Genomic DNA, 57,671 nt, shown 5'->3' with positions numbered 1-57,671 from the left:
ATCGAACATACAAAGCGATTTTTAGATAAACTTAATAATCAAAGTAAACTAAAAATGGTTAAGGGTAATACCAATCAATGGCACCGTTTGTTTAAACCTTTAATCGGTGTGGCTGCCTCCATTATTTTGTTAGTTGCCCTTTTCATTGGCTTTCAAGAAAAACCTAAGGAGAGAGGTTTGGCTAGTGTTTCGCCTAAAATGGCACAAACTCAAGACTTTTTTACAAATTCCATTAATGAAGAATTAAATAAAATCAAACAAGAGTCTTCACCAGAAGTTCAACAATTAATACAAGATGCTTTAAATCAAATTAAAATTCTTGAAAAAGATTATGACACCTTAAAAACAGATTTAAATGAAAGTGGTGATGACCATAGAGTTATTTATGCCATGATTTCAAACTTTCAAAACAGAATAAACATATTACAAAATACCATCAATCAAATAAAAATCGTAAAACAATTAAAAAATCAATCACATGAAACTAGCACTACAATTTAAAACATTACTAATACTGTTATTAGTTCCCTTATTTGTCTTAGCCAATACAAACCATAAAGACAAACACACCAAAAACAAAACCATTAAAAAAGAATTTTCAGTAAATAAATACGCAACTCTAAAAGTTAGTAATAGTTATGGAAATGTTGATGTCGTCACCTGGGAAGAAAATAAAATTTCAATTGAAGTGTCCATCACCACTTCTGGAAATGATGAAGAAAAGGTACAGAAAAAATTAGATGAGATAACTGTAGATTTTGAAATATCAGAAAATTATGTGTCAGCAAGGACTAATTTTAATAGTAATAAATCTAAATCTTGGTTTAATTGGGGAAACAATAATAATGTAAATATGAAAATAAATTACCTTATAAAACTCCCTATTACTAATAATGTAGATTTAAATAACGACTATGGCACCATCACCTTAGACAAGCTTAAAGGACATGCTAAAATAAATTGTGATTATGGCAAAATAATCACTAAAGAATTGTTGGGTGATAACAATACATTATCTTTTGATTATACAAGAAACTGTTACTTTGAATATATAAAAAATGGCAAGATTAATGCAGATTACAGTGAGTTTACGGTTTCAAAAACCAACGATTTAGAGATTAATGCAGACTATACAGATTCTAAAATTGAGATATCCGAAAACATAACCTATAATTGCGATTATGGTAAAATGAATATAGGAAAAGTTAATAATGTAAATGGTAATGGTGACTACTTAACGACCATAATTGGAGATGTTTATAAAAATGTAGCTATCAAAGCAGATTATGGCTCCATAAAGATTAATAGAATGGCAGAAAATGCAGGAAACATCTCAATTAACTCAGATTATGTAGGCATCAAAATAGGATATGCCCCTAGTTATAGTTTTAATTTTGATATAAATTTAGACTACGGAAATTTAAATGGTGATAGTGATTTCGAATTCACTAAAAAAATCATAGAATCATCTAGCAAGCATTATATGGGGTATCGTGGTACTAAAGCATCTGGCAATTCCATCAACATAACATCAGATTATGGAAGTTTAACGTTTTATAAAAATTAATCATCAAAAATAAAAAATCAATCAAATGAAAACATCCATCAAAAAACAAACAGTATTATTTATCGCATCTATACTTTGTATAACCACCTCAAACGCACAGTGGAAAAAAATTAAGGGCAACGGTAACGTGACCACAATAACAAGAACAACATCGGAATATGATGGCATTAAATGCGTAGGATCTTTTGATTACATTTTAGTAAGTGGTAGTGAGGGTCATATTAAAATTGAAGGTGAAGAAAATTTATTAGACTATATTATCACGGAAACAAAAAACAATACGTTAATTGTAAAAGTAAAAGAACATGCAAATATTAGCCCAAGTGAAAATAAAACCATCAAAGTAACGATTCCTTTTAAGGAAATAAGTTCCGTATCACTTACGGGTTCTGGCGATTTATGGAACAATGATATCATAAATGCATCCAATTTTGATGTCTTGTTAAATGGTTCGGGAGATGTTACGATAGACATACAAGCTACATCAGTGAAAGCGAACTTATCTGGCTCAGGAGATTTAAAATTAAAAGGACAAACTTCAAATTTAGAGGCTAAACTAACTGGTTCTGGAGATTTTAACAGTTTCAATTTACAAGCAAATAATACAGACGTTACAGTTGCTGGCTCTGGAGATGCTAAAGTGTTTAGTACAGAAAAGTTAAAAGCAAGAGTTGCAGGCTCTGGAGATATTGTTTATAAAGGAAATCCGAAAAAAGAGGACACTAAAGTTGCCGGTTCTGGAAGTATCAGTAATAATTAATTGAAAATTAATGCATAAAAAAAGCAACAATACATGTATTGTTGCTTTTTTTATGCATTTTGCTTAGGCACTCTAAACAATAAAATAATTCCTGCTAAAAAAAATACAACTAAAAATAGAATCCCATTTCTCATACTTCCAGTTATTTGGTCTATAGTAGCAAAGATACCCATACCTATTACAATTCCTATTTTCTCGGATACATCATAAAAACTAAAATAAGATGTCGTATCCTTTGTGTCTGGTAAAAATTTAGAATAGGTCGATCGGGCTAACGCTTGAATGCCTCCCATAACTAAACCAACTAAAGATGCTGCTATATAGAATTGGAGAGGCGTTTCCATAAAATAGGCATAAAAACACAACGACATCCATATAAAATTAACAAAAATCAAAGTTTTGATATTTCCAAACTTTGCTGAAGCTCTTGAAGTTAAAACAGCTCCAATTATGGCTACCAATTGAATAATTAAAATACTACCTATAAGCCCTGTGGTTTTTTCAGAAGATCCTCCCCAAGCAATTTCTTCTTCTCCAAAATAAACAGCCACTAACATAATGGTTTGAACGGCCATACTAAATACAAAAAAAGCATATAAATACCGTTTTAATCTTAAATCTTGCTTCAATTGAATCCAAACCAATCTTAACTCTTTTAATCCATTAAAAACAATCGCTTTCGTCACTTTATGGCCAGATGAAGTCCCTTTTGGTAGCCAATAGAATGAATATTGACTAAATAATGCCCACCATACACCTACCGTAATAAAAGAAACCCTCATGGCTTCAAAAGACGCTGCATTTTTAGCTGCCGTCATGGCTTCTTGTATATCTGCTTCAGTCCCCGTTTTGTTTATAGTTTCAGAAATACTAATATCAAATCCAAAATATTGAGGAAAAAGTACCATTCCTAAATTCAATAGTAATAAAATAACACTTCCAATATATCCTAATGAGAATCCTTTGGCACTAACCCTATCTTGTTGTTCTGGAAATGCTATATCCGGCAAGTAGGAATTATAAAAAACCAAACTCCCCCAATAGCCAATTAATCCCATAAAATAAAACAATAGGCTTAAATGAATTTTATCCGGTGAAATATCAAACCAATACAAACCAATACAACCAATACTCCCTAAATAGCAAAAAAATTTCATAAAATTTTTCTTGTTACCAACATAATCGGCAATTCCAGACATTATAGGAGAGGTAAAAGCGACCACTAAAAAAGTAAAAGCTGTTACAAAAGTAATTAGTGCTGTACTTTTAAATTCTATTCCAAAAGCAGTGACAACTTTTACATCGCTTAAAAATAATGCGGAATAAAAAATGGGAAAAATAGACGAAGCTATAGTAAGGGCATAAACAGAATTTGCCCAATCGTAAAACGCCCAAGCATTTAAAAGCTTTTTGTTTCCTTTTTCTAAAATTGTCATATTAAAAAAGCTGCTCTTTTATAAGCAGCTTCAAAAGTAATTAAATATTTTATATGACTAGAATTTTCCTAATGGTCTAAAAGAGGTTACTCCAAACTTTTTTGCTTCCTCTTTGGCAGCAGGTGCTAATTTTGTTAGCTCTGCAATTCGGGAATCGTTAGATGGATGCGTACTTAAAAACTCTGGTGTCGATTGTCCTCCACTATTAGCTTTCATACGTTCCCATAATCGAGCAGCTTCATCCGGATTGTAGCCCGCAATTGCCATTAAATATAACCCTATTTTATCGGCTTCAGACTCATGATTTCTACTGAAAGGCAACATCACCCCAACTTGTGAACCAACTCCATAAGCTTGATTAAACATGTTTCTAGTTTGTTCATCTTTAATGGCCACATTTCCAGCAACAGCACCTAATTGTTGTAACATACCCGCACTCATACGCTGCTGCCCATGATTTGCTAAAGCATGAGCTACCTCATGCCCCATAATAGCAGCAATTGCTGTTTCATTTTGTGCAATTGGTAAAATACCCGTGTAAAACACTATTTTTCCACCAGGCATACACCAAGCATTTACGGTTTTATCATCCACTAAATTATATTCCCATTTGTAATCGGCAAGATAACCTTGATGTCCATTGGCATTCATCCAACGCTCTGTAGCGGCTTTAATACGCTCTCCTACTCTAGTAATCATTTCAGCATCTTTTGTACCTTTAACAACTTTATTCTCATTTAAAAATTGATTATATTCAGCAAATGAGGAAGGAAAAATTTGAGAGTTAGGTACTAATGCCAATGTTGACTTTCCCGTAAAAGGATTCGTTGCACAAGCTAAAACTAGCAGGAATACTGCTAAAACTATAAATATGTTTTTATGTTTCATTATTATATCTTTTAATATGTGATAAAATTACAAAAATCGTTCCGTTTGAATATTACATTTAAAATTTTCTTTATTATATAATTTTTATTATTCTCGTTATGTTTATGAATTATTTTCGACTGAACTAAAAAATAAATTTTCATGAAAAAAATATTAATATTAAGTGCTATAATAACCCTAATGAGTTGCAACAGCAATGCTCAAAAGAAAAACAAAACAGACAAGGTTACCAATAAAGTGACTAAAACGGACGCCGGGTGGGAAGCCCAACTTACAGATATGGAATATTATGTATTGAGGCAAAATGGAACAGAACCTGCTTTTTCAAGCCCTTTGAACAAAAATTATGCTGAAGGGACTTATGTTTGCAAAGGTTGTGATACACCACTCTTTAAAAGTGAACACAAATTTGATTCCGGTACGGGATGGCCAAGTTTCGATAGAGAAATTAAAGGGAACGTGGCTTTTTCTAATGGTTCAGATTATTATGGTAGAGAAGAGCATTGTGCTGTATGTGGGGGACATTTAGGTCATGTTTTTAATGATGGTCCAAAAAACACTACTGGCAAACGTCATTGTATAAATGGTGTTTCTTTAAAATTTATCCAAAAAAAATGAGTAACTATAAAATAAATAAAACAGAAGACGATTGGCGTAAACAACTTTCTGATGAAGAATTTAGGGTTCTAAGACAAAAAGGTACTGAAAGACCACATTCAGGAAAATTTAATCTTCATTTTGAAAAAGGAACTTATGTGTGTGCGGGCTGTCATCAACAATTGTTTGAAAGCAACAGTAAATTTGATGCACATTGTGGTTGGCCAAGTTTTGACAAATCTATAAAAGGAACAGTTGATTATGTTTTAGACAAAAGCCACGGCATGATTAGAACCGAAATTGTTTGCTCTAATTGTGGTGGTCATTTAGGTCATGTTTTTAATGATGGTCCAACGGAGACTGGTACTAGATATTGTGTAAATTCGGTAAGTATAGATTTTGAAAAAAATGAGTAGTAGTTTTTTAACAAGTGCTATAAAACAATTTGAATATTATAAGAGCTTAGGAGATAAGACTTTTAATCAACTTACTTTTAAAGAATTGCAAAAAGAATTTATCGAAGACTCTAACTCCATTTCTATAATTGTTAAACATATGGTTGGCAATATGTTGAGTCGTTGGACTAACTTTTTAACTGAAGATGGTGAAAAAGAATGGCGACAACGTGATGCGGAATTTGAAGATACGTACAAATCTAAAGAAGAACTTATTACAGATTGGGATAAAGGTTGGTGTTGTTTATTCCATGCTTTAAACGAATTGACCGCAACTGATTTAGAACGTATTGTTTATATTAGAAATCAAGGTCATACGGTAATGGAAGCCATTAATAGACAACTATCCCATTATCCATACCATGTTGGTCAGATTGTGTTTTTAGGAAAACTAATAAAAGGCAATCAATGGCAATCGTTATCCATACCAAAAGGAAATTCAAAAAGCTACAATGAAGATAAATTCAGTAAAGAAAAGGGCAAACGGCATTTTACGGATGATTTGTAGACATTAGCTTTTTAACTTCTTCTTAAAAGGTCGTATAATTAATCTGGCTTCCCTATCAAAACGAATATAATTGTAAACCCAATTTACAAATACAACCATTCTATTTCTAAAACCAATCAAAAAAAACAAATGAACAAACATCCATACATACCAAGCGAAAACTCCTTGGAATTTAAAATTCTTTAAATCTACTACCGCTTTATTTCTACCAATGGTAGCCATGGCACCTTTATCTTTATAAACAAAAGGTTTCATAGGTTTTTGTTCAATGAACCTAAGCAAATTCTCCCCTAATTGTTCGCCCTGCTGAATAGCAGGTTGTGCCATCATTGGTAATCCTTCCGGAAATTCTTCATTAACCATACAAGCGATATCTCCAACTGCAAAAACATTACTAAACCCTTTCACTTGATTGAATTCATTAACTAAAAGGCGATTACCTCTTGTCATTAAATCGGCCGCGTCCAAGCCTTTTATGGTAGCCCCCATAACCCCTGCAGCCCAAATTAATGTAGCCGTTTCAAAGGTCAAATCGGAGTTTGTTGTGACTGTTTTTCCATCATAATTAGTAACCCTTACATTCTTCCAAACATTTACTCCAAGCTTTTCTAAAAAATCCTCCGCTTTTTGGGACGCTTTATCACTCATACCTTTTAAAATACAATCACTAGATTGAATGACATGTATTTGTGCCAAACGCGTATCTAAATCTGGGTAATCTTTTGGCAAAATACCTTTCTTAATTTCAGCTAAAGCACCTGCTAATTCAATACCTGTTGGCCCTCCTCCTACTATCACAAAATTCATAAGGGCATTACGTTCGTGTAAATCTGAAGTCAATAAAGCCTCCTCAAAATTTTCAAGAATCAAACTTCTTAAATTAAGAGACTGTGGTATGGTTTTCATGGCCATACTATTTGCTTTTATGGTTTCATTTCCAAAGTAATTAGTTTTAGAACCCGAAGCAATTACCAAATAATCATATTTAAGCTCTCCAATATCCGCAATAATCTTATTATTTGTAGTCTCTATTTCATCTACATGAGCTAGTCTAAAATGAAAATTAGGAAAATCTTTAAGTATTTTACGTATAGGGTAAGCAATAGAATCTGGTTCTAAGCCACCTGTAGATACTTGATATAATAAAGGTTGAAATGTATGATAATTATGCTTGTCTAATAATACAACTTGAACTTCTTGTTTGGATAATTTTTTCGCTAGTGAAATTCCAGCAAAACCACCACCAATTATAACTATTCTTGGGTAACTTGTTCTTGGTATGTTCATATATGCTTCCTTACCTTACAAAGGTAATATAAAGATGGAAATTTATAGAATTCTAAAACCTTTATTCAAATTCGATTTTGTAAATTTGTCACTTAAAATTTAACACATGAGTAAATACGATATTATTGTTCTTGGAAGTGGTCCAGGCGGGTATGTAACAGCTATTAGAGCGTCACAATTAGGCTTTAAAACAGCCATTATTGAAAAGGAAAACCTTGGAGGTGTATGTTTAAATTGGGGTTGTATTCCAACGAAAGCGTTGTTAAAATCTGCTCAAGTTTTTGAATATTTAAAGCATGCAGGTGATTACGGGCTTTCTGTTAAAGAGTATGATAAAGATTTTGATGCTGTTGTGAAACGTAGTCGTGGTGTTGCTGATGGAATGAGCAAAGGTGTTCAGTTTTTAATGAAGAAAAACAAAATTGATGTTATTGAAGGTTACGGAAAACTTAAAACTGGAAAAAAAGTGGATGTTGATGGCACTGAATATAGTGCCGACCATATTATTATAGCTACTGGTGCACGTTCTAGAGTCTTGCCTAATTTACCACAAGACGGAAAAAAAGTCATTGGCTATAGAGAAGCCATGAGTTTGCCTAGCCAACCTAAAAAAATGATTGTTGTTGGATCTGGAGCTATTGGTGTTGAGTTTGCATATTTCTATAACTCTATGGGAACTGAAGTAACTATTGTTGAATATTTACCAAACATTGTTCCTGTTGAAGATGAAGACGTTTCTAAACAATTAGAACGTTCTTTCAAAAAAAGTGGCATTAACATTATGACTTCAGCTGAAGTTACAAAAGTTGATACTTCTGGAAATGGTGTAAAAGCAACTGTAAAAACCAGTAAAGGTGAAGAAGTTCTGGAAGCTGATATCATTTTATCTGCTGTAGGCATTAAAACAAATATTGAAAATATTGGTTTGGAAGATGTAGGTATTGTAGTAGATAGAGATAAAATTTTAGTTGATAAATTCTATAAAACAAATATACCTGGTTATTATGCTATTGGAGATGTAACGCCAGGACAAGCATTGGCGCACGTGGCATCTGCCGAAGGTATTTTATGTGTTGAAAATATTGCTGGCATGCATGTGGAAGCTTTAGATTATGGAAATATTCCAGGTTGTACTTATTGCTCACCTGAAATTGCCAGTGTAGGTTTAACCGAAAAGCAAGCGAAAGAAAAAGGGCTGGATATTAAAGTGGGAAAATTCCCTTTCTCCGCTTCTGGTAAAGCTAAAGCCGGAGGAAATGCTGATGGTTTTGTAAAAGTTATTTTTGATGCCAAATATGGAGAATGGTTAGGCTGCCACATGATTGGTGCTGGTGTAACCGATATGATTGCTGAAGCTGTTTTAGGTAGAAAACTGGAAACTACAGGACATGATGTTTTAAAAACAGTTCATCCACATCCTACTATGAGTGAAGCAGTTATGGAAGCAGTAGCAGCTGCTTATGATGAGGTGATACATTTATAGATAAGAGAATAATCTAAATAAAAAAGGCTGTCCTTACTTTTTGGACAGCCTTTTTTATATAAGATTTAGAAGTTTCTCATTTTTAAAATAAAAGTTGTGCCTTCTTTAACTTTAGAATTGACCGTGATTTTGCAATCAATTGCTTTTGCTAAATCTCTAATTAAGTGCAACCCTAAGCCAGTTTTAATTCCGACAACTTCTTTGTCGTCATACAATGCTTTAAATTTTTCGTCTGATGCTCCTTTTCCGTTATCAGAAATAGACAAAAATGATTGATTATTTTCTTGCCAAGCTTTCCAGATAATTGTTGGATTTTCAATTTTATCTAGAGCTTTAATGGCATTTCCTGTTAAGTTTCGGATGATCGTTTTTAGATAATTTTCATCCGTATTGATTTGTACATTTTGTGTATTCTCAAATGAAATATGAACTTTCTTTTCACTGGAAAAATGAGCTTTAGTGTCTTCAAATAAAGAATTTATGGCAATTTCTCTAGGTTGAGGTTTAAAATTTTCCATTTGGCTTTTACTCCATTGCAAGATGTCTTCCATGGCGTTTAAAAGATTTTCTGCTCCAGTCATTGTTTTATCTTGCATACGCTTGGTACTTTCTTCATCGAGTAATTCCGGGCTTTCTTTTTGAAGTTGTAAAAAGAAAATAAGATTAGCCACCGGACCACGTAAATCGTGATTTAAAACACTAAAAAATCTAGTTTTAACCTTGTTTGCTTCATTGAGTTCTTGATTTAAAAGCTGGAGTTTTTCATTAATTTTTTTGCGACTTCTACTTTGATAAAAAAGTAAACTTCCAATAATAATCAATAGGAAAATACCTATAATAAAATAGAATTTTTGCTTGTTGGCCGTTTTTATTTGAGTATTTTTGTTTTGTATTTCTTGCTTTTTCACCTTGTTTTGATACTTGGCTTCTGCATTGGCTATACTCTGCTTAGCAGATTCTTGTAATATTTCCTCATTGCTATCACTGTAAATGGTATTGTATTTATAGGCATTTTGCCATTCACCTATTGCAGCATAGCTTTTAGATAATAATTTATTTATTTTGATATAATGTTCTTTATCAAAATCCAATGCAAATCCCGATGCTAACATAAGCGTGTTTATAGCGTTCTTGTAATCTTTTTTTTGGTAAAGCAACCTCCCATAAACCATATTTGCCTCCATTAAAATTTCTTCATCATTCGATTTTTTTGCATTTGATATTGCTTTTTCAGCATAACTAAAAGCAGCACTCAATTGTTTATTATTGAGATAATATTCGGCCATAAGTCGATTTGCATAACTGATATTGAGATGTAGCGAATCATTTCTACTAACTAAATTATAGATCTCTGTGTAATATTTTTTTATGCTATCCTGTTGATGTAAATTGGAATAGCATTGTATATAAAAATCGTATAAATAAGCTAAACCGCTTTTTGAATTATTAATATACGGTTTTGCATAATTAGTATATTCAATAGCTTTATCAAATTGCTTCATCTTAATATAACTACTAGCAATTTGCTCATAAGAAATTCCAATGTTGTCACTATTGGAAATATCTCTTTTTGGGAATTTTTTACGAAACTCGATTGCTCTTAATTTAAAATGAATAAACTTTTCATAATCAGAATTATCTAAATAATATTCTCCTAAACTTCCATTTAAAACGCCTAGTGTATATGTGTTTTTTGTAGTATCAATTATCTTTTTTATGACATTAATAAGTGTATCTCTTTTTTTAAATTCTTTAACAGAATAATATAAATAGTTCAACCGCATTAAAGCATCTGTTTCTGATTTTAAATTCTTTGATTTTTTTGCGTAAAATAAAGACTTTTCATAATTGATAATGGCATCTTTATAAAGGTTGTTATTATACTCGTAACCATAACCTTTATAGAAATAGAATTTTGCTAAATACAGACCATTATATCCAGCAAGAGCAATGCCTTCATTTGATATTTTAATTAAATGTTGGTACTCTTCCGTATTAGTAGCGACTTCTCCACAATAATCATCCCAAGCTTGTAGTTTCTCTTTTTGGGTATTATATGTCGAAAGAATTGGTTCTTGCTGTCCAAAAGAGAAATAGGTGATACACGTTAAAATTAATATAAGATATTTTCTCATAGAATCGTGTTTATACTATTCTTATAGCTTCTACCAACAGGAATAGAAACATTATTTTTCAATACAATTTGTTGGCTTCTAATTTTTTGTATAAACTGTTTTTGAACCGCATAACTTCGGTGAACCCTAATGAACGATTGAAATGCTTCTTCTTGTAAAATCTCTCCCAAATTAGATAAAACACAATGGCGTTTATCCTGGGTAACTAAAATGGTATAATTTTTTAAAGCCTCCATATATAAAATTTCATGAAGTTTAACTTTTATTTGATCATGTCCTGTTTTTACATAAACAGTATCTCCACCGATGCTTGATTCAAATAAACTTGCTTTTAAGCGAACTTCCATAAATTCTTCAATGCGTTTTACAGTTTGTTCGAAACGAGGAAATTTAAATGGTTTTACTATAAAGTCTAGAGTTTGTAGCTCAAATGTTTCTGCAGCATTCTCTGAATGAGATGAAATGAAAACGCATACTGGAATAGAAGACACTTTTTGACGTAGCTCAATCCCTGAGGCGCCATGCATTTGAATATCTAAAAAAGCAATTTCTATGGTGTTCTTGTTTAAAAAGACCATTGCTTCTTCAGCCGACTCAAAAACACCCACAATATTTAAAATAGGAAATCTTTTAGTGTATGAAACGACTACAAGCCTATCCATTTCGTCATCGTCAACAATTATACAGTTAAAAGATTTCATTGCTTTATTTATTTTCAAATTCAAATATAAGTGTTTCAAACAAACTTGTGATTCATATATTTAAAACGTCGTTCGTCCTTTTTCGTTTTTTAATTATTTTTTTCATTAAGACCTTCGCGGAGTAAAACCTACAATTAACTTAATAAAAATTTAAAAATGAAAAAATTAATTTTAAAATCAGTCCTCATAATTTTTGTAAGCGTCACTTTATTTTCATGTAGTAAAGATGACGATGGTCCTAATTATCAAGAAGAAAATTTTTTAGAAGGGTATCTTAGTTCAACAGACTTCAATCAAAAAGTAACAGATTATATAAACTCAGGCAGTTACGAATTTGGTTTAGAATTCACACCACTAGTTAATGGTGTAATTACTTCTATAAGAGTAGAATTACCAGATACAAATCCTTCTTTAAAAGTGACCATTTGGGATAAAGAAGCGGGAACAGTATTGAAAACTGAGATCGTGAATGTAGCAAGCGCTAATACTGTTTACAATTTTGATATTGTTGATTTAGATTTAACAAAAAACAAAGAATACACCATCACTATGAATTCAGATGATTGGTATAAAAGAGAGAAAACAGATGGAATTAATGCCACTTACCCAATAACTGTAGGGAATATAAAAATAAATAATTATAAATGGGGCAGTGGAAATTTACAAATATATCCAGGGAATAAATCATTGAATTATTTTGCGGGTGATATATCTTTCAATTTTAAGCAAACAGAATAAAATAATTATTAATCGAGGGATTTTTAATTATTGAAAAAAGGCTGTCCAAAAGTAAGGATGGCCTTTTTATTTATACATAAAGAGCAAAATTTTTATTTGCTCTATGAAATCAAATGATATAAAAAAGCTATCGAGCAGCAAATTAAAATACCAACTATAATAATTTTTCTGGTTTAATGCTTAAGTTTAAAAAGGGAACGTCAATGATCCTTTTTGCTGTCTAAAATTTAAATTTTGCTCCTACTCTGTAAAGAACATAATCACCCCCGCTATTTATTGTAGGATTTACAATATTTGGAGTCGTGCTTTTTTTAAAATTATAATCTACTCTTCCTTCAAGAGAAAAATCTTCTGTGATATTATACTGATAGCCAAAAGTATAAAATAAAGAGACATCATCTATGCTACCATTTATTTTTAATACATTTACTTTTGTTCCTAATAAAAAACTGTGATTATTATTTAGCCTATATTTTATCAATAAAGGATATTCTATTAGAGTTTTACTATTAATAAGATTATCATGACTCCTTTCTTGCATTTCCATTCTAAAAAACCAATTGTTATGCACGTTATATTCAGAGAAGTAACTTCCATAAAACCTCGGTGTATCTAATATGTTAACGTCATCTGTAACACTAAAAGAATCAGTTACATTCATCCTCTCTTGAGATATTATTAAATTAGAAACCAGTAAAGCAGAAACAAATAATATTCTTATCATTAATCAAGGAAGAATTAGAATATTACAAATCTATTCCCTAATCTTAAAGGATTACACAATAATATCATAAAATTAACCTAGAAGAATGTTAAAATATGATGAAGTGATTGATTTATAGACTTGTTGTATTTTTAGACTTAATTAGACATATTAATCCAAAATGTCTAATAATATGTAAATCGAAGAAATCTTATAAAAAGCTTTGAATCGCCAACTCATAACTCTGTAACCCAAAACCAAGAATAACGCCTTTAGCATTTGGTGAAATGTAAGAGATATGTCTAAATTCTTCTCTACTAAATGTATTCGAAATATGAACTTCAACTACTGGTGCTTCTATTGCTTTTACGGCATCGCCAATGCCAACGGAGGTATGAGTGTATGCAGCTGCATTTAAAATTATGCCATCGCAATTAAAGCCAACTTCCTGTAACTTATCTATTATCTCTCCTTCTATATTTGATTGAAAATAATCAATTTTTACCCTAGGATATTTATCTTTAATCGTTTGAAGAAATCCTGTAAACGTTAAACTTCCATAAATAGCTGGTTCACGTTTTCCTAATAAATTTAGATTGGGACCGTTAATGATGATTAGTTTTTTCATGCAGTAAAAATATTAAAAAAAAGACGTAAAAAAACCGAAATTAACACTTCGGTTTTATAATATTTTTATTTTTTATTAGAAATGTAAAGCAAATCCAATACGTGCTTGAAAAACACCTTCATCAGTAGCTTCTTCATTTAAAGATAAGCTATATCTTAAACCAGGCTCAATACTTACATTGTTGCCTAAAAAGATAGCATAGCCTCCTTGTAAACCTAACCACAATGGATTCTCATCTGCATCTTTTATGGTTGCACCAGTTACATCAATCTGAAGAGGAATCATACTCAAAATATAATATTTAGCTCCTACTTTATATGTAAAGATAGAAGTGAAATCTAAATCAGTATATCCCAAACCAGCTTTAATAGCCAAATCATCCATCACGAAATAACCTCCTTCAGCACCAACAGACCACGTTGTGTTACCATCAAAAGAAGATAATCCAAAACCCGTATTAGCCGAATGTTGAAATAAACTTGATTCAGAAAAAGTAGAAAAACCTGTATTAGCTTCAATTAACCATTTACCTTTAGATGTCTGTCCACCAACTGCTTCATCTTGAGCATTTACTTGCGATAATCCGAATACTGCAATTGCAGCACTTAACAATAGTTTTTTCATAATAAATTTGATTTTAATTATTGATTATATGACAAAATAAATACATAAATTTTAAACATACCTCATAAATTCATCTTGTATTTTATATATTTTTTTATTATGTATATAAAAGACTACATTAATATTTTGGTTATCAAGTAGTTAAAATATAGGATGTTGTTGTTTAAATTTTATCAATTTTGCAAATAGCAAGCAAACCATTAATTTATTTTATTTTTACATCTATGAAATGGCAAAATGCACTTAAGGATTATCAACTGTATTTAAAGATAGAACGAGGTCTATCAAAAAATTCTATTGATAATTATGCATTGGATGTCAAGAAATTGATTCTTTATCTAGAAAATAATGACATAGCCTTATCCCCTATTTCAATTACTTCTGAAGTTGTTCAACAATTTATCTACGAACTAGCTAAAAAGTCTAACGCCCGCTCGCAATCTAGAATCATATCAGGATTACGGAGCTTTTTTAGTTATTTAATTTTTGAGGATTACAGAGAAGATAATCCTTTAGAGCTTATTGAATCGCCTAAAATTGGCATGAAGCTTCCTGATACCTTAGCTGAAGAAGAAATAGATGCCCTTATAAATGCCATAGATTTAAGCAAACCCGAAGGAGAACGAAACAGAGCCATTCTGGAAACATTATATGGTTGTGGACTACGTGTCAGTGAATTGGTAAACCTTAAATTATCTGATTTATTTTTTGATGAGGGATTTATTAAAGTGACTGGGAAAGGTGACAAACAACGTTTTGTTCCTATTGTTGAAAGTACCCAAAAATATATTAATATTTATAAAAAGGAAGTCCGTTCTCATATAAAAATACAATCTGGTTTTGCAGATACTTTGTTTTTAAACAGACGAGGAAAACAACTTACCAGAGCTATGATATTTACTATTATCAAACAATTGGCGGAAAAAATTGGGCTTAAAAAAAGTATTTCACCCCATACTTTCAGACATTCTTTTGCCACCCACCTACTTCAAAACAATGCTGACTTAAGGTCTATACAATTGATGCTTGGTCATGAAAGTATAACTACTACGGAAATTTATGTCCATTTAGATAAAAGCCATTTAACTAAAGTGGTTCAAAAGTACCATCCTAGGAAGTAATTGTTAGTTAAAACTAAACTTTTTAACTTTTTAACTTTTTACCTATAAAAATTATTTAGCAATATTAACCGCTCTAGTTTCTCTAATAACTGTAATTTTAACCTGACCAGGATAGGTCATATCTGTTTGTATTTTTTGGGAAATGCTAAACGATAACTCAGCTGCTTTTTGATCATCTACTTTTTCACTTTCCACTATCACACGAAGTTCTCTACCGGCTTGAATAGCATAAGCTTTTTTCACCCCTTGGAAACCAAAAGCAATATCTTCTAAATCTTTCAGACGTTGAATATAACTATCTAAAACCTGACGTCTAGCACCTGGACGAGCTCCAGAAATAGCATCACATACCTGTATGATAGGCGATATTAAAAACTTCATTTCTACTTCGTCATGGTGAGCTCCAATGGCATTACAAACCTCATCTTTCTCTCCATATTTTTCAGCCCATTGCATACCAAGAATAGCATGTGGTGTTTCCATATCTGCTTCAGCATCTGGCACTTTTCCAATATCATGTAAAAGACCTGCTCGTTTCGCTAATTTAGGATTCAAGCCTAATTCCGCTGCCATAACGCCACAAAGTTTAGCTACTTCACGCGAGTGTTGTAATAAGTTTTGTCCGTAAGAAGATCGGTATTTCATTCTTCCTACCATTTTAATAAGTTCAGGATGTAGGTTATGAATTCCTAAATCAATAACCGTACGTTTACCAATTTCAATGATTTCTTGTTCAATCTGTTTTTTGGTTTTCTCTACAACTTCTTCAATTCTAGCTGGGTGAATTCTACCATCGGTAACCAATTTGTGTAATGATAAGCGTGCAATTTCACGTCTCACAGAATCAAAACAAGAAAGAATAATAGCTTCCGGTGTGTCATCAACAATAATTTCTACACCTGTAGCAGCTTCAATCGCTCTAATATTTCGACCTTCCCTACCTATAATTCGACCTTTAACATCATCAGACTCGATATTAAATACAGACACGCAATTATCAACGGCTTCTTCTGTTCCAATACGTTGAATGGTATTTATAATGATTTTTTTAGCTTCTTGTTGTGCGGTCAGTTTGGCTTCTTCAACAGCACTTTGCACGAACGCCATAGATTCGTTTCTGGCTTGACCTTTTAAAGATTCTATTAATTGTGCTTTAGCATCCTCAGCCGAAAGACTTGAAATAACCTCTAATTGTTCCACCTGACTTTTATGAAGTCTTCCAATTTCAACTTCTTTTTTATCAAGAATATCCAATCTATGATTGTAATCTTTAATTTTTGCCTCTAAATTATCGTTTAATGTTTTCGATTTATTTAACTCGCTAGATACTTGAGATTCTTTATCTCTAGTTCGCTTTTCAGCTTCAGCCATTTGTTTGTCACGAGACAATATCACCTTTTCATGCTCCGACTTAAGTTCAATAAACTTTTCTTTAGCTTGGAGGATTTTATCTTTTTTAATGGATTCTCCTTCAATATTTGCTTCTTTTAATATAGAAGCCGCAGATTTTTTTGCTTCTCTAACAAGTTTAGATGCATTATTTTTTTCTAATGTTTTGGCTATAATAAATCCTATTACAACCCCTAATAATATTCCTCCTACAATTAATAAAATTGTGTTATTCATGATATTCAGTTGGTTTTTATATATAAAAAAAGCCTACACCAGCATAAAGTTTTGTATAAACTCCTTAAAACAAGTTTAGGGCTAACAAGCTGATCAAGGATCTGCTAGGTACTAAATAAATTCAGCACATGCAGCATGCTTTTACAACTTAAACTCACCCTTTTTAAGAGAATTAACGTTGAGTTTATCAAAAAAAATAACCAATGTAGGCAGTAACTTTCGTTTATTTAAAGAACGTTTAAGAGATTAAATGCGAATGCAATAATTCATCTAGAGCTTGAAGCTTTTCTTCTAAATGTTCATTTACATTCTCTTTATCAATTGATTTCTGTTCCACTTGAGAAGCAAACTGTAAGGCACACATGGCCAAAACATCTTGTTTATCTCTCACAGAATAACTTTGCTCAAATTGCTTAATCATGGCTTCAATGTTTTTAGCTGCTTTACGCAAACCTTCTTCTTGACTTGCATCAATTGTTAAAGGATATACCCTATTAGCTATAGATAGCTTTATTTTAAGCTTTTCTGACATTGAATTTACTTAATCATTAATCGGAAAGTTGAGCAATACAATGGTCTATATCCCTAATTAATGCGTTTATTTTAAGCTTAGTCTCTCGTTTATTTTCATCACTGCCAAGTATTGTATTTGCCATTTTTAGAGCTTCATATTTTTCTTCCCAAGCTACTATATGCTGTTGCTTTTTTTGAAGTTCTTGTTTGGATAACTCTAACTCTTCATTCAACTTTAAATTGGTACGCTTTAAAACCTCAAGTTTATGAAGCACTTTACTAATTTTGTTTTCTAGAGAATCTACAATGTCTTCAATATTACTCATTTGCAAATTTCAATACTTATCTCACAAAGTTAACATAGATAACTATAAATTACAATTGTTTTTACATAAAATTTAAATTAATTCGTTATCACTGAATATCAACGCTATGAATTGATTTTTGTTTTATCTTTTGTTGATTCATATCAAATTAATATTTTAGCCTTATACCAATTCATACCTGAATACCCATTTTTATCATGAAATTAATCCTGTTTTTTTTACTAGTTTCCTCTACATTTATTAGTGCTCAGAATAATTATCCACAAGATTATTTTGGAAATCCTTTGGAGATACCCTTAATATTAGCAGGTAATTTTGCGGAATTACGCTCCAATCATTTTCATTCTGGCCTTGACATTAAAACGCAACAACGTGAGGGCTTAAAAGTTTTGGCTGCTGCCGATGGCTATGTTAGTCGAATTAAAATTCAACATTATGGCTATGGAAAAACACTATATATAACCCACCCCAATGGCTATACAACTGTGTATGCGCATTTATCGAGATATTCACCTGAAATTGAAGCATACGTTAAAGAACACCAATACAAAGAAGAATCATACGAAATTGAAATATTTCCCAATATTGAAGACTTATTGGTTGAAAAAGGAGAGCTTGTTGCCTACAGTGGAAATACTGGAGGTTCAGGAGGTCCCCACCTTCATTTTGAAATCAGAAATAAAGATGAATTCACCATAAACCCCATGCTTTTTGGTATTGATATCAAAGACACTTCCAAACCTGTAGTGACCTCTGTTTATGCCTATCCTCTAGGAGATGGTTCAAGCATTAATAAATCACTTTTAAAACAAAAACTCAAATTAACACCTTTAAAAACTGGAGACTATATAACAGAAAGTATCACTGCTTTTGGAGATATTGGATTTGCCATTAACACTTTTGACAGACAGGATTTTGGGGCTAATAACAATGGTGTTTATAACATACAGACGTTTATTAATGGGAATCAAAATTTTGAGGTAGATTTTAAAATATTCTCTTTCGATGAAACAAATCGCCTCAACAGATTTATAGATTACGAACATTTTAAAACCAAGAAAGAACGCATTCAAAAATTATTCAATGATAATAATGACCTTAGTATGCTAAGATCTGCTTTAAACAATGGTATTATCACCATTAAAGACAGTACCAATATGGTTTATAAAATACGTTTAAGCGACTATAAAAACAACGAAACTTGGATAACCATCCCTATTAAAGGCTCGCAACCAAATACTGTACAGAATATAAATAAAAAAATAACCCCTTATCTTATTTCAACTAAAGGGACAACTAACTTAAAAGAAGGCAATGTCTCTGTAGACATTTTCCCCGATACTTTTTACGATGATTATTACCTCGATTTCAAAGTTAAAAACGATACCCTTTTTTTAGAAGAAGATATTGTTCCCCTAAAAAAAACTTTCAACATTAGCTACGATATTAGCAATTACAACGATACTGACAAAAGCAAACTCTATATTGCAAGATTAGTGGGCAGCAAAAAATACCCTGTTTATGAAAATACTAAAAGAAGAGGCAACATTTTAACTAGCAGCATAAAAAATCTTGGGACATTTGCCTTGGCTAGAGACCATGTGAAACCAACAATAACACCTATAAATTTCAAAAACAATCAATGGCTAAGTAATTTCAGATATTTAAAAATTAAAATTAGCGATGCCCAAACAGATATTTCAAATTACAGAGCTACGATAAATGATCAATGGATTTTAACAGAATACGACTATAAGACCAAAACACTTACATACGATTTTAATGATTCTGTAAGCACAGAAACCAAAAACAATTTAAAAGTGATTGTTACAGATAATGTTGGAAATAGTGCTACTTTTGAAGCAACTTTTTACAGAAAATAAACAAACACATTTGAACACAAGATTTTGGTTTATTAGTCTCGTTTTTTTATTGGTAACACTGCAAAGTTATTCGCAAACAGCTACCATTAAAGGTATCATTCTTGACGAAAAGAAGTTTCCTGTTGAAAATGTAAATATCAAAACTGGTTCTATTGGGACACAAACCAATGGCAATGGATTTTTCATTATAAAAATACCAGCCGACCGAGATGTCGAAATAGAATTCACTCACATATCACACAAAAAAATTGTTAGCACTTTCAACCTTAAAAATGGTGAGGATTTTGAATTTAATCCTGTAATGAACACTTCAACCGAGCAAATAGCGACCGTTGTTGTATCAAGTAAACGACAAAAAGAAGTTGAAGGTATAACAACCCTGAATCCAGAAACCATAAGAAAAATTCCTGGGGCCAATGCTGGGGTTGAAAATTTATTGATGACACTTCCTGGAGTTAGCAACAATAATGAATTAAGTACGCAATACTCTGTTCGTGGTGGTAATTACGATGAAAACTTAGTGTATGTTAATGATATTGAAGTGTATCGTCCTTTTTTAATAAGATCTGGACAACAAGAGGGTTTAAGTTTTGTTAATACAGATTTAGTACAAAATGTCGATTTTTCATCTGGTGGATTTCAGGCTAAATATGGTGATAAATTATCCTCTGTATTAGATATTACTTATAAAAATCCGTATCAATTTGAAGTTAATGCCGATTTAAGTTTATTAGGAGGAAGCCTTTCTGTTGAAAACATTAGTAAAGACTCTAAGTTTTCAGGAATTGTAGGACTTCGGTATCGAGATAATAGTTTATTGGTTAAAGAAAAAGAAACCGAAACCAATTATAAACCAGCATTTGCGGATGCTCAAGCTTATTTCACTTATAAATTTTCAAATACATTCCATTTGAGTTTTTTGGGAAATGCCTCTAGCAACAAATACAACTACCAACCCCAAACAAGACAAACCAATTTTGGAACATTAAGCGCCCCTAAGGCTCTTATTGTTTATTATGAAGGACAGGAAAAAGATCAATACCAAACTTATTTTGGCGCTTTTAAAGGCACTTATTTTGTTAATGATGATTTAACTCTTAAATTCATTACATCTACATACCACACGACTGAAGAAGAATATTTTGATATTCTGGCTCAATATAGACTGGGAGAGGTAAATTCTAATATTGGTGATGAAAATTTGGGTGAGGTTGAATTTAGTGAAGGCGTTGGAAGTCAATTGAATCATGGCAGAAATGATTTGGATGCCCTTATTACAACCATTGAACATAAAGGTGATTTTAAAATTAACGACAACCGCATTGAATGGTCTATAAAATATACCAATGAAGATATTCGCGACCGATTGGTTGAATGGGAAGTTATAGACTCCGCAGGTTTTTCAATCAGACCTCCAAAAACCACACCGATAAACGAGCAGCCATATGCACCGTATGAAGGCCCATTAGTACCTTTTCAAAATGTTAGAGCTACAAATTATGTCACAATCAACAGACTGCAAGGCTATGCGCAATGGAGTAAACGCGCTACTTTAGGCACGAGTGACGTATGGTACAATGCGGGTATACGTGTTCATAATTGGTCTATTTCAGGAGACAATATCACATCAACAAACCAAACAGTGTTTAGTCCACGAGCACAATTTGACATAAAACCAAATTGGGGAAAAGATATGCTTTTTAGAATAGCGGGAGGCTTATATTACCAACCTCCTTTCTATAGAGAGCTTAGAAATTCGACAGGAACCGTTCGTCCTAATGTAAAGGCTCAAAAATCGTTTCATGTGGTATTAGGAAATGAATATAGCTTTAAAATGTGGGACAGACCTTTTAAACTTAGCACAGAGGCTTATTATAAAAAATTAACAGATGTGAATCCCTATACCTTAGAAAATGTCCGCATTCGGTATAGAGCAGCTAATAATACCGAGGCCTATGCCTATGGTTTGGATATGCGATTGAATGGGGAATTTGTTCCTGGAACAGAGTCTTGGTTCAGTTTTAGTTATTTAAAAACAGAAGAAAATATAGAAAACAAAGGCTATATAGCGAGACCAACAGACCAGCGATTAAAATTTGCCGCTTTATTTCAAGATTATGTGCCAAATATACCAAGCATGAAAATGTATTTAAATTTGGTTTATAATACAGGTTTACCAGGTGGCTCCCCTAGTTATGCAGACCCCTATGAATACCAAAACCGTTTACCTTCTTACAAACGTGCCGATATTGGTTTTCAATTTGTAATGGTAGATAAAAACAAGTCATTTAAAAATGGCTGGAAAAAACCTTTTAAAGAACTCTCTTTTGGTGTTGAAATTTATAATATGTTTGATGTACAAAATTCCATTACCAATACTTGGGTTAGAGATGTATATAGCAAGCGTCAATACGCTATCCCGAACTATTTAACACCTAGGGTTTTTAATGTTCGGACAACTATGAAGTTTTAATTAGTAACCAATTCTTTTAAAACTCCAACAACATAATCGATGTCTTCTTTGGTATTATAAATACTGAATGAAAACCGAATAGAAGGTTTTTGTAAATCGTCATCATTTAAAATTTCAGCAAGTACATGTGAATTTTGGGAACTTCCACTCTGGCAAGCACTCCCTTTCGAACAAGCAATCCCCTTTAAATCTAACTGAAATAAGAACATAGACGCTTTTTTTGGTGATACAGGTAAACAGACATTCACTAAGGTATACGTACTTTTTTCTAGGTTTCCTGAATGACCATTAAAAATAACCTCTGGAATGTCATTGGAAATTTTATTAATAAAATATTTTTTTAAATCTAAAATATAGTCTGTTTCTTTTTCTAAATGCTTATAAGAAATATCTAATGCTTCAGCAATACCAACAATGTTATGAATGCCCTCCGTTCCTGCACGAAGCCCTCTTTCTTGTTCGCCTCCAAAAATCAATGGTTTTAATCCCGTATTTTTTCTAACAAAAGCAAAACCAATGCCTTTGGGTCCATGAAATTTGTGTGCACTAGCTGCTAAAAAATCTAATTTTATATCTTCTAAATCTAAAGGATAATGGCCAACAGATTGTACAGTATCACTATGAAACAACGCATGATTCTCTTTACATAAATCGGCAACCTTTTTTAAATTCAGAACATTACCAATTTCATTGTTTATATGCATTAGACTGACCAACGTTTTACTTTCAGTTTGCAACAAGGTTTTTAAATGCAATACATCAATACTTCCATTGGTCTTTAAATCAACATAACTAACAGCGATTTTATATTCCTTAATCAATTGATCTATGGTATGTAAAACAGCATGATGCTCTATTTTTGAAGTAATGATGTGCTTTACACCCAAGTCTCTAACAGCACTTCTTAAAATTAAATTATCGGCTTCGGTACCTCCTGAAGTAAATATTATTTCACTGGCTGACACATTTAAATAACTGGCTATAATTTTTCTTGATTTTTCAATGATAGCTTTAGATGATCTACCAAAACTATGTGATGATGAAGCATTTCCATAATTAAGTTTCATTACACTAGTCATTCCTTCGATAACTTCATCACGAATTTGCGTGGTTGCAGCGTTGTCTAAATAAACGTTTTCCATTTTTTTATTCTATGCCACAAAATTACTTCAAATAAAATTATTATCATTATCGGGCGTTATAAATAACAATTCTATTATTTTTGCCTTAAAACCCAAACCAATGAAGAAATCTTTATTTGTTATTCTATTTATAAATTTATTCTTTTCTTTTTCTTGTAGTGATGGTGATGTGATTGCGGTAGAATTTGATTTTGATGAGACATTCTACGCTTGTACAGGAACTGATTTAGTATTCTATAAAACTAAAAATGACCCATCGGAATCTTTATCAATTTTAATACCAAACCTTACTCTAGCCGATATTATAAATGTTGGAACAGACAACACCCTGGTTACAACTACAAATGGCACATTTAATTATAGAACTTACAGTAACGCAAGTTTGCCCTCAAATTTGTTTTGTAGCGATGTGCCGTCTTCTGAAATAAAAATAACTCAAGATTACCAAAGCTCAGCTACAGCCGTTATAACGACTATTTTAACCAGAGATGATAATGATGGCATCCCCGCGGCTTTAGAAGATATCAACGGGAATGGTAATTTAGAAGACGATGATACGGATCGCGATGGCATTCCAAATTATTTGGATATTGATGATGATGGAGATAATGTATTAACAAAAGATGAAAACCCAGACCCAAACGGGGATGGCATATTAGATGATGCTCTAGACACTGATGGCGATGGCATTCCTGACTACTTGGATACTGATGATGATGGTGATGGTATTTTAACACGAGATGAAGAAACGGATACACCAGATGAAAATCCTAGAAATGATATTACAGATGGGATTGCAGATTATTTAAATAAAGATGTAGCGATAACTTCTACAGCACCAGCAACAGCTTTTAGAGTCCATACCGTAAATTTAAGTTATTTTGTTACGCTAAAAGTAACGGGCATAAGTTTAGAGATTTTGTCACAAGACGAATTTGATTTTGGAGTTTTGGATAATGGCATCTTGACTGATACCGAAACACGATCTACCAATTTTAATTAGTTAGGCGCAACACTTTGTAAAATATAAACTTCGGTAGCCCCTAGTCCATATTTTTGGTAATTGGCATCATAAAATTTCACGTTGTTGTAACGTGCAAACAAGTATTCCAATTCTACCTTAAGCACCCCTTCCCCAACACCATGAATAAACACTATTTTTTGAATACGTTTAGCCATTGCAAACTCCAGTTGACGTCTCGCGGTATCTAATTGAAGTGTGAGCATATCATGATTACTCATGCCTTTTGATGATTTAACCAATTGATTGATATGCAAATCAACTTCCATAGTTGGCTCATAACGCTCTTTGGCTTTTGTGTGTTGTTGCTTTCTTTTGGGCTGTTCTTTTTCTGAAATTATCTCATTAATACTGGAATTGAAAAACAACCCTTCTTTGATAGATTTATCAGACTTTTTTTTTACAAGTTCACGACTCTGATAATCGAGTAAAAAACCATCGCTTGTTTCTATAGTAATAACATTGTCCTTAATTATTTTAACAACCCCTGAAAAATCCTCATCTATCACCAATACTTGGTCACCTATATTAAAATCCATAATTATGTCGTTTCATTAGTGTCCTTATCCTTTTCGTTATCGAGTTTACTAGGAATCGTTTTAGAAATTCTATAAATCCCTACCATTAGCATAACAATCCCTCCAATTAAAATAAACAAATTTTGATCTTCTTTACCTGATTTTGCATAAAGCGCGACAAAAGCTCCTAAAACTATAAGTATGTAGTTTATATATTTCATTTAAATTATACAATTCAATTATTTTTTAAACATTTCTCTGTATGAATTATTGAAAAGTAATTCATAATTTATATTAAAACCTAATATGTTAATCACTAGATTGCATTGTTTTTGTTCTGTAAAATTAAGTTTATAAAACATTTTTCCTATATTTAATTTTATAAAATCAAACTATTATAAATTTTATCACATGGAGAACAAACCGCCAAGACCAAGTAGCTATTTAGCTTTAGCAATTATTACAACGATTGTATGCTGTTTACCAACAGGTATTGTAAGCATTATATATTCAACCAAAGTTAATGGCCTTTACGAAGATGGAAAATATGATGAGGCAGAAAGAGCTTCTAAAAATGCAAAAACTTGGGGACTGGTTTCTATTGGAGCTGCTTTTCTTGGTGTTATTGTTTATGTACTCATCTTTGGCGTAGCCATTTTTGGAGCAATGGCTAGTGGTCACTAAAATAAACACCTATATAATCATTGTCATAGTCGTAACTTTTTTTTTAGTGTTATGGCTATATTTTAGATTTAATCCGTCTGAGTCTAACATATTCCCAAAATGTCCTTTTTATTCCCTTACTGGACTTTATTGTCCTGGATGTGGTAGCCAAAGAGCCGTTCACCATTTTTTAAACGGTCATGTATTTGATGGTATTAAACATAATTACCTTATTATGTTATTACCTAGTGTTTTGATTTATGATTGGAGTATTATTTTAATTAATAAATACTTTAATAAGAATATTAAAAATATATTACATAATTCAAAAACCACATATGCAATTCTAATTACAGTATTATTATTTTGGATATTAAGAAATGTTAATTTCTATCCTTTTAGTATTTTAGCTCCCTAATATTTACTTATGGTTTCTTTAGAAGATTATATGTTACCCTGTCTAAATAAAAAATTGTTTGGCATTGATTGTCCCGGATGTGGTATGCAGCGATCTGTATTACTTATTTTCCAAGGAGATTTTGAAGCTGCTTTTCACCTATACCCTGCCATTTTTTTGCTTATTCCTCTAGCTTTAATCATAACAACTTCTTTGTTTTATAAATTTAAGTATTCAAACAAAATTATAAATATACTTGCTATCATTTCAATAGTCACCATTATTATAAGTTATCTAATCAAAATAATAAATTAAAATACAACACATGGAACAACAAAAATTAAACCCAACAATTGTTTACGTTTTAGCTATTTTAGGATTTTTATGCTGCTGCTTTGGTGGGCTTGGCTTTATTCTTTCTGGAATTGCTTTTATTATAGCCTATAGCAAACTCAAGGATGCACAAGTTAATCCTGAAAATTATACACCCGAAAGTATTAAAGCTATGAATACCGCTAAAATAGTTGCACTAATTACTTTAATAATAAACATTCTTTACCTTGCAGCTACAATCTACAAAATTTACACTATTGGTTGGGATGAAATGATGGAACAATCGAGACAAATTATGGAACAATACCAGAATCAATAATAAAAATTCAAACAAAAAAGCGACCTAATATGGTCGCTTTTTTGTTATAATAAAATTTTAAGCTCTAAAGTAAAGCCGCAAATATTCCAAAAATAAAGATTAAAGCATATATACTAAATATGACAATAACAAACATACCCATGAATTTATAATGGGATTTCAAATTAGAAAATGCCATTTTAAATTCATGGTTGTTATTTGTCTTCAAAGCATTTTTCATTTTCTTAGAAAAATTAAATAAATAATATACGGGGAAAAAATATAAAATTCCAATCACAACATATATCAAACCTAAGTACCCCATAGAGAATCCTAAATTCTGGTAAGGATTTATACCTCCCATAAAACTTCCCATAAATGCTCCAAAGAATACGCCAAAAAGAATCATAATTCCAATACCAATAAAACCTAATATAGATAAAAAGTAAGACCAACTAGATGTTTCTTTCAAAAAGCCTTTAATATCATTATCTAATTCTAATTCAAAGGTTTCAAAAACCGATTTTTCTTCCATAACTATTTATTTTTCAAATTGTTTTATTGTTTTTATGATGATGGAAATACAATCCAGCAGCTGCTCTTCATTCATTACTAAGGGAGGTGCAAAACGAATAATATTGCCATGAGTAGGTTTTGCTAACAAACCATTATCTCTCAAAGCTAAGCAAATATTCCATGCGGTATCACTATCTTCAGAATCGTTAATCACGATGGCGTTAAGGAGTCCTTTTCCTCTTACTAATTTTACAATCGTACTTGTTTCAATATATTTGTTTAATTCATTTCTAAATAATTGACCAAGCACAGCCGCATTATCTGCCAGCTTCTCATCTCGAATAACTTTTAATGCTGCTATAGCAACAGATGCGCCCAGAGGATTTCCTCCAAAAGTACTGCCATGTGTGCCTGGCGTCATAACCCCCATAATATTATTATTTGCTAAAGCCGCACTTACTGGGTAAACACCACCACTTAATGCTTTTCCTAAAATTAAAATGTCTGGTTTTACATTTTCAAAATCTACTGCCAACAGTTTGCCTGTTCTACCAATACCTGTTTGAATTTCATCTGCAATAAACAATACATTATATTCTTCACATAATTTTTTAGCTTTTGCCAAATAACCTTCATCAGGCACATATACGCCAGCTTCTCCTTGAATAGGTTCAACTAAAAAACCGGAAACATTTGCATTGTTTTTTAAAGCTTCTTCCAGCGCATTCAAATCATTATAATTTATATTGATAAAGCCATTGGAATAGGGTCCAAAATTTTTATATGCAGAACTATCACTGGAAAAGGATACGATTGTAGTGGTACGTCCATGAAAATTTTTGTTACAAACAATGATCTTTCCTTTGTTTTCCTCAACACCTTTCACTTCATAACCCCATTTTCTACAGATTTTTAAAGCCGCCTCCACAGCTTCTGCACCAGAATTCATAGGTAATAGCTTATCAAATCCAAAATATTCGCAAGCAAATTTCTCATATAGACCTAACACGTTGTTATGAAATGCTCTAGATGTTAAGGTTAATGTTTGTGATTGCTCAATTAATGCTTTGACAATTTTTGGGTGACAATGTCCTTGATTTACGGCAGAGTAAGCTGACAAAAAATCGTAATATTTTTTTCCATCGACATCCCACACAAATACTCCTTCCCCTCTACTTAAAACTACTGGTAACGGATGATAGGTATTTGACCCATACTTTTTTTCTAATTCAATTGCTTGTTGTGAAGTTAATTGTTCTAAAACAGCCATTTTAATTTGTTTTAAATTAATAAAATAACCATTCCTTATCTACCTTTATCCTTTCGAAGAGTCGAAAATTCAGCGTGGGAAAGAAATCATCCCTAAGTATATGCAAGTTAGCAAATATTAATGGTGTTTGAAAATAATTATATAGGCCTTTTTGAATTTAAAAGATCAAAAAAATAACTATTCTATACATTACAAAATAGAAAAAGCAATTACTTTTGCACCATGTCCAGAAAAATCACAAAAAAACAAATCTTTGAACATATTGAAGTTCTTGATGCCGGTGCCAAAGGGAAAACCATTGCTAAATCTCCAGACGGAAAAGTTATTTTTTTACCAAACGCTGTGCCTGGGGACATAGTTGATATACAAACATTTAAAAAACGTAAGGCTTATTACGAAGGTAAAGCTATAAATTTCCATAAACTTTCAGAAAAAAGAACAACACCTGTTTGCGAACATTTTGGAGTATGTGGAGGTTGCAAATGGCAGGATATGGGTTATGAGCATCAGCTTTATTACAAACAAAAGGAAGTTACCAATAACTTAACACGAATTGGTCATATCCAACTTCCTGAAGTGACTCCTATTTTAGGTTCAAAAAATTCATATTTCTACCGAAATAAAATGGAGTTTTCTTTTAGTGATAGCCGTTGGTTAACTCAAGAAGAGGTCAAGTCTGACAAAGATTTAGGTGATAGAAATGCTTTAGGTTTTCACATTCCTGGAATGTGGGACAAAATTTTGGATTTAAACACATGTCACTTACAACCAGACCCTTCCAACGCTATAAGAAATACGGTAAAACAGTTTGCTATTGAAAATAATTTAGAGTTTTTCAATACTAGAAATCAATCAGGTTTTTTACGAACCATGATGATTCGCACGTCCACTACTGGTGATGTAATGGTAGTCATTCAGTTTTTCAAGGAAGATAAAGCCAAACGCGAGTTGTTATTGAATTTTATTGCTGAAACGTTTCCGCAGATAACCTCATTGCAATACATTATAAATGAAAAGGCCAATGATACCATTTACGACCAAGAAGTGGTTTGCTATAAAGGAGCAGATCATATCTTTGAAGTTATGGAAGGCTTAAAATTTAAAATAAATGCTAAATCTTTTTATCAAACCAATTCAGATCAAGCGTTTGAGCTATATAAAATAGCAAGAGATTTTGCAGGGTTAACTGGAAATGAATTGGTGTATGATTTATATACTGGAACAGGAACCATCGCACAATTTGTTGCCAAACAAGCTAAAAAAGTTATTGGTGTAGAATCTGTGCCAGATGCCATAACTGCAGCTAAAGAAAATGCACAATTAAATAACATAAATAACGTTGAGTTTTTTGTAGGAGACATGAAACATGTTTTTAACGATGCATTTATAAATAAACACGGACATCCTGATGTTATCATTACAGACCCACCACGAGATGGTATGCATAAAGATGTTGTTCAGCAAATCCTTACCATCGCTCCAAAACGAGTGGTTTATGTGAGTTGTAATAGTGCCACACAAGCTAGAGATTTAGAATTGATGGATGCTACCTATAAAGTGATTAAAACACAGGCGGTTGACATGTTTCCACAAACGTTTCATGTCGAAAATGTTGTACTTTTGGAGAAACGCTAGATACTATTAAAATTTAAAAATGAAATATTTAAAAATCATTATACCTCTAATTTTCCTAATCTTTATGGGAATTACAATTAGTTGCGAACGCGATGATATTTGTCCAGAATCTACGCCTACAACGCCTAACTTAATTATAGAATTTTACGAAAGTACTGATCCAGAAACAGCTAGCTTTGTTCCTAAACTTAGAGTTCAAGGTATAGATAACAGCGACGTACTTGAAGGATATAACGCCGCTAATACAAAGGAATTGAAATTACCATTAAAAACTGATTCTAACATAACACAGTATAGACTTCATAGGGATTATTCCATAAATGATAATGGTACACCAAATGATACCAGCGACGATTTTGCCAATGGAAATGAAGATATTATCACCATAAAATATACTACAGAGCTCGTTTTTGTTTCTAGAGCTTGTGGGTATAAAACAATCTTTAAAAACGTGAGCTTAACTATTGAACCTGATAGTGATAATTGGATAAAATCAAGACAATCTGTAAACGACAACCAATCTGTAGAAGATGAAACAACAGCACATTTTTACTTATTTTTCTAGTATTTTAATGATGCTATTTTTTTGTGTATCTACAAATGCGCAAAATGATAGTATAGCAAGTTCCATTAATGATTCCATAAAAATTAAAGAAAAATATGGTCTTAGGGTTGGTGGCGATATAGGAAAACTCATTCGTTCGTTCGTTGATGAAGACTATTCTGGTTTTGAAATTAATGGTGATTTTAGACTTAAAAAACGATTATATATTGCTGGCGAAATTGGTATTGAAGAAAAAAAAGATGACAATACTTACCTTAACATCACCACAAAAGGAACTTATTTAAAAGCTGGTATTGATTACAATATGTATCAAAACTGGTTAGATATGGATAATATGGTTTATAGTGGTTTCAGGGTTGGTGCCAGTACTTTTAGCCATACTTTAAATAGTTATCAAGTTTATAACACCAATCAATATTGGCAACCACAATTTTCGTCTAACACACCACAAGAATTTAATGATTTAACGGCTGTTTGGATGGAATTGATTTTAGGCATTAAAGCGGAACTTTTCACTAATTTATATATGGGCATTAATGTTCAATTAAAAGCGTTGGTAAGCCAGACAGAACCAGACAACTTTACCAATATTTACATACCTGGTTTTAACAAAACGTTTGATAGCACTAAAATAGGTGTTGGTTATGGTTATTCTATTTCTTATCGAATACCACTATATAAAAAGGATAAATAGAACCTTTAAAAAAATTATATCTTTGTATTAAATCTATTTTCTATATAAATGGCAAAAAAAACATATAAAATATCTGTAATTCAGTTAAATCTTAATGATAGTCCTGAGAATAATTTAAAGAAATGTAAAACTTGGGTACGCGATGCTGCCAAGCAAGGTGCTGAAATCATTTTATTACCAGAACTTTATAGTAGCCATTACTTTTGCCAAAGTGAAGATGTAGATAATTTTAAATATGCTGAGCCCCTGTATAGTACATCCTTTATTGCTTTTAGTGATTTAGCCAAAGAATTGGGCGTTGTAATAATTGTCCCATTTTTCGAAAAAAGAATGTCAGGCATTTACCACAACAGCACCTACATTATTGATACAGATGGCTCTGAAGCTGGTTTGTATAGAAAAATGCATATTCCAGACGATCCTCATTTTTACGAGAAATTTTATTTTACTCCAGGAGATATTGGTTTCAAGGCTTTCCCAACCAAAAAAGGAAAAATTGGCACATTAATTTGTTGGGATCAATGGTATCCTGAGGCTGCCAGATTAACCGCCCTTCAAGGAGCCGAAGTATTATTCTACCCAACGGCTATTGGCTGGCATCCAAAAGAAAAAGAACAATACGGTGAAAACCAACAAGGTGCTTGGATGAATGTTATGAAAGGGCATGCTGTAGCCAACGGTATTTATGTTGCAGCAGCAAATCGAATTGGTTTAGAAAAATATCTTCCAGATACTGATGGTATACAATTTTGGGGTTCTTCATTTATCGCCGGTCCCCAAGGAGAAATATTAGCACAAGCCTCTACAGATAAAGAAGAAATTTTAATTGCTGAAGTCGATTTAGATTTACAAGAAAATGTGCGTCAAAACTGGCCATTTTTAAGAGATAGACGTATTGATAAGTATGATGGCATTACCAAAAGAGCTTTAGATTAATATGGGTGGACATAATTGGAGATTTCCTGCGGAATGGGAAAAGCAACAAGGCGTTTTATTGTGTTTTCCACACAATGGCAATGATTGGCCGGGTAAATATGGAGCCATACAATGGGCTTTTGTGGAATTCATTAAAAAAGTGAGTGATGTTGAAGAAGTTATTCTTGTTGTTGCTTCTGAAGAATTAAAAATCAGTGTTTTAGAAAAACTAAAAATAGCTGATGTAAACATCAAAAACGTATCCTTCATCATCCATAAAACTAATAGAAGTTGGATGCGTGATTCTGGCCCTATCATTGTAAAAAATGGTTCGGAAAGAAAAGCATTAAACTTCAACTTTAACGGGTGGGCAAAATATTCCAATTACCAATTGGATAAACACGTTCCTGAAAAGGTTTCTAAATTTCTAAAAATCCCATTAACACAAGTCACTTATAAAGGGAAACCTGTAGTTTTAGAAGGTGGTGCTATAGAAGTAAATGGTAAAGGTACTTTAATCACTTCCGAAGAATGTTTGCTAGATCCCAAGATTCAAGTTAGAAATGTAGGCTTCACTAAAAGTGATTATGAAGCGATTTTTAAAGAGTATTTAGGCATTACAAACACTATTTGGTTAGGGAATGGTATTGAAGGTGATGATACCCACGGGCATATTGATGATTTAGCTCGTTTTGTTAATGAAAATACTATAATTACAATTATTGAAACCAACACGAAAAGCAAAAACTATAAACCTCTTCAAGACAATTTAAAAAGACTTAATGAAGCTACTTTAGAAAACGGCAAAAAACCTAATATAATAACACTTCCTATGCCAAACCGTTTAGTCTTTGATGGTATACATATTCCAGCTAGCTATGCTAACTTTTTAATTATTAATTCTGTAGTATTAGTGCCCACATTTAATGATGAAAATGACAGAGAAGCACTTAACATCATTGCCAGCTGTTTTCCTGATAGAAAAATTATTGGTATAAGCGCTATAGATCTTATCTGGGGCTTTGGCACATTACATTGTTTAAGCCAACAAATCCCTGAATAACTCCTAACATTTTGACTTTGTGAGACATTAACATTTAACAGCGTATTAACAGCACTTTTTAAATACAACATATACATTTGTAATGTTATGGTAATGTTACCAAAATCATTTTTTAAGAGCTAATGAAACTGTTTTTTTATTATATCCTTATTGCTCTCATTGTTTTTAGCTGTAAAAAAGACAAAGATAATGTCGCCTTTTTAGGTGGTGAAATAATTAATCCTAATACAAACTTTGTAGTTATTTCAAAAGGGGATACTGTTTTAGATACCTTAAGCCTTGATAACAATAACCGATTTATTTACAAGATTAATAATTTGGTAAGTGGTATTTACACTTTTAAACATGGTGGAGAAGTACAAATGGTTTTACTGGAGCCTAATGACAGTATTATATTTAGATTAAACACCCTTGATTTTGATGAATCTTTGGTTTTTACAGGGAATGGTGATAAAAAAAACAATTATCTTATCAATGGATTTTTACAAAATGAAGTAGAACAAAAACGAATTTTTAAGTTTTGCCAACTCAGTCCCGAAAAATATCAACATCAAATAGATTCTTTAAAAACCGAGAAAGATTTAAAACTTAAAAGATTTAAAAAGAAATATGAACCATCGGATTTGTTTATTAAAATAGCAGAAGCAAACATTAACTATAATTACTATGCTAGTAAAGAAATATATCCCTTTATACATTACGGTGATAATAAGCGAGATATTTTAAATGCGTTGCCCGAAAACTTTTATGACTATAGAAAGGACATTGATTACAATCATGATTATAATAGAGATTTTTTCAACTATAATTCCTTTTTAAGATCTACCTTTAATAATATAGCGCTTAAAGATCATATGAATCATTCTGAGGGTGATGACTTCAATATGAATACCTTATGCTATAATTTAGATAGGCTGAATGTGGTAGATAGCGTGATTTCAAATCAAACCATAAAAAATGAATTAGTTTTTTATTACACCATAAGCTATTTAACGAAAAACAATGATTATGAAGGTAATGATGCTATGGTTACATCTTTTTTAAGTAAGAATACCGATTTAGACAATAAAAATATTATTTCATCTGTTGCTAAATCCATAAATAATTTAAAAACAGGAAATGATTTTCCAGATATTGAATTAGTCGATTTTAAAAATAATTACACGCATATACATTCTTTAATTAATAAACCAACAGTGATTTATTTTTGGTCCCATAAGTTTAATGACCATTTTAAGGAAAGCCATTATAAAAAAAATGAGTTAAGTGTTAAATATCCCGAAGTCACTTTTATAAGTATCAATATTGACGATAGTAGTACTGATTTTTGCAGAGATTCTATGAAGAAAAATAATTTTTCATTTGAGAATGAATTTAAATTTAAAAATCCGAAAGAATCTACATTGTCTCTAGCAATTTATCCCATGACAAAGACTATTATATTAGATAAAAACAGTAAAATAGTCAATGCGAATACTAATATTTTTAGTTCAAATTTCGAAGAACAACTTTTAGGATTAATTAACAAATAGAAACAAAAAAGCCTCCATTAAAAATGGAGGCTTTTTTTATATAAATTCAAAAATGAATTATTAGTTGTTTCCTTTTTTGTAATCTTCTAAAAACTTAGCCAAACCAATATCCGTTAATGGGTGTTTTAACAAGCCTTCAATAGCACTTAAAGGCCCTGTCATAACATCTGAACCTAATTTGGCACAATCAATAATATGCATATTATGACGAACTGAAGCAGCTAATATTTGTGTTTCAAAACCATAATTATCATAAATCTGTCTAATTTCAGAAATCAAGTTTAAACCATCTGTAGATATATCATCTAAACGACCAATAAAAGGCGATACATAAGTAGCTCCCGCTTTAGCAGCAAGTAATGCTTGTCCTGCAGAAAACACTAAGGTTACATTGGTACGAATACCTTTTTCTGAAAAATATTTACAAGCCTTCACGCCATCTTTCATCATGGGTAATTTAACAACGATTTGCTCATGCAATTCTGCTAAAGCTTCACCTTCCTTAATCATACCTTCATAATCCGTTGAAATAACTTCAGCACTTACATCACCATCAACAATATTACAGATGTCAACATAATGCTTTAAAATGTTGTCGTGACCAGTAATGCCTTCTTTAGCCATTAAGGATGGATTTGTAGTTACACCATCAAGAACGCCTAGATCTTGTGCTTCTTTAATCTGATTTAGATTAGCGGTATCTATAAAAAATTTCATTTTGTTTTGTTTAGTTAATTATTCGGTTGCAAATTTACAACTTTGAAAAAACCTAGCCTAAGAGTTTAATTAAAATATTCAAACATCTTACTTTAAGTTTTTTATAGTTTATAATGATTCATCAACATTTTTTCATAAACCTTATCTGGTAAGATACGTTTTAATACGATAGAGAATTTTTGCATAAATTCCCCTACTTTATAATGCACTTTAGGATTCTTTGTATGGATGACTTTTAAAACGGCTTTGGCCATCAAGATGGGGTCGCTTCCACTAGTAACATGAGCATTCATTAAACGTAAAGTGTTGCCATAAGGCTTTTTATACGGCGACTCTTCAAGAAGTGGTGCATGATACCTACCAGCGGCGATATTAGTCGCAAAATCACCTGGAGCTATATTGGTCATTGTAATATTAAAATCTTTGAGTTCCATTCTAAAAGCCTCCGTTAAAAGTTCCAAGGCTCCTTTGCTGGCACTATAAATACCGCGATAAGGCAAACCCATATAACCAGCAATAGACGTGATATTGATAATTAAACCTGCACGCTGACTTCGCATATGTGGCAATACGGCTTTTATAACATTAATAGGTCCAAAAAAATTTGTGTCAAAATTTGCTTTAATGTCTGCTTCTGGTATTTCTTCAATAGCACCAGTAATACCAGCACCTGCATTATTTACAAGCACATCTAACCTACCCTCTTTTTCAATAATTATTTTTACAGCTTCTTGTATACTATCTGTATTTTTAACATCTAATCTTAAAATTGAAAACTTACTTTCTGTATAATTTTGAGGATTTCTACTCGTACCATACACTATAAATCCGTTCTCGGTAAGAAACTCTCCAATAGATTTTCCTATACCCGAAGAACCACCCGTGATTAAAATAACTTTAGACATGCTATGTGTTTAATAAGATTGTAAAGTTACTATTGTAAATGTTTTTTAGGAAAGAAAAGGGCATAAAAAAAGGCAAGCTACCTACATCACACCGCTACGACCATTTACCTTTGCTGCGTTCCCGCCCTGGAGGATTCAACAGGAGCTGGTTGTGTAGGACTTGCCGGGGCAAAGATACAATCTTTTAAAACTTTCACAATGATTTTTTAAACTGATTTTAAATAAATATCTTGCTGAAAATTTAATTTTAAAATGAAAACCTTTAAATTTCTAGCAATCATATTTTTAAGCTGCTTTATTCTGTCTTGTGGAACTAATTCCAGCAAAAACAAAAGTAACTTCATTATAAAAACGAATACCAAAGATCATGCTATTTCTAATTCCGAAACGCTGACACTTACGTTAGAGAATCCTAAAAATTATCCTATAGATTCTGTTAATTATTATATGAATGGAGAATCAATAGAAGAAAAAAGTGCCTTAACCACTATAAAATTGGGAACACAACGTATTGAAGCAACCGTCTATTATAACAATGAACATGAAAAAGTTTCAAGTAGTATCACTATTTTAAACAACGAACCTCCCAAAATATATACTTATAAAATAATAAATGAATATCCTCACGATATCACATCCTATACACAAGGCTTAGAGTTTTTCAATGATACACTCTACGAAAGTACAGGTCAATACAAAGAATCCAAGCTTAGAAAAGTAGATTACAAAACTGGTAAAGTGATTAAAAACATCAATCTAGCTGACGACTATTTTGGTGAAGGATTAACCATTTTAAACAATAAAATCTATCAACTAACTTGGCAAGAAGGCATTGGTTTTATTTATGATGTTAATACTTTTGAAAAACTAAATAACTTCAAATATGGCAAAAGTAAAGAAGGTTGGGGTTTGTGCCATAATAACCAAACCATATATAAAAGTGATGGCACTGAACATATTTGGCTATTAAATTCTGAGACCTTAGTTGAAGAAAATAATATTCAAGTGTATACCAATAAAGGTAAAATAATTGGCATTAATGAAATGGAATGGATTGATGGTGACATTTATGCCAACCGATGGCAAAAAGATGGTGTTGCCATCATCAACCCTAAAAATGGTGCTGTTATTGGAGTTATAGACTTCTCTCCTCTTAAAGAACTCGTAACCCAACATCAAGGTTTAGATGTTTTAAATGGTATCGCGTACAACCCGAAAACCAAAACTATCTTTATTACTGGCAAACGCTGGGACAGACTATTTGAAGTAGAAATTGTTAAAAACTAATTGTTATTACACTTTCTTGGATTGATAGCGAAAGAATGCATAAGAAAACGGTATAAACATCAAGCCTGCTATAACAAAGACAACAAACGCATTCTGTAACCCAAACGCATGCGATAAATACCCTATAAATGGGGGGCCTATTAAAAATCCAATAGTAGCATAGGTCGATATTATCGAAATAGCCATGCCCGGTGAATATTTTTTTGAAGTTCCTGCTAAAGAAAATGTCATTGGGAAAATAGGAGCCGTACCAAAACCTACAAGGCAAAACCCAAATAAAGCTGACCAAAAAAACGGAAAAATAACAGCTATCGAAATACCCAAAGCAATCAATACAGCACTTAAAATATAGGTTTTTTGCATTCCAATTTCGTGCACTAGTCTATCAGAGAAAAATCTAGAAAATGCCATGGTCGTCATAAAAGTAAGATATCCATAAGTAAAGACATCTTCTTTAATGACTTCTTTAAAATATACGCCGCTCCAATCGAACATCCCTCCTTCGCACATGGCTGCAAAAAATATAATAAACCCAAGATACAGGATAAATGTGTCTGGTTTTCCTAGAATCAGTTTATTACCAGAAGTCGATTTATCATTTTTTAAGATAAACTTATAGGATGCTAAAGAAACAAACAAGGTAAATATTGAAATTATCAATAAATGTATTTGAATGGAAATATCATTCTTAACCATTAATGTTGAAAAGACCACCCCTATTAATCCACCGGTACTCCACAATCCATGAAACGAACCCACAATTCGCTTTTCATACTTATTTTGCAAGGTTATGGATTGGGTATTCATTGAAATATTTAAAATTCTCATAAAGAACGAAAACATACAAATAGCTAATACCAATAAGAAAGTAGTGGCAGCATATCCAATTAAGGCGAGAGCCAAAGCAAAAAATATAAACGACACTATTAATGGTTTTCTACTATCAAATTTTGAGACCAACCAACCCGAAATAGGCAATCCAATAATAGAACTTATGGGCATGGTTAAAAGTATCGTACCCAGCTCGGCATCATTTAAATTAAAAAATATTTTTATAGTTGGGATACGAGAAGCCCAAGATGAAAAACAAATACCCGAAAGAAAAAAATATACACTTAAAGCAATGCGTTGTTTTGTTCTTGATTCCATTTTACACTTATAAATTTAAGTGCAAAAATAGTATAACATATGTTTTAATTTACAAATCTAGCATAATTAATGTACAGGACCTTGTGTACAAGGACAATTACTAATACCCTGTAAAAATTCTAATCCTATTGTGATAACATGCGTACCAGAATTATAAGCCGACAAATCGTTGGTAGTAAACTGATAGGCATACCCGAAATAGAAAATGTTTTTCTTAAAACCAGCCATGGGTCCTATATTTAAAGGTTTAAAAAATTGGTCATTTAAAAAACGGTATGAGATACCTGCCCAATAATAATCTTCATTTCTATTATACTTCCTAAATTTAAAATTCAAATCGGTGCTACTACGTTTATCACTACTAAACATCTGGTAATAAACAGAAGGTTCAAATTCCAATCCGCTCTTTTTAGGCCCGTTAAATGTATATCCAGAGTATATTTGGTAGTTTAAAAGTAAATTTGGTTCTGCTTTTCTTATGCCCTCATCAAATTTTTTCTCTAAAATATTATTGGCATTAAAACTTAAAAAGAACCCTTTATTTCTGTACAAGAACCCTACATCAAAATTGTTGTTATTAGTAGCTCTATCATCTGTTATGATGGGGTTTGAAACTGGTGGCTGATTGGTACCGTTGTTGAATTTACTGATGTCAATTCTAAAGTTATTGATGTTATAAGATATCCCAAAAGATAAATATTGTTTTGAATAATAATCTAAAATCAAGTGATGTGCAAATGAGAACTTAGCTCCTTTTTGAAGGGTGTTTCCATTTTTATCATTATAAAAAGAGATACCAACACCACTACGATCTGCAATTCTAAAATCGGCATAAAACGATTGATTATCGGGTGCATCTTTGATACCCACCCATTGGGTTAAACCATTAGCCCGTATTTTTAAGTTATCACCTATTCCTGCATAGGTTGGTGATACTACAAAATTATTATCGGCCAAATACTGTGTAAATACAGGTAAATTTAATTCTTGGCCATGGCTTTTGGCTAACACCAATAAGACTAGATATATAATTAATTTTCGCATTTTTAATCTTTTTATATTAGAGGGTTTTATGCCTAATTACCTGTATAAAGTAAAATGTCCAACAAAATCCCGGTCATCTTTAGGGTCGTTTAATTTTAAAACATACCAATAATCTCCTGTTGGTAGTTCTTTACCATTATACAAACCATTCCATAAATCTCCCACACGCAGGGTTGCTATTTTACGACCGTATCTATCAAAAATATCGACTGTTAAATTTTTATATTGAGAAGCGCATCCTGGTCCCCAACCTTTAGTATTATTATCTGGTGTGAAATAATTTGGAATACAGACATCGATATATTCAAAATATTTTGTTGCCGTTGCTACACACCCGTTACTATCGGTTACCGTAACGGTATAATCACCCGATTTGTAAATTAAGAAGCTATTCGTACTACCATAATCTTCTCCATTTAAATCATACTGATACACCCCAGAACCTCCTGTGGTTACAGCAACAATCTCATTTAAGCCCGCTCCATCTTCTAAGGACACCTCTAAGGGGTCATACTCCTCAACATCAAACAATTGGGTCCGTTTGGTACAACCATTGGTGTGCATTACATCGATATAATGATTCTGTCCTGATATAACGTTTATAAATACATTGCTTGTTTGGTAAGGTCCGTTATCCAGTGAATAACTTAAATCTGCTGCATTGGCATTCCCAGTAACGCTTACGGTTACCGTGTTGTTCGATATATTGTTGTCACAACCATAGTCCACTCTAGCCAATGGTTGGATACTAACAGATTCAGGTAATGGTATAACAAGCTCATAATCACATCCTGAACCATCAATAACGTATACCGTATGGTCTCCACCGCTTAATCCTGAAAAAGGAAATACAGTCTGTGTTGGAGTTCCCGTAACATAAGGACCATCCATGTCATCTATAGCGACACTGTAAGGCATATTACCTCCCGATATCTCTACACTAAAAGCCGCATTCATATCACCTTCACATAATTCTGGCTCTATAGAACTAGGAACAACAGCAATCTGTATAGGGTCTGGCTGCTCTATAGTAAAATCAAAAAGCACGAAACAACCTTGTTCATCCTGAGCGATACCTTGATAATGTCCAGGATAAAGATTCTCAAATACTGGGGTATCAAAAAACTGGTTCATCTGTGGTGAGATGGCATATTTAATAATACCCGTGCCTCCAGATGCTGTAATTTCAAGCCTTCCATCGCCTTTTCCAAAACAACTAGCAGGAATTGGATCAAAACGCGCTACAAATGGATCTGTAGGTTCTGAAATTGTAATTTCTCTCACTTCTTCACAATCCACACTGGTTACTTGTACCTTATAATCACCTGCTAAAAGCCCTGTGAAAACGCCTGGGCTATTTTGAGTAGCCGTTTGAATTGGGTTACCACTACCATCCAATAACGTATATACATAATTTCCTAAACCACCTTGTGCCACCGCAACTATAACCCCTGTATTATCTCCCTTACAATTAATCGTAGGATTGTCTTCGTTAAAGTTGATGATAAGAGCTGGTAACGGATCAATATTGATTTTATTAGAAACATTCGCCTCACATCCATTCCTATCCCTCACGTAATATTGATAGGTTCCTACAGGTACTGGAAATGTTATGGGCGATGCCGATGTGAATGATCCTAAAATAGTACCAAAAGTAGCTGAATCACTATATTCATAACGTTCTGTACCACCCGTAGCACTCAGTGTTAACTCTGACTGAGTTAAGCATGTTTGCGAAGTTGCTTTCACCAAGCTTGCTTGAACTGGTGCTGGTTCTTCTATAACAATATTATCTATTAAAGTCCCACTACAACTGAAACCATCGGTTACTGTAATGGAATACTTTCCTGCCCCTAATCCGGAGAATACAGGTGACAATTGAGGCCCTGATGAACTTACAGTAGGGAAAATAGTATTTAATGTATAAGAATAATTACTGCCTTGACCACCTGTTGGTAAATCTACGGTAATGGTTGCGTTTTTAGCTCCAAAACAAGATAACATGGTAATATCTGAACTTGCATTTACTATAATTGGTTTTGGGTTTATTAATGGAAAACTTTTTGAATCAGTACACCCTCTACTATTACTATTTCTTACACTTACTGTATAATTCCCTGCTGACAGGTTTGTAAATGTTCCGTTTGAAGAGTATGGTATTGTAGGTATGGGATCTCCTAATAAAGTTGTACCCGATAACTCATATTCATACCCTCCTGGCCAACCACCGGTAGCGCTTGCAGAAATAGTTCCATCATTATTACCACTCACACAGGTGATTTCTGTGTGGGTTTCTGCAATCGCTAAAGCGGCTGTTGGTCCTGTAATTGTAAATCTTCTTTTTGCTTCACAATATGGGGAATTTATTAAAGTCGCTATAATCTCATAAGTTCCTGCTGCCAAATTTGGAATAGCTACTGGACCTGCATCACTCGTTGTTCCAGAAGTAACAGGATTTACTAAATCCGTTACATTAAAGACATCATAACTAAATGGCCCTGATTCATCTGTTGGGATAGGCGATCTATCTATAAAAGTAAACTTAACGCTACCATCAGAAGCACTAAAACAAGTGACATCAACCGGAGGATCAATAGCCAAATCAAATGTATTAGGATTGCTTACATAATGTGTGGTTTGCAGGCTACATCCTGTATCTAGATTTTCAACCGTAATGATATAATTCCCAACTGGTAAGTCTGTAAAGTCTGCAGAAATATCTTTTGTTGTATTGGTTTGGCTATAAACCGCTCCTAATACAGAACCAACAATATCTTTTACAGTATATCGTAAGTCAGGCGTACCTACTCCTGAACTGGTTACTGAAACGGTTATATCTTCACCCTTAGCACATGTAATAGGTATAACAGCTACATTTAAGTTGCTTATAGAAACAAATAGTTCAATTGTAGTAGTTCCCATACACCCTTTATTATCATACACATTGATGGTATAGTTGCCACCTGATAAATTTGTTTCGGTATATACATTATTGGGCCCAGATTGTACAACTTCTGCATTTTGTGTAGACGTAGCATCTTTAATAAATTCATAACGGGTATAAGCTCCAGAACCACCCTTGACGCTATTTACTGTAATGGTAGCAGAATTAGAACTATTTTTTCCTGATGTACACTCATAATTTACTGTGGGGTCAGAGACAACAATATCGGCTGGTTGACCTATTTTTACGTCATCTGTTTCCACACACCCTCTACCAGAAGTTACCACCACGGTATAGGTTCCTGCAGCTAATCCTGCAAACACATTGGATGTTTGAGGAGCTACTATAATGGGTGCTGTGATTTCATAGGTATAAACAGGATTATCATTACCTGCTGGTAAGTTTACAGTAATCGTACCATCGCTACCTAAATAACAACTTACATCTGTTGGCGTTGTTGTAAATGTTACAGGTGTGGCTGCTTCTAAAGTTACAGTAGCAGGTTTGGTACAACCTGTGGTAGTATCTGTAACGGTAATGGTATAGGTACCTGAAGGCACTCCTGAAAATCCAGTAGCAGTCGAAGTTATTGATCCTGCACTTGGACTTATTGCAAATGAATAGTTTCCAGAGCCACCCGATCCTGTTACAGTAATCACACCATCATCATCACTACAAGATGGTAATGTTGTTACTGTAGGTGTTAAACTAACCGGAGGCACAATATCTACAGACACTAAATTGCCACATCCGTTAGAATCTTTTACCTCAACAGTATGGGTTCCAGATGATAAATTTGATATGGTAAACGGTGCGGTTCTTGTTTGAAAGGCTCCTCCGTCAATACTAAAGCTATGTGGTGCAATACCACTAGTTGTTAACGAAACATCTATTGTAAATCCGCCTTCTACTGCTGTACATTGATTAGAGACTACTACAGCAGCTAAAACAGGTTCTGGATCTTGGGGTAATACTGTAACTAATGCTGTCTTAATACAACCATAAGCATCTTTAACATGTGCATAATAACTACCAGCATCTCTATTAAATGTATTTGAAGATGCCCATGAAGGATCTGTTGTTAAAGGGGGCGTAGCCGATGTGGTTAATTGATAGACATAAGGAGCGGTTCCATCTCTTGCAATAGCACTTATAACTCCCGAACTAGGATTACAATTGGCATTTTTAACTACAGAGGCTGTTATGCTTAGATCTATAGCGGATTCATTGATTTCAAAAATAACCGATGCTGATTTACATCCGTTAAAAGAACCTGTACCGTTTTCAGTAAAAACAAGATAATATTGACCTGGAGCTAAACTACCGGGAGATGGAGTGGTTACTGTAGAAGGAGTTCCAAAAGTAACAGGCAGATTGACTATAGAACCAATTAATACATTTGTATAAGCTGTATAAATACCGTAATCAACCGAAGTTGTTGTACTGTCAAAATTATCAATTGTAAAGGTAACACTACCATTATTTTCTCCTTGGCAAACAACATTATTCGGAATGACAGAGGACGTTAAGGTAGAAGCTGCTGGTATAGCAAAATCTGCAGATTTAACAAAATAGCAATCTGTTGTAAGATCATGTACAACAAATGTGTAAACAATACCTGGTGTTAAATTTGTAAATGTTCTTGTATCAGGTGTTGAAACATCTGGTGTTAAATAATTTAAAGTATATGGTGCTGTATTAAATTCTAAAATACCAAATTCATAATTCCCACTGCCTAAAGGAGATATTGCTTGTACTGTAGCTGTCCCTCCTGTGGTACAATCTGGAACAGATGTGTCTATATTTATTGATAAATCAGAAGGAGGTGAAGCTATGGTTTCCTGTTTAGAAAGACTACAACCATTTGAGTCAATAACATTTATAGTATAAACACCATAATTTATAATATTAAACGTATGATTTTCATTTGAAGTTGCTGAGTATGGATTACCTGGAATAACGTCTCCAAAGTTATTTGTAATGAAATAAGTAAAAGGAGCCGTTCCTCCTGTAACATTTTGAATGGTAATGGATCCTAAACTGGATCCTCCAGGATTGTTACAAGTAATATCTTCTTTTATTAAATCAAAATCAATCGCAGTCGGCTGATTAATGGTTATAGTTTCTACATCTGTACAACCTTTTCCATCTGTTAAAGTAACAGTATAATCCCCAGCTGGCAAGCCTGTTGTTTGAGTTCCATAGTTAAACCCTGTTGTGTCGTTATATACATTAATTACAAATGGTGGTGTTCCTACGGTATTATTAATTGTTATTTGAATTGAACCATTATTATCGCCATAGCACAAATTATCAGTTGCAGATATTGAACTAATTTCAGGGTAAGAAATAGGAGCGACCAATACCTCCCTAGATTCGAAAGTACAACCATTAGGATTAGCATTAGCATCCGTAATAAGAAATCGATAAGTTCCGTCGGTTGAAGTTGTATAACTAAAAGTAGTACCGACAACATTTACAGGAGCCCCATAGGCAGCGCCATTTACAGAAACTGAATAGGTATAAGGCGCATATCCTCCAAAAATAGTTCCCTCAATAATGGCTCCCGGAGATACACAATCTAAATCTTTGGTTAAAACAGCACTTGCCGTTAATTGAGGCTCAATCGTTTCTGACAACGTATCGGTACATCCATAAGCATCTCTTACCGTAAGGGTATAAGTTCCAGGTGTTAAATTTGAAAATGTATTACTTGTTTGGAAGGCATTGCCATTAATACTATACTCGTAAGGTGCTTGACCTCCTGAGGCATCAACAACTAGAGTTGCTCCATCAGTAGCATCATAACAATAATCTGAGGTATTACTTATAGATAATTCAGGAATTTCTGGTGCCACTAAGTTAAGCCGTTCTGTATCTGAACATCCATTGGCATCCGTTACTTTTACTATATAATCTCCTGCGGCGATATCGGTTAAAATACCACTACTAGGAAAAGGTATAGAATTTAATGATGCATCTATTAATTCATAAGAATATGCTGGAGAGCCTCCTGTGGCAGACGCTGTCACCGTAGATCCCATAAGACAGGTTACTGGTGTTCCAGAGACCGTCACTTCTACAGGGTTCGGTTCGGTAATATCTTGGGTAAATGGAAAACTACAACCCGTTGTCACATCATCATAACGTATTTGAATGTTATAACTAGTTGGTGCTAGCCCTGTAATGGTATAAGGTGAGGTCATTTGGGTATTCCAAGTCACGCCATTGTCTATAGAATACTGAAATCCTTTTGCGGGATCAAAATTTTGTGCAGAAATGGTAATAGAGCCATCTGCACTTCCACTACAACTAATATTACTAAATCCTATAATGTCTGCTGTAAACGCATTTCCTGATGCTACAATAAATGGAAAATCTACTGTAGTTACACAGCTTTCTGGCAATTGATATACTCTAATGTCATCAATGGCAACATCATTTCCACTAGTTTGCTGGACGTTAGACCTCACTATGAATTTCAAACTTGTATTTGCCCCTGGATTTAGAGTCATAGGTGTTTTAGGATAATTTTCCCATTGTCCACTTTTTGGAATATTTCCAGTAGTGAAGGAAGAAATCTCTGTGCCAGAGCCATCAACCAATGCGACCAATAAATTAGGATCATATATATTACTGGGTGATTTCACTAAATTCATAGCATAAAACTCCACATTGATGGGCTGGTTAGGAATGATGTCGTTTATTTGTTTTTCATATAAAATCTCAGTTTTTGGTATGGATGCTCCAATATTAACGACCAAATATCGTCCTTTTGGAGTTACTGGATTCGTTGGTGGTGTATGATCTACGGGGTTTACCCAACCTGCAAATGGACTTACAATATGAGACGTTACAGAATAATCACCATCATTAATTTGTATACTGCCTTTACATTGTGTAGCTACAACTTGTCGTTCGAAACAATAATATGCCGTGTTGATTCCTGGAGACGTCGTATCATCTCCATAACCAAACGTTTCATATAATAAATTACTATATGTTGGCACCGTTGATAGAACATATTCCACAGTTACAGTATGTGTGCCGTCTGGAACATTTAAAAATACGGTTGGATCTGTGGTATTGGTATTCTCAACACCATCCAATAAATACCTATAGTTAAAAGACTCTGTTCCAGAATTTGTTACAGTTACCGTTGCGTTAGCACTACCATCACAATTAAAATCAGGATCAGAAATATCTATAGTGGGTGCCACTGGTACTGGGTCTAAAGTAATACCTGTCATTGGGAATATACAACCGTTGGCATCCCTAATATATAAGGTATAGGTTCCCGGAGCTACATCAGCTTCATTTGTAGTTGTCCAAGTCGCTTGATTATCAAAACTATATTCATATGGTGCTTTACCTCCTTGTGGATTCGTAATGCGTAGTCTACCTTCTCCAGAAGGGTCACAAGCTAATTTCGAAACGCCTGCCGAAGCGGTTACAGCACTATCAGGCTGTGTAATACTAATTGTTTGTGTGGCACTAAAACACTCAACACCATTTAAAGAATATCTTATGTTTGCAAGATAATCTCCCGGACTTAGATTTGAAAATGTGGGATTGGCACTATAGGTTGCACCATTATCTATACTATATGCAACCGTATAACCATTCGCATTGGTAACATTAAAATGGATGACTCCATCATTGGAATTGTAACATAATATATCTGTATGATCGACAGTATATTCTGGTGCCGGAATAGGATAGACAGTAATAGAAGTTGTTACCGAACAATCATTGGCATCTACCACGGTAATATTATAGTTACGACCTGGTGCTGTTACTGGTATTTGTGGGGTAGATTGAAATTCCGTTGAGCCATTTACAAAATAATAATATGGTGCTGTACCACCACTTGGGTACACCGTAATCTCGCCATCGGTACATGTTAATGGCGTAGTAAGTGCCGATGTAGCCGTTAATAATGGTGGATTGATAATCTCAATGGTATCCGTAAAAGTACACCCATCATCTGTTGATACATTTACAGTATAGGTTCCTGGATTTAGATTCAAAAAAGGATGACTATTTTCCATAATCGGCCCTACACGATCTACCTCTGTAGCACCTTGATAAATAGAAAAGTAATACTGTGGACGCACATCGTTTGCGGCCAATGTAACGCTACCCAATTCATCATGACATAAAGGTTGTGTTATAATGGTAGAAACCGTAAAATCCCGTTGTCTTATTTGAACAGCTGGTACCGTAAAAATACAAGGATTAGGTGTTACACCATCTTGTTTAACATACACCGTGTATACATTTGGCGTATTAATTACAAACACATTTTCTGTTTGATAATTTACACCATCAATACTATATAAATAGCCACTAGGTACATTGTTAACGGTTATTTGTCCTGGAGTCGTACAAAAAATATCCCTTGGTGTGACCTTAGGAATTAATAAATTCTCATAAACATTAAAATAAAATTCATTATAACAACCACCCGTATAATTTAAAGTTAACTTATATTGGCCCGCAGTATCCGCTAAATAATCCGGACCTGTAGCCACTTGATTCCATGTACAAGTATCACTTTCGTTAGCACAATCTTGATCTACAACAGCAGAACAACTGGATTCATCTAGTTTTTCCCATATCATAGAAGAGGTATCTGTAATATTGGTTTGAATAAATCTAGAATCATTAGCACCACATAAGAAAATATTAGGCAGTTCTTTTCCATCATTAGGGCAAATAACTACTTCATCTGCAAAAGGTAAAACGGGATTCGTGACACCTGCTCCATATGTAATAACCTCAAAAATCTGATCGATGGATTGGCAAGGTGCTGTTGCCGTATTATGGACATAATATGTCCCAGGACTCGTAACTGTGATGGATTGATTAGTACCAATAACTGGTGTTCCCGAAGGACTCGTTGACCATGAATAAGCATCATAACCCTCCCCAGCCGTTAAAACCACATCCGAACCACATAGCACAATGTTTTCTTCAAAAGTACAATCGTTTAAATCTGCTAAAAAATTGGTTGCGCCTGGCGTTAATAAACATCCGGTATTACTTGCATAACTTGGGTCGTCGGAAATAGTGAAATCAGAATTTATAGTACCCTTATAAGTCGAATAAGCCTGATTATCAATACTATTAGAACAAGCATCACTTAATAAACTACATGTGGAAACAACAGTAACTTTAAAACGAATTTCAGATACTGGATCTTTCTCTTTTACAACAGATTCGTCTATATTGAATATAAGTTCGCGAGTAGTAGGGTTATAACTTTTAACGGTAACACCTGCAGGTAATAAATCGATGTCTGATGGATAATTAAACACCACATTGGTGGGTAATATATCCCTAATGGTCATATCGGTTGCATTATCATTTCCTGTATTTTGAAACCCTATCACATAATTAAGTTCGTCACCCAAATCTACTACTTGACCACCAATATCATTGCCCGCAGCATCTTCAACTATTTTAGTTAGTACAATATTTGGGGCTATAATTTCAATAGCGAAAGCACTAAAATAGAAGTAATAAATATCCGTATTAGTCCCTAACTTAATATTGGCTGAAGTCGCCCCATTTGCTATAACACTTTTGTCTGCGTTTGGAATATTAATGATTCCAGCATCAAAGCCTAACGTATTGGCACTTTCCGGGTTTCGATCTGTAAAAAGTACGGGCGCATTTGTATTTGGATCTATAATAGATACGGAACTATTGAAAAAATTATTACTAGGACGTATCGTTGTACCACCTACCGTTGTGGCACTAATGCTAGTACCATTAATTTGTAAATAATCTCCAGACCATGCCCTATCCCCTTCCAAAGCACTAAAAGCGTATTTTGCACGAACTGGTCCCGTTGGTATGGTTTGGAAACCATTTATAGGAAACGTTTGTTCATTGTTAGGGGCTTGATTATCTATTTTTGTAAATCCGTCAAATGAGGTGATATATTTACTTGGCAAAAGAGGATCTTCATATATCACAAACAGCGACCATCCCGCGGACAAGCCTTCTGTATTAAGACCACTTCCACTATTCATCATTGCAGAGGTCATAGATGATATATTGGCAACTGTGTAAGTTCCTTCTGGATTACTAAGAGTGGATAATATATCGGTTACATCTCTATAATAAACATAAGTATTAGAGTTTCTGTTATCTGAAGAATTTTGATAATAAATTTGGGTTCCTGTGATATCTACATACGCACTACTTCCTGGGGTTTTAAATTTAATATTTGCCATTGGGGTAGTTCCACTTACTACAGAACTCCAATATAAACCAGCATACACTATTTGATAACAACTCGCAGTATTTGGAACATCTAAATCTGCGCTACTAGAATTAAATGTCGCGTTGTCGCCATCGATGTCCACATATACCATCCGGTTTTTATTATTTGACCCTTCATTGTTGTAGCTACTGTTGGTTCCAGTATAGTTGTAAGGATCTGTAGGGTGTACGCTTAAATTACTGTTTCCTATTAAAAGCATGTCTCCTTTAATAGCTTCGTCATATCTTGTGACAAAAGGAACCAGGTTTTGGGCGAAAGATTGAATACTCAAAAAGAGCATCAAAATTGCAAATACAATTTTAAAATGAGTAGGCTTTTTCATGGGGTTATTTTTAGTTATTTCTTTTTCTTAATTTGGGGGGTTAAGGAAAAGAGTTTAGGCTGTTTAGTTTTGTTTCATATGTAAATATTCATTGCTTTTTAAAGGTCATATGGTATCACTTTATTTTCATTGGTGTTTGGGTTTACAAATCATGGCGATTCATATATTAATTTTCTATTTTAATCATAGACATTTTACTATTATATGGCTTACTTTCTTTATTCTTTAAAGCATCATTTGCTTCTTCGATGGTATCATATTTTTGATAGTAGATATAATACTTACTGGTGTTTACATCATAAAAGAAATTGATATCGGTTTGTCCAGATGCTACTACCTTGGTTAAGAACTCATCCCGTTTTGCCACATCACTATGTACTGCAAGCACCGCATAGTATCCACTTTCAACATTATTAACACCTTTAAATATTTGTATGTTCTTGCTTTGTTCTTCACCAAAATCTAAATCTTCTTCTTTAAGAGGCACTGTACTTTGCGGTGTATTTTGTTTAATAGCACTTAATGCTGCCCGATCTTTTAAATATCTATCTTGCTCATTATCATAAGCGGCACGTTTAATTCGTCGTTTTCTCTCGATTTCTGTAGCTTCTTTAATGTCCTCAAGAGCTGATAATAAATTACCTCTTGTAGTTACCGCCTGTACTTGTTCTGCTTTTAATGCATTTATTCTACTTAAATAAGATACATTCGTAGGGTCATTTACATCCTTAACTGTTTTCAATCGCAGATTATATGACTCTTCCATTTGCCTAATTTTAGCATTTTGGGATTTAATCACCTCATCTATTTCCGATTTTAAAGATTCTATAGCTGCATTTTCTGCAGAAACACTCTTAAATGGTTTAGGTTCCTTGTAAATACCTTGCTCACTTAAATCATTTTCTTCTTTTAAATCTTTAAGATCTTGTTCTTTACTAGCTACTGTTTCTCGCAATTTTATCAACAATTCATATTGCTCGATGCTAGAGTCTGCTGTTAACAGGGTCGCACCTTCAGTTTTCTTAGTGTTATTCCTACCAGTTGCTTCCACTAAAACATCATCTAAGTCCACTTGACTTATAGTATCATTTGTTTCTTGCCTTACTTGATTTTGGAGGGCTTCTTGTTCTAATTTCGCTTTGGCTGCTTCATCTGCTTTTGCTTTAGCTTCAGCTGCCAATTTTGCTTGGTTTTCTTGCTCCGCTTTCAACCTAGCTGCTTCGTCTGCTTTCGTTTTTGCTTGCTCTTGTGCCAATTTAAGTTTTGCTGCTTCCTCCGCTTTTAATTTAGCTTCCGCTGCCAATCTTGCTTGGTTTTCTTGCTCCGCTTTCAACCTAGCTGCTTCGTCTGCTTTCGCTTTTGCTTCTGCTGCCAATCTTGCTTGGTTTTCTTGTTCTGCTTTCAACTTAGCTGCTTCGTCTGCTTTCGCTTTTGCCTGCTCTTGAGCCAACTTAAGTTTTGCTGTTTCCTCTGCTTTTAATTTAGCTTCAGCTTCCAATCTTGCTTGGTTTTCTTGATCTGCTTTCAACTTAGCTGCTTCGTCTGCTTTTGTCTGAGCTTTAGCAACCGTATCCACATTTGGTTCTTTAACAGGCTTTGTTGCTGGTTTTCTTTTTGCTACAACAGATTTCGTTTTTTTTACTGGGGCAATTAAAGCACCTTCATCATCATCTCCGCTATAATTATATTTATAGCGATTTTTAAATTTATAGGCTAATGTGATTTCATGAGAACTACCGAATGTGGATACATCTCCCATAGCCTTTTCATAATTATACTCAATAGCGATTTGGGAACTAATATTAAAGCCAACACCTCCAGATAAACCATATAATGTATTATAGCCTGCCTGTGCCCAAAAGCCTTTAGGAACTGTTAACATTGCAATGCCAGAAAGAAATGTTTTATCTTTTTTGAATTCTGACCTCACTAAACCTGAAAATTTAGTTTCATCAAAAAAACCACGACTGTTTACATACCCCGTGTACATAATATGGCCTTGAATACTTTGTTCTGGATTCTCCTCTATGAGTTCGGAAGTTGTAAAATTGTATGATGCTACATTATTAAGAGACACCCCAAAATCTAAAAAAGCCGTTCCGTAGTTAATGCCTGGATTTACTGTTATTACAGTGTTGGATGGTATATTCTGTAGAGACGGATCTGGAAAATTGGTGACTACATTCCCTTCATTAATCCCACTTTTATAAACCCCTAAGTTCACTCCAAAAGTTAAATTACTATCTCTATCAAGAACGACGTTATAAGCATAATTCAATATACCGCCAAATGTGGTTAAAACCCCATAATTTTGTTGAAACAACCCAACACCAATACCCATGTTTTCATTAAACCTACCAGAATAACTAAATAAATAAGTTTGTGGTGCATCATTAAATTGAACCCACTCTCTTTTATTGGTTAAAGTTATATAGCTGTTCTGTTCGCGAACAAAACTGAATGTTGGATTGATGGCATATTTATTGAACTTTAAAGAATTTCGAACAGGCAAAGCTAAAGCAACAACACCATCTTCTTGAGAATATGATTGTTCCACTATAGATATGAATAAAAACATATATATTATATATTTTACCATGTTACTTCACTACTGTTATTGATCCTTTTTTAATTTGATTATCTTGTGTTGTTATGATATAGTAATACACAGGATTGGTGTCTTTAAAATCTATTTGATCTTGTGGCCAATTATTTTGATAATCATCGGTTTTTAATACGATCTTTCCTTGAGAACTCATTATAATGACTTCCGTATTTGTTCCTGCTACATATTTTTGAGGGATGACCCAAGTATCGTTAATACCATCGGCATTGGGACTAATGAGATTGGGTATATGAGCTACATCTGGAAAGGCTTCGGTTACATTAAAAACAAGTTCCTTTGAAGCTATACACCCACTTGTTTGGTATATGATAACTTTATAATTGCCTTCTTGGGTTACTTCATAACTATTTCCTGTTTCCCCAGAAATTATAACATCATTTAAATACCATTCAAATTCAGGATTTGTAGCATCCGTTGTTACCGTTGCCAACAACGTTTCATCTTCATTTAATATGTTATTCTCTTCCACATCGATACTACTTGTAAATGTACTAGTATCCAAATCAATAGATGCTGTTGAAACACACTCGCCCAAATCGATAGAAACAGAATAACTCCCAGATTCATTCGTCACATAAGTTTGATTGGTTGCTCCAGAGATGGCCGAACCATCCTTAAACCATTGATAACCATTACCATGTATAGTTGTTAATGTAGTAGGCCCTTCGTTTACACAGTACGGATTTCCTAAGCTAGAACTTATGTTGGAAGATACGCCTCCTGAAGTAGCCTCACTGATAGTCACTCGATTTGAAAATGAATTTGATGTACACGTTCCATAATTTGTTTCAGCAAAATATGTCCCAGGCGTGTTGACATAGAAAGTGTTTCCCGACCCCACAAATACTGAGGTTGTAGGGCTAGTTTCCCGATACCAATTAAACGTAAGCGACGGATATTGTAATGGGGAATCATTCGAACCAAATCCAGGATTATCTATGGTTAGCAAATAACTGCCCCCGGCACAATATACGCCTGTTTCAATTAAATTATTGATACTGAATGGGGAATCTTGAATTTTATAATAGGCCGCAAAGGCATTGGATGCTTGACTTTCAGATGCCGGAGCTGTGCTTTTAATTCTTACCCTGTATGCCTCACCAGAGGTGGTGGTTGGTAAAGAAAAACTTAATGTTGCTGGCGATGTTGTTACTGCTCCTTGAGCCGAAGTAAAAACGATTGTTGAGTTTGTAAAACTACCTGAAGCATCAGAAAGTTCAATTATAAATTGATTGGTTGGAGCTAATCCTGTTGAGGGTGTAAACGAAAATGTTACAGTAAAAGCATTAAAAGAAGTGCTTGAGCTTGCACAAGCTTGTGTAAAACCCAAATTAGGCGAAGCTATAAATATTTGGGCATGAATAGCTTTAGTAAAAGAAAAAATTAAAATAATAATAGTAAAATTTCTCATTCCATACTTTTTTCTTTATTAAATAAAACATTATAAATCATTTATATTTAACTTTTTACTTAGCTTCTTTGATACCTTATACAATCACTATTGAGTAAACTATAAACACAAAACCTAATGTTTTTTAATCAATTAATCTTTAGTTATATCTTCTGAAGCAAAATGATCTTTAGAAGCCATTATTTTATTGATTCTTAATCTAAAATCTGGTCTTTTTTCATTTTTTAAATCAATAAATGTTTCAGAATTATCACTTTTAGAATACACATTAAAAAAGGCGGTATTACCGTACCAGTTTTCTAAATCTTCATTATTTGAATTGTTATCAACAAAAATATTTCCATTGCAATTGTTGAAATACATATTAGAAAACTTGATTTTTTCTAGATTGGCTTGATTAATATTAATTGTGCTTTCAAACAATACGGCTGGGTTGAAACCAGAAATAACGCTTGTGCTCATGTTTAATGTTGAATTTTGTCCAACATATACAGCTTCTTTTACCAATCCTTTTTCTATGTCGGCTTTTAAATTATCACTGTCTGTTACCAATGTTAAATTTTCTGCAACGACCACAGTTCCATTTTTACTAAAGTCCACCTCTTCTTTTTTATCATAAGAAGCAACCTGTAAACACCTAGAACCGTAACTACTGGATACATAAGGCGATCTTACCGCTAACGAATTATATATTTTTGAATTTGCTCCATAATTGAATTTAAAGTCGTTTCCACTAGATCTATTAGAAACCAATTTGCTTAAATTAACATTTCCTCCATCTATTTCAAACGAATTACCCGCCGAATAACTTACCATGATATTCTCAATTACCGTTTTACTGCCAACACAAGCCAATAGCAACCCATTAAAATAATCGTTATTGCCTATTCTTTTACCTGCAAACTCTATTCTAACATATTTTAATATTCCAGAATAGCTTTCCAGATTTGAACCACCAAAATTGGTGTTGGCATAAGCCGTTGAGGTTAAGTCTGTATGATAGGATGCGACAGAGCCATTGCCAAACTTATTGGTAGGAGCATCTCCAAGTATGATTAATCCGCCCCAGTCCCCTGCTCTTTTCACGCTTCTATTTGATGTAAAAATAATCGGGTCTGTTTCTAAGCCTTCTGCAATAATTTTAGACCCTCTAGAAATTGTAAGAGATGCTTTTGATGCAAAATCCCCTATAATGACCGTTCCCGGCTCTATGGTTAGTGTAGCACCATTTGTTACAAACACACTTCCTAATAACAGATAGATGTCTCTTTTAACCAACTTCATATCTTTATCAATATTACCTGCTAATATTTGGGTAGGTTCATCGTAATTTTTTTGGTTAGGTTTAAATTCCGTCCAATTGTACAACCAATTATTAGTACCTATTATTCCTTTTTCTTGTTGACCAAAAACACTTCCCATTGAAAGAAGAAATATTAGCAGTATTGAAGTAAACTTTTTCATAGTAAAATAATTTTTTGCCAAAAACACCTAAACAATAATTTTCGACGAATTGATGCTCAAAAATAAAATAAAATCCATGAAATACCAAATATTTCGCTGAAATACACAAAATATATAAATTTGACGAAAATAAATCCGATGAAATGCATATTTTTTCTTATAAGAAAAAATCCTATTTATTTTAAATCCGCTTTTTAGGTATTTATTTATAAAGAGTTCTTTAAATAATGGAATCGGATTTATAAAAAATCACGATAATTTTGTAAGAATACACTTTAAAAGTATAGTGATTTCAAAACATATTATAATAAAAAAACCTTGAGATATCTCAAGGTTTTAAAACAATTTGGAAATCTATTTAATAAAAGGATTCTTATTAATGAAACTCACTATATTCATGCAACGATTTTAATATTTCTTCATAAAATAAAATAGCGGCAATTAACTTACTAGTATCTGAATATGGTAGTATCTTACTTTGAAAGACTCTATTGGAGTCTATAAAATCTTTAGTAGCTTCAAACTTACTTTCTAAAACTTTTCTATTATCATTATCGTTTGGAATACCTAATGAAGACATTGTAATTCCAGGTTTAGTCGCAAAGGCTATATAGGGCAATGTTTCTATCAAAGCTTCTATTCGCTCTGTATAAAGAGTTAATAGGTCACCTTTGGGCAAACGTTCCAACTCTTCTTTATTATAATACTTTTTAATGGATATTTTATCATTAATTATGCTTTTAGGATCATCCTTTTTTTGAGCAAAACCAATGGATGCTATTAAAAACAGACTAAAACTTAACAAAATAATTTTTGTCTTCATATCTAAGATTTAAGGGTTTAATTAAGCAAAAATATGTAATTAATCGTTAAAAACAATCGTTTTATCGAATTTTTTAAAAATAAATTTTATTTTAATGTAACAAAGTATCTATAAACACCTTTTTATATTAGTTGTAAAGTCCACATATTTATCTAGCTATAAAACTATACTCGAGGCCAAGCCTCCAGAAATTCTTTTCGATCAACAATTAAAAGCTTAATCTTTGTTCTAAGTTTCTTCTAAGCAAATGTTTTTGTAAGTTGAGCCAATGTACTATTACTTAGGAAGTCATAAACATGAAACAGATTATGTCAAATTACTATACAAAAAATCAAACGAAATAAAGACTCAAGAAAAGATTCTTTTAGGAAAGAACGTTGATTTATACGTCCATCTATAACTCAAAAACAAAACCAATCACTCGTCATTTCATCTACTGTGTTGGAAACGTCTATATGAATATACTCGTTTTTGATAGCATTGTATTTATAATTAATTTCCCATTTCTTATAATTATGGGCAACATCAATAATGGCTTGACAAATAAACTCTATGTCTTCATTGGTCATCGTTGGGTGTATAGACATGCGTACCCAACCTGGTCTGTCCAATAAACAACCTTCCAATATCTTTTGTTCTATAGCCTTTGAAGTGGTTTGATTGACGTTTAA

49 protein-coding genes and 2 other RNA genes (2 of these 51 cut by a window edge) are annotated in these 57,671 nt (G+C 33.0%); 23 read left to right on the top strand and 28 right to left on the bottom strand.

The window, feature by feature from the left end; translation table 11 throughout:
• The 3 genes in view from DKT72_RS04950 to DKT72_RS04940 are tightly spaced (at most 25 nt apart) and all read left to right on the top strand, a layout consistent with a single transcriptional unit that may run on beyond the window.
• Window positions 1-501, top strand: the 3' portion of a protein-coding gene (locus tag DKT72_RS04950) for a hypothetical protein (protein WP_111307598.1). Its footprint begins 69 nt before the window's first position; the window shows 501 of its 570 coding nt (coding positions 70-570); its start codon lies off the left edge, out of view; its stop codon occupies window positions 499-501.
• Window positions 479-1,567 (top strand): hypothetical protein, encoded by a 1,089-nt coding sequence (locus DKT72_RS04945; RefSeq protein WP_111307597.1) that lies wholly within the window; start codon window positions 479-481, stop codon window positions 1,565-1,567. The genes DKT72_RS04950 and DKT72_RS04945 overlap by 23 nt, the downstream gene beginning before the upstream one ends.
• 25 nt (window positions 1,568-1,592) lie before the next feature.
• Entirely contained in the window at window positions 1,593-2,327 is a 735-nt protein-coding gene (locus tag DKT72_RS04940) for a head GIN domain-containing protein (protein ID WP_111307596.1), read from the top strand.
• Between the two features lie 50 nt (window positions 2,328-2,377).
• Here the strand turns inward: DKT72_RS04940 and DKT72_RS04935 are convergent, their stop codons facing one another.
• Entirely contained in the window at window positions 2,378-3,763 is a 1,386-nt protein-coding gene (locus DKT72_RS04935) for an MFS transporter (RefSeq protein ID WP_111307595.1), read from the bottom strand.
• 57 nt (window positions 3,764-3,820) lie between these two features.
• Window positions 3,821-4,651, bottom strand: a complete 831-nt coding sequence (locus DKT72_RS04930; RefSeq protein WP_111307594.1) for a M48 family metallopeptidase — start codon at window positions 4,649-4,651, stop codon at window positions 3,821-3,823.
• A 141-nt stretch (window positions 4,652-4,792) separates the two neighbouring features.
• Here DKT72_RS04930 and msrB (DKT72_RS04925) point away from each other — a divergent pair, with 141 nt between their 5' ends.
• The 3 genes from msrB (DKT72_RS04925) to DKT72_RS04915 are packed head-to-tail and all read left to right on the top strand — an operon-like array spanning window position 4,793 to window position 6,211.
• Window positions 4,793-5,269 carry a peptide-methionine (R)-S-oxide reductase MsrB gene (gene msrB / locus DKT72_RS04925; RefSeq protein ID WP_111307593.1) on the top strand — a complete coding sequence of 159 codons (477 nt, stop codon included), beginning with the start codon at window positions 4,793-4,795 and terminating at the stop codon, window positions 5,267-5,269.
• Window positions 5,266-5,664: a peptide-methionine (R)-S-oxide reductase MsrB gene (msrB, locus tag DKT72_RS04920; protein WP_111307592.1), complete on the top strand. Its 399-nt coding sequence runs from the start codon at window positions 5,266-5,268 to the stop codon at window positions 5,662-5,664. The genes msrB (DKT72_RS04925) and msrB (DKT72_RS04920) overlap by 4 nt, the downstream gene beginning before the upstream one ends.
• Complete coding sequence (locus DKT72_RS04915) at window positions 5,657-6,211, top strand: DUF1572 family protein (RefSeq protein WP_111307591.1); 555 nt, start codon at window positions 5,657-5,659, stop codon at window positions 6,209-6,211. Before msrB (DKT72_RS04920) ends, DKT72_RS04915 begins: the two co-directional genes overlap by 8 nt.
• Window positions 6,212-6,214: 3 nt before the next feature.
• Here the strand turns inward: DKT72_RS04915 and DKT72_RS04910 are convergent, their stop codons facing one another.
• Window positions 6,215-7,498, bottom strand: a complete 1,284-nt coding sequence (locus DKT72_RS04910; RefSeq protein WP_111307590.1) for an NAD(P)/FAD-dependent oxidoreductase — start codon at window positions 7,496-7,498, stop codon at window positions 6,215-6,217.
• Window positions 7,499-7,604: 106 nt separating this feature from the next.
• Here DKT72_RS04910 and lpdA point away from each other — a divergent pair, with 106 nt between their 5' ends.
• On the top strand, window positions 7,605-8,981 hold the full coding sequence (lpdA, locus tag DKT72_RS04905) for a dihydrolipoyl dehydrogenase (protein WP_111307589.1): 1,377 nt from the start codon (window positions 7,605-7,607) through the stop codon (window positions 8,979-8,981).
• Window positions 8,982-9,046: 65 nt separating this feature from the next.
• On the opposite strand, the gene DKT72_RS04900 is transcribed toward lpdA, so the two are convergent.
• On the bottom strand, window positions 9,047-11,116 hold the full coding sequence (locus DKT72_RS04900; RefSeq protein WP_111307588.1) for a tetratricopeptide repeat-containing sensor histidine kinase: 2,070 nt from the start codon (window positions 11,114-11,116) through the stop codon (window positions 9,047-9,049).
• Entirely contained in the window at window positions 11,113-11,817 is a 705-nt protein-coding gene (locus DKT72_RS04895; protein ID WP_111307587.1) for a LytR/AlgR family response regulator transcription factor, read from the bottom strand. The genes DKT72_RS04900 and DKT72_RS04895 overlap by 4 nt, the downstream gene beginning before the upstream one ends.
• A 156-nt stretch (window positions 11,818-11,973) precedes the next feature.
• Between DKT72_RS04895 and DKT72_RS04890 the strand changes: the two genes are divergently transcribed.
• Window positions 11,974-12,555 carry a DUF4082 domain-containing protein gene (locus tag DKT72_RS04890; protein ID WP_111307586.1) on the top strand — a complete coding sequence of 194 codons (582 nt, stop codon included), beginning with the start codon at window positions 11,974-11,976 and terminating at the stop codon, window positions 12,553-12,555.
• A gap of 220 nt (window positions 12,556-12,775) precedes the next feature.
• On the opposite strand, the gene DKT72_RS04885 is transcribed toward DKT72_RS04890, so the two are convergent.
• From DKT72_RS04885 to DKT72_RS04875, 3 genes are all read right to left on the bottom strand, one after another.
• The gene (locus tag DKT72_RS04885; RefSeq protein WP_162623241.1) at window positions 12,776-13,216 is read right to left on the bottom strand and encodes a hypothetical protein; all 441 of its coding nucleotides are present in this window, start codon (window positions 13,214-13,216) and stop codon (window positions 12,776-12,778) included.
• A gap of 253 nt (window positions 13,217-13,469) precedes the next feature.
• Complete coding sequence (aroQ, locus tag DKT72_RS04880) at window positions 13,470-13,886, bottom strand: type II 3-dehydroquinate dehydratase (RefSeq protein WP_111307584.1); 417 nt, start codon at window positions 13,884-13,886, stop codon at window positions 13,470-13,472.
• Between the two features lie 75 nt (window positions 13,887-13,961).
• Window positions 13,962-14,510 (bottom strand): hypothetical protein, encoded by a 549-nt coding sequence (locus DKT72_RS04875; protein WP_111307583.1) that lies wholly within the window; start codon window positions 14,508-14,510, stop codon window positions 13,962-13,964.
• Between the two features lie 224 nt (window positions 14,511-14,734).
• On the opposite strand from DKT72_RS04875, the gene xerD reads away from it, so the two are divergent.
• On the top strand, window positions 14,735-15,631 hold the full coding sequence (gene xerD / locus DKT72_RS04870; protein ID WP_111307582.1) for a site-specific tyrosine recombinase XerD: 897 nt from the start codon (window positions 14,735-14,737) through the stop codon (window positions 15,629-15,631).
• 51 nt (window positions 15,632-15,682) lie between these two features.
• On the opposite strand, the gene rny is transcribed toward xerD, so the two are convergent.
• The 4 genes from rny to DKT72_RS04850 all read right to left on the bottom strand — a co-directional run bounded on the left by rny (window position 15,683) and on the right by DKT72_RS04850 (window position 18,096).
• The gene (gene rny, locus DKT72_RS04865; protein ID WP_111307581.1) at window positions 15,683-17,257 is read right to left on the bottom strand and encodes a ribonuclease Y; all 1,575 of its coding nucleotides are present in this window, start codon (window positions 17,255-17,257) and stop codon (window positions 15,683-15,685) included.
• Window positions 17,258-17,314: 57 nt separating this feature from the next.
• Window positions 17,315-17,441, bottom strand: a non-coding RNA gene (gene ssrS / locus DKT72_RS04860) — 6S RNA.
• A 54-nt stretch (window positions 17,442-17,495) separates the two neighbouring features.
• Window positions 17,496-17,789: a cell division protein ZapA gene (locus DKT72_RS04855; protein ID WP_111307580.1), complete on the bottom strand. Its 294-nt coding sequence runs from the start codon at window positions 17,787-17,789 to the stop codon at window positions 17,496-17,498.
• A 16-nt stretch (window positions 17,790-17,805) separates the two neighbouring features.
• Entirely contained in the window at window positions 17,806-18,096 is a 291-nt protein-coding gene (locus DKT72_RS04850; RefSeq protein ID WP_111307579.1) for a coiled-coil domain-containing protein, read from the bottom strand.
• 197 nt (window positions 18,097-18,293) lie between these two features.
• Here DKT72_RS04850 and DKT72_RS04845 point away from each other — a divergent pair, with 197 nt between their 5' ends.
• Window positions 18,294-19,979, top strand: a complete 1,686-nt coding sequence (locus tag DKT72_RS04845) for a M23 family metallopeptidase (protein WP_111307578.1) — start codon at window positions 18,294-18,296, stop codon at window positions 19,977-19,979.
• Window positions 19,933-22,452 carry a TonB-dependent receptor gene (locus tag DKT72_RS04840; protein WP_111307577.1) on the top strand — a complete coding sequence of 840 codons (2,520 nt, stop codon included), beginning with the start codon at window positions 19,933-19,935 and terminating at the stop codon, window positions 22,450-22,452. The genes DKT72_RS04845 and DKT72_RS04840 overlap by 47 nt, the downstream gene beginning before the upstream one ends.
• On the opposite strand, the gene DKT72_RS04835 is transcribed toward DKT72_RS04840, so the two are convergent.
• Entirely contained in the window at window positions 22,449-23,594 is a 1,146-nt protein-coding gene (locus DKT72_RS04835; protein WP_111307576.1) for a cysteine desulfurase family protein, read from the bottom strand. The genes DKT72_RS04840 and DKT72_RS04835 overlap by 4 nt on opposite strands.
• Before the next feature lie 100 nt (window positions 23,595-23,694).
• Here DKT72_RS04835 and DKT72_RS04830 point away from each other — a divergent pair, with 100 nt between their 5' ends.
• The gene (locus DKT72_RS04830; RefSeq protein WP_111307575.1) at window positions 23,695-24,597 is read left to right on the top strand and encodes a hypothetical protein; all 903 of its coding nucleotides are present in this window, start codon (window positions 23,695-23,697) and stop codon (window positions 24,595-24,597) included.
• Here the strand turns inward: DKT72_RS04830 and DKT72_RS04825 are convergent.
• Window positions 24,594-25,154 (bottom strand): DUF8465 domain-containing protein, encoded by a 561-nt coding sequence (locus DKT72_RS04825; protein WP_111307574.1) that lies wholly within the window; start codon window positions 25,152-25,154, stop codon window positions 24,594-24,596. The genes DKT72_RS04830 and DKT72_RS04825 overlap by 4 nt on opposite strands.
• 2 nt (window positions 25,155-25,156) lie before the next feature.
• On the bottom strand, window positions 25,157-25,354 hold the full coding sequence (locus DKT72_RS04820; RefSeq protein ID WP_235841614.1) for a hypothetical protein: 198 nt from the start codon (window positions 25,352-25,354) through the stop codon (window positions 25,157-25,159).
• 190 nt (window positions 25,355-25,544) lie between these two features.
• Between DKT72_RS04820 and DKT72_RS04815 the strand changes: the two genes are divergently transcribed.
• The 4 genes from DKT72_RS04815 to DKT72_RS04800 are packed head-to-tail and all read left to right on the top strand — an operon-like array spanning window position 25,545 to window position 26,845.
• Window positions 25,545-25,817 (top strand): CD225/dispanin family protein, encoded by a 273-nt coding sequence (locus DKT72_RS04815; RefSeq protein WP_111307573.1) that lies wholly within the window; start codon window positions 25,545-25,547, stop codon window positions 25,815-25,817.
• Window positions 25,807-26,214, top strand: a complete 408-nt coding sequence (locus DKT72_RS18705) for a DUF2752 domain-containing protein (protein ID WP_369074218.1) — start codon at window positions 25,807-25,809, stop codon at window positions 26,212-26,214. Before DKT72_RS04815 ends, DKT72_RS18705 begins: the two co-directional genes overlap by 11 nt.
• A 9-nt stretch (window positions 26,215-26,223) precedes the next feature.
• Complete coding sequence (locus tag DKT72_RS04805) at window positions 26,224-26,508, top strand: DUF2752 domain-containing protein (RefSeq protein ID WP_111307571.1); 285 nt, start codon at window positions 26,224-26,226, stop codon at window positions 26,506-26,508.
• A gap of 10 nt (window positions 26,509-26,518) precedes the next feature.
• Window positions 26,519-26,845, top strand: coding sequence for a CCC motif membrane protein (locus DKT72_RS04800; protein ID WP_111307570.1), 327 nt, complete (start codon window positions 26,519-26,521; stop codon window positions 26,843-26,845).
• Between the two features lie 64 nt (window positions 26,846-26,909).
• On the opposite strand, the gene DKT72_RS04795 is transcribed toward DKT72_RS04800, so the two are convergent.
• Both DKT72_RS04795 and rocD read right to left on the bottom strand, forming a co-directional pair.
• On the bottom strand, window positions 26,910-27,359 hold the full coding sequence (locus tag DKT72_RS04795; RefSeq protein WP_111307569.1) for a DUF5362 family protein: 450 nt from the start codon (window positions 27,357-27,359) through the stop codon (window positions 26,910-26,912).
• Window positions 27,360-27,365: 6 nt separating this feature from the next.
• Window positions 27,366-28,610, bottom strand: coding sequence for an ornithine--oxo-acid transaminase (rocD, locus tag DKT72_RS04790; protein ID WP_111307568.1), 1,245 nt, complete (start codon window positions 28,608-28,610; stop codon window positions 27,366-27,368).
• Between the two features lie 222 nt (window positions 28,611-28,832).
• On the opposite strand from rocD, the gene rlmD reads away from it, so the two are divergent.
• The 6 genes from rlmD (at window position 28,833) to DKT72_RS04760 (ending at window position 35,014) form a co-directional block, all read left to right on the top strand.
• A complete protein-coding gene (gene rlmD, locus DKT72_RS04785) occupies window positions 28,833-30,245 on the top strand; it encodes a 23S rRNA (uracil(1939)-C(5))-methyltransferase RlmD (protein WP_111307567.1) in 1,413 nt (470 codons plus the stop codon).
• A 19-nt stretch (window positions 30,246-30,264) separates the two neighbouring features.
• Window positions 30,265-30,810, top strand: a complete 546-nt coding sequence (locus tag DKT72_RS04780) for a DUF6452 family protein (protein WP_162623239.1) — start codon at window positions 30,265-30,267, stop codon at window positions 30,808-30,810.
• A complete protein-coding gene (locus tag DKT72_RS04775) occupies window positions 30,776-31,504 on the top strand; it encodes a DUF6048 family protein (protein WP_111307565.1) in 729 nt (242 codons plus the stop codon). Before DKT72_RS04780 ends, DKT72_RS04775 begins: the two co-directional genes overlap by 35 nt.
• A gap of 48 nt (window positions 31,505-31,552) precedes the next feature.
• Window positions 31,553-32,440 (top strand): carbon-nitrogen hydrolase, encoded by an 888-nt coding sequence (locus tag DKT72_RS04770; RefSeq protein ID WP_111307564.1) that lies wholly within the window; start codon window positions 31,553-31,555, stop codon window positions 32,438-32,440.
• Between the two features lies 1 nt (window position 32,441).
• Window positions 32,442-33,482, top strand: a complete 1,041-nt coding sequence (locus DKT72_RS04765; RefSeq protein WP_111307563.1) for an agmatine deiminase family protein — start codon at window positions 32,442-32,444, stop codon at window positions 33,480-33,482.
• 122 nt (window positions 33,483-33,604) lie between these two features.
• A complete protein-coding gene (locus DKT72_RS04760; protein WP_111307562.1) occupies window positions 33,605-35,014 on the top strand; it encodes a TlpA family protein disulfide reductase in 1,410 nt (469 codons plus the stop codon).
• Window positions 35,015-35,074: 60 nt separating this feature from the next.
• On the opposite strand, the gene fsa is transcribed toward DKT72_RS04760, so the two are convergent.
• The 3 genes from fsa to ffs all read right to left on the bottom strand — a co-directional run bounded on the left by fsa (window position 35,075) and on the right by ffs (window position 36,802).
• Window positions 35,075-35,731 carry a fructose-6-phosphate aldolase gene (gene fsa, locus DKT72_RS04755; RefSeq protein WP_111307561.1) on the bottom strand — a complete coding sequence of 219 codons (657 nt, stop codon included), beginning with the start codon at window positions 35,729-35,731 and terminating at the stop codon, window positions 35,075-35,077.
• A gap of 101 nt (window positions 35,732-35,832) precedes the next feature.
• Window positions 35,833-36,636 carry an SDR family oxidoreductase gene (locus tag DKT72_RS04750; RefSeq protein WP_111307560.1) on the bottom strand — a complete coding sequence of 268 codons (804 nt, stop codon included), beginning with the start codon at window positions 36,634-36,636 and terminating at the stop codon, window positions 35,833-35,835.
• 67 nt (window positions 36,637-36,703) lie between these two features.
• Window positions 36,704-36,802: signal recognition particle sRNA small type (gene ffs, locus DKT72_RS04745), an RNA gene on the bottom strand.
• Between the two features lie 86 nt (window positions 36,803-36,888).
• On the opposite strand from ffs, the gene DKT72_RS04740 reads away from it, so the two are divergent.
• Window positions 36,889-37,923, top strand: coding sequence for a glutaminyl-peptide cyclotransferase (locus tag DKT72_RS04740; RefSeq protein WP_111307559.1), 1,035 nt, complete (start codon window positions 36,889-36,891; stop codon window positions 37,921-37,923).
• Between the two features lie 6 nt (window positions 37,924-37,929).
• On the opposite strand, the gene DKT72_RS04735 is transcribed toward DKT72_RS04740, so the two are convergent.
• The 8 genes from DKT72_RS04735 to DKT72_RS04700 all read right to left on the bottom strand — a co-directional run.
• Window positions 37,930-39,072 (bottom strand): MFS transporter, encoded by a 1,143-nt coding sequence (locus DKT72_RS04735; protein ID WP_111307558.1) that lies wholly within the window; start codon window positions 39,070-39,072, stop codon window positions 37,930-37,932.
• A gap of 66 nt (window positions 39,073-39,138) precedes the next feature.
• Complete coding sequence (locus tag DKT72_RS04730; protein WP_111307557.1) at window positions 39,139-40,116, bottom strand: PorP/SprF family type IX secretion system membrane protein; 978 nt, start codon at window positions 40,114-40,116, stop codon at window positions 39,139-39,141.
• 36 nt (window positions 40,117-40,152) lie between these two features.
• Window positions 40,153-50,676: a T9SS type B sorting domain-containing protein gene (locus DKT72_RS04725; RefSeq protein WP_111307556.1), complete on the bottom strand. Its 10,524-nt coding sequence runs from the start codon at window positions 50,674-50,676 to the stop codon at window positions 40,153-40,155.
• Between the two features lie 166 nt (window positions 50,677-50,842).
• On the bottom strand, window positions 50,843-53,275 hold the full coding sequence (locus tag DKT72_RS04720) for a PorP/SprF family type IX secretion system membrane protein (RefSeq protein WP_111307555.1): 2,433 nt from the start codon (window positions 53,273-53,275) through the stop codon (window positions 50,843-50,845).
• A gap of 1 nt (window position 53,276) precedes the next feature.
• Window positions 53,277-54,713 (bottom strand): T9SS type B sorting domain-containing protein, encoded by a 1,437-nt coding sequence (locus tag DKT72_RS04715; protein ID WP_111307554.1) that lies wholly within the window; start codon window positions 54,711-54,713, stop codon window positions 53,277-53,279.
• Between the two features lie 132 nt (window positions 54,714-54,845).
• Window positions 54,846-56,177, bottom strand: a complete 1,332-nt coding sequence (locus DKT72_RS04710; RefSeq protein ID WP_111307635.1) for a beta-helix domain-containing protein — start codon at window positions 56,175-56,177, stop codon at window positions 54,846-54,848.
• Window positions 56,178-56,553: 376 nt separating this feature from the next.
• The gene (locus DKT72_RS04705) at window positions 56,554-57,000 is read right to left on the bottom strand and encodes a hypothetical protein (RefSeq protein WP_111307553.1); all 447 of its coding nucleotides are present in this window, start codon (window positions 56,998-57,000) and stop codon (window positions 56,554-56,556) included.
• A gap of 401 nt (window positions 57,001-57,401) precedes the next feature.
• Window positions 57,402-57,671, bottom strand: the 3' portion of a protein-coding gene (locus tag DKT72_RS04700; RefSeq protein ID WP_370445569.1) for an aminotransferase class V-fold PLP-dependent enzyme. The gene runs 1,254 nt beyond the window's last position; the window shows 270 of its 1,524 coding nt (coding positions 1,255-1,524); its start codon lies beyond the right edge, outside the window; its stop codon occupies window positions 57,402-57,404.

The organism is Confluentibacter sediminis, from assembly GCF_003258355.1.
GTDB lineage: Bacteria > Bacteroidota > Bacteroidia > Flavobacteriales > Flavobacteriaceae > Confluentibacter > Confluentibacter sediminis.
The sequence above is the reverse complement of the archived record's forward strand: the minus strand, read 5'-3'. Positions and strand labels throughout refer to the sequence as shown.

Excerpts from the sequence above, each read along its gene's own strand:
- DKT72_RS04945 (WP_111307597.1), top strand. The coding sequence starts at position 479 with ATGAAACTAGCACTACAATTTAAAACATTACTAATACTGTTATTAGTT.
- DKT72_RS04940 (WP_111307596.1), top strand. The coding sequence starts at position 1,593 with ATGAAAACATCCATCAAAAAACAAACAGTATTATTTATCGCATCTATA.
- DKT72_RS04935 (WP_111307595.1), bottom strand. The coding sequence starts at position 3,763 with ATGACAATTTTAGAAAAAGGAAACAAAAAGCTTTTAAATGCTTGGGCG.
- DKT72_RS04930 (WP_111307594.1), bottom strand. The coding sequence starts at position 4,651 with ATGAAACATAAAAACATATTTATAGTTTTAGCAGTATTCCTGCTAGTT.
- msrB (WP_111307593.1), top strand. The coding sequence starts at position 4,793 with ATGAAAAAAATATTAATATTAAGTGCTATAATAACCCTAATGAGTTGC.
- msrB (WP_111307592.1), top strand. The coding sequence starts at position 5,266 with ATGAGTAACTATAAAATAAATAAAACAGAAGACGATTGGCGTAAACAA.
- DKT72_RS04915 (WP_111307591.1), top strand. The coding sequence starts at position 5,657 with ATGAGTAGTAGTTTTTTAACAAGTGCTATAAAACAATTTGAATATTAT.
- DKT72_RS04910 (WP_111307590.1), bottom strand. The coding sequence starts at position 7,498 with ATGAACATACCAAGAACAAGTTACCCAAGAATAGTTATAATTGGTGGT.
- lpdA (WP_111307589.1), top strand. The coding sequence starts at position 7,605 with ATGAGTAAATACGATATTATTGTTCTTGGAAGTGGTCCAGGCGGGTAT.
- DKT72_RS04900 (WP_111307588.1), bottom strand. The coding sequence starts at position 11,116 with ATGAGAAAATATCTTATATTAATTTTAACGTGTATCACCTATTTCTCT.
- DKT72_RS04895 (WP_111307587.1), bottom strand. The coding sequence starts at position 11,817 with ATGAAATCTTTTAACTGTATAATTGTTGACGATGACGAAATGGATAGG.
- DKT72_RS04890 (WP_111307586.1), top strand. The coding sequence starts at position 11,974 with ATGAAAAAATTAATTTTAAAATCAGTCCTCATAATTTTTGTAAGCGTC.
- DKT72_RS04885 (WP_162623241.1), bottom strand. The coding sequence starts at position 13,216 with ATGAATGTAACTGATTCTTTTAGTGTTACAGATGACGTTAACATATTA.
- aroQ (WP_111307584.1), bottom strand. The coding sequence starts at position 13,886 with ATGAAAAAACTAATCATCATTAACGGTCCCAATCTAAATTTATTAGGA.
- DKT72_RS04875 (WP_111307583.1), bottom strand. The coding sequence starts at position 14,510 with ATGAAAAAACTATTGTTAAGTGCTGCAATTGCAGTATTCGGATTATCG.
- xerD (WP_111307582.1), top strand. The coding sequence starts at position 14,735 with ATGAAATGGCAAAATGCACTTAAGGATTATCAACTGTATTTAAAGATA.
- rny (WP_111307581.1), bottom strand. The coding sequence starts at position 17,257 with ATGAATAACACAATTTTATTAATTGTAGGAGGAATATTATTAGGGGTT.
- DKT72_RS04855 (WP_111307580.1), bottom strand. The coding sequence starts at position 17,789 with ATGTCAGAAAAGCTTAAAATAAAGCTATCTATAGCTAATAGGGTATAT.
- DKT72_RS04850 (WP_111307579.1), bottom strand. The coding sequence starts at position 18,096 with ATGAGTAATATTGAAGACATTGTAGATTCTCTAGAAAACAAAATTAGT.
- DKT72_RS04845 (WP_111307578.1), top strand. The coding sequence starts at position 18,294 with ATGAAATTAATCCTGTTTTTTTTACTAGTTTCCTCTACATTTATTAGT.
- DKT72_RS04840 (WP_111307577.1), top strand. The coding sequence starts at position 19,933 with ATGTTGGAAATAGTGCTACTTTTGAAGCAACTTTTTACAGAAAATAAA.
- DKT72_RS04835 (WP_111307576.1), bottom strand. The coding sequence starts at position 23,594 with ATGGAAAACGTTTATTTAGACAACGCTGCAACCACGCAAATTCGTGAT.
- DKT72_RS04830 (WP_111307575.1), top strand. The coding sequence starts at position 23,695 with ATGAAGAAATCTTTATTTGTTATTCTATTTATAAATTTATTCTTTTCT.
- DKT72_RS04825 (WP_111307574.1), bottom strand. The coding sequence starts at position 25,154 with ATGGATTTTAATATAGGTGACCAAGTATTGGTGATAGATGAGGATTTT.
- DKT72_RS04820 (WP_235841614.1), bottom strand. The coding sequence starts at position 25,354 with ATGAAATATATAAACTACATACTTATAGTTTTAGGAGCTTTTGTCGCG.
- DKT72_RS04815 (WP_111307573.1), top strand. The coding sequence starts at position 25,545 with ATGGAGAACAAACCGCCAAGACCAAGTAGCTATTTAGCTTTAGCAATT.
- DKT72_RS04805 (WP_111307571.1), top strand. The coding sequence starts at position 26,224 with ATGGTTTCTTTAGAAGATTATATGTTACCCTGTCTAAATAAAAAATTG.
- DKT72_RS04800 (WP_111307570.1), top strand. The coding sequence starts at position 26,519 with ATGGAACAACAAAAATTAAACCCAACAATTGTTTACGTTTTAGCTATT.
- DKT72_RS04795 (WP_111307569.1), bottom strand. The coding sequence starts at position 27,359 with ATGGAAGAAAAATCGGTTTTTGAAACCTTTGAATTAGAATTAGATAAT.
- rocD (WP_111307568.1), bottom strand. The coding sequence starts at position 28,610 with ATGGCTGTTTTAGAACAATTAACTTCACAACAAGCAATTGAATTAGAA.
- rlmD (WP_111307567.1), top strand. The coding sequence starts at position 28,833 with ATGTCCAGAAAAATCACAAAAAAACAAATCTTTGAACATATTGAAGTT.
- DKT72_RS04780 (WP_162623239.1), top strand. The coding sequence starts at position 30,265 with ATGAAATATTTAAAAATCATTATACCTCTAATTTTCCTAATCTTTATG.
- DKT72_RS04775 (WP_111307565.1), top strand. The coding sequence starts at position 30,776 with ATGAAACAACAGCACATTTTTACTTATTTTTCTAGTATTTTAATGATG.
- DKT72_RS04770 (WP_111307564.1), top strand. The coding sequence starts at position 31,553 with ATGGCAAAAAAAACATATAAAATATCTGTAATTCAGTTAAATCTTAAT.
- DKT72_RS04765 (WP_111307563.1), top strand. The coding sequence starts at position 32,442 with ATGGGTGGACATAATTGGAGATTTCCTGCGGAATGGGAAAAGCAACAA.
- DKT72_RS04760 (WP_111307562.1), top strand. The coding sequence starts at position 33,605 with ATGAAACTGTTTTTTTATTATATCCTTATTGCTCTCATTGTTTTTAGC.
- fsa (WP_111307561.1), bottom strand. The coding sequence starts at position 35,731 with ATGAAATTTTTTATAGATACCGCTAATCTAAATCAGATTAAAGAAGCA.
- DKT72_RS04750 (WP_111307560.1), bottom strand. The coding sequence starts at position 36,636 with ATGTCTAAAGTTATTTTAATCACGGGTGGTTCTTCGGGTATAGGAAAA.
- DKT72_RS04740 (WP_111307559.1), top strand. The coding sequence starts at position 36,889 with ATGAAAACCTTTAAATTTCTAGCAATCATATTTTTAAGCTGCTTTATT.
- DKT72_RS04735 (WP_111307558.1), bottom strand. The coding sequence starts at position 39,072 with ATGGAATCAAGAACAAAACAACGCATTGCTTTAAGTGTATATTTTTTT.
- DKT72_RS04730 (WP_111307557.1), bottom strand. The coding sequence starts at position 40,116 with ATGCGAAAATTAATTATATATCTAGTCTTATTGGTGTTAGCCAAAAGC.
- DKT72_RS04725 (WP_111307556.1), bottom strand. The coding sequence starts at position 50,676 with ATGAAAAAGCCTACTCATTTTAAAATTGTATTTGCAATTTTGATGCTC.
- DKT72_RS04720 (WP_111307555.1), bottom strand. The coding sequence starts at position 53,275 with ATGGTAAAATATATAATATATATGTTTTTATTCATATCTATAGTGGAA.
- DKT72_RS04715 (WP_111307554.1), bottom strand. The coding sequence starts at position 54,713 with ATGAGAAATTTTACTATTATTATTTTAATTTTTTCTTTTACTAAAGCT.
- DKT72_RS04710 (WP_111307635.1), bottom strand. The coding sequence starts at position 56,177 with ATGAAAAAGTTTACTTCAATACTGCTAATATTTCTTCTTTCAATGGGA.
- DKT72_RS04705 (WP_111307553.1), bottom strand. The coding sequence starts at position 57,000 with ATGAAGACAAAAATTATTTTGTTAAGTTTTAGTCTGTTTTTAATAGCA.